The 57,671-nt window shown below is 67.6% G+C and carries 47 protein-coding genes (1 of these 47 running past the window's edge); 26 read left to right on the top strand and 21 right to left on the bottom strand.

The window, feature by feature from the left end; all coding sequences use genetic code 11:
• Positions 1-753: 753 nt before the first annotated feature.
• Positions 754-1,569, bottom strand: a complete 816-nt coding sequence (locus AC069I_RS39385; protein WP_478226042.1) for a helix-turn-helix transcriptional regulator — start codon at positions 1,567-1,569, stop codon at positions 754-756.
• A gap of 108 nt (positions 1,570-1,677) precedes the next feature.
• On the opposite strand from AC069I_RS39385, the gene AC069I_RS39390 reads away from it, so the two are divergent.
• Positions 1,678-3,303 carry an AMP-binding protein gene (locus AC069I_RS39390; protein WP_478226043.1) on the top strand — a complete coding sequence of 542 codons (1,626 nt, stop codon included), beginning with the start codon at positions 1,678-1,680 and terminating at the stop codon, positions 3,301-3,303.
• A 113-nt stretch (positions 3,304-3,416) separates the two neighbouring features.
• Here AC069I_RS39390 and AC069I_RS39395 read toward each other — a convergent pair whose 3' ends face one another.
• A complete protein-coding gene (locus AC069I_RS39395; protein WP_478226044.1) occupies positions 3,417-5,486 on the bottom strand; it encodes an AMP-binding protein in 2,070 nt (689 codons plus the stop codon).
• Positions 5,487-5,818: 332 nt separating this feature from the next.
• Between AC069I_RS39395 and AC069I_RS39400 the strand changes: the two genes are divergently transcribed.
• The gene (locus AC069I_RS39400; RefSeq protein ID WP_478226162.1) at positions 5,819-6,469 is read left to right on the top strand and encodes a flavin reductase family protein; all 651 of its coding nucleotides are present in this window, start codon (positions 5,819-5,821) and stop codon (positions 6,467-6,469) included.
• On the opposite strand, the gene AC069I_RS39405 is transcribed toward AC069I_RS39400, so the two are convergent.
• The gene (locus tag AC069I_RS39405; RefSeq protein ID WP_478226045.1) at positions 6,400-8,952 is read right to left on the bottom strand and encodes a P-loop NTPase fold protein; all 2,553 of its coding nucleotides are present in this window, start codon (positions 8,950-8,952) and stop codon (positions 6,400-6,402) included. The genes AC069I_RS39400 and AC069I_RS39405 overlap by 70 nt on opposite strands.
• Positions 8,953-9,059: 107 nt before the next feature.
• Between AC069I_RS39405 and AC069I_RS39410 the strand changes: the two genes are divergently transcribed.
• Positions 9,060-10,310: an MFS transporter gene (locus tag AC069I_RS39410; RefSeq protein ID WP_478267647.1), complete on the top strand. Its 1,251-nt coding sequence runs from the start codon at positions 9,060-9,062 to the stop codon at positions 10,308-10,310.
• Here the strand turns inward: AC069I_RS39410 and folE are convergent.
• The gene (gene folE / locus AC069I_RS39415; protein ID WP_340681596.1) at positions 10,300-10,896 is read right to left on the bottom strand and encodes a GTP cyclohydrolase I FolE; all 597 of its coding nucleotides are present in this window, start codon (positions 10,894-10,896) and stop codon (positions 10,300-10,302) included. The two genes, AC069I_RS39410 and folE, sit on opposite strands and share 11 nt — an antisense overlap.
• Before the next feature lie 134 nt (positions 10,897-11,030).
• On the opposite strand from folE, the gene AC069I_RS39420 reads away from it, so the two are divergent.
• Positions 11,031-11,747 carry a helix-turn-helix transcriptional regulator gene (locus AC069I_RS39420; protein ID WP_478226163.1) on the top strand — a complete coding sequence of 239 codons (717 nt, stop codon included), beginning with the start codon at positions 11,031-11,033 and terminating at the stop codon, positions 11,745-11,747.
• 5 nt (positions 11,748-11,752) lie between these two features.
• Here the strand turns inward: AC069I_RS39420 and AC069I_RS39425 are convergent, their stop codons facing one another.
• The gene (locus tag AC069I_RS39425; RefSeq protein ID WP_478226047.1) at positions 11,753-12,205 is read right to left on the bottom strand and encodes a carboxymuconolactone decarboxylase family protein; all 453 of its coding nucleotides are present in this window, start codon (positions 12,203-12,205) and stop codon (positions 11,753-11,755) included.
• Positions 12,206-12,300: 95 nt separating this feature from the next.
• Positions 12,301-13,683 carry a cytochrome P450 gene (locus tag AC069I_RS39430; RefSeq protein ID WP_478267648.1) on the bottom strand — a complete coding sequence of 461 codons (1,383 nt, stop codon included), beginning with the start codon at positions 13,681-13,683 and terminating at the stop codon, positions 12,301-12,303.
• Positions 13,684-13,773: 90 nt separating this feature from the next.
• Here AC069I_RS39430 and AC069I_RS39435 point away from each other — a divergent pair, with 90 nt between their 5' ends.
• A complete protein-coding gene (locus AC069I_RS39435) occupies positions 13,774-14,370 on the top strand; it encodes a TetR/AcrR family transcriptional regulator (protein ID WP_478233539.1) in 597 nt (198 codons plus the stop codon).
• On the opposite strand, the gene AC069I_RS39440 is transcribed toward AC069I_RS39435, so the two are convergent.
• The gene (locus AC069I_RS39440) at positions 14,288-15,082 is read right to left on the bottom strand and encodes a glycosyltransferase (protein ID WP_478267649.1); all 795 of its coding nucleotides are present in this window, start codon (positions 15,080-15,082) and stop codon (positions 14,288-14,290) included. The genes AC069I_RS39435 and AC069I_RS39440 overlap by 83 nt on opposite strands.
• 2 nt (positions 15,083-15,084) lie before the next feature.
• Positions 15,085-15,714, bottom strand: coding sequence for a class I SAM-dependent DNA methyltransferase (locus tag AC069I_RS39445; RefSeq protein WP_478267650.1), 630 nt, complete (start codon positions 15,712-15,714; stop codon positions 15,085-15,087).
• Between the two features lie 124 nt (positions 15,715-15,838).
• Here AC069I_RS39445 and AC069I_RS39450 point away from each other — a divergent pair, with 124 nt between their 5' ends.
• A complete protein-coding gene (locus tag AC069I_RS39450; protein WP_478267651.1) occupies positions 15,839-16,183 on the top strand; it encodes an MmcQ/YjbR family DNA-binding protein in 345 nt (114 codons plus the stop codon).
• Positions 16,184-16,933: 750 nt separating this feature from the next.
• On the opposite strand, the gene abc-f is transcribed toward AC069I_RS39450, so the two are convergent.
• Complete coding sequence (gene abc-f / locus AC069I_RS39455) at positions 16,934-18,553, bottom strand: ribosomal protection-like ABC-F family protein (protein ID WP_478267652.1); 1,620 nt, start codon at positions 18,551-18,553, stop codon at positions 16,934-16,936.
• Positions 18,554-18,898: 345 nt separating this feature from the next.
• On the opposite strand from abc-f, the gene AC069I_RS39460 reads away from it, so the two are divergent.
• Positions 18,899-19,237, top strand: a complete 339-nt coding sequence (locus AC069I_RS39460) for a hypothetical protein (protein ID WP_478267653.1) — start codon at positions 18,899-18,901, stop codon at positions 19,235-19,237.
• Between the two features lie 258 nt (positions 19,238-19,495).
• On the top strand, positions 19,496-20,125 hold the full coding sequence (locus tag AC069I_RS39465; protein ID WP_478267654.1) for a hypothetical protein: 630 nt from the start codon (positions 19,496-19,498) through the stop codon (positions 20,123-20,125).
• Positions 20,126-20,172: 47 nt separating this feature from the next.
• Here the strand turns inward: AC069I_RS39465 and AC069I_RS39470 are convergent, their stop codons facing one another.
• The 4 genes from AC069I_RS39470 to AC069I_RS39485 are packed head-to-tail and all read right to left on the bottom strand — an operon-like array spanning position 20,173 to position 24,718.
• Positions 20,173-21,576: a GH1 family beta-glucosidase gene (locus tag AC069I_RS39470; RefSeq protein ID WP_478267706.1), complete on the bottom strand. Its 1,404-nt coding sequence runs from the start codon at positions 21,574-21,576 to the stop codon at positions 20,173-20,175.
• 2 nt (positions 21,577-21,578) lie between these two features.
• Positions 21,579-22,436 (bottom strand): carbohydrate ABC transporter permease, encoded by an 858-nt coding sequence (locus AC069I_RS39475; protein ID WP_034323760.1) that lies wholly within the window; start codon positions 22,434-22,436, stop codon positions 21,579-21,581.
• On the bottom strand, positions 22,433-23,413 hold the full coding sequence (locus AC069I_RS39480) for a carbohydrate ABC transporter permease (RefSeq protein ID WP_125685060.1): 981 nt from the start codon (positions 23,411-23,413) through the stop codon (positions 22,433-22,435). Before AC069I_RS39480 ends, AC069I_RS39475 begins: the two co-directional genes overlap by 4 nt.
• Before the next feature lie 3 nt (positions 23,414-23,416).
• Entirely contained in the window at positions 23,417-24,718 is a 1,302-nt protein-coding gene (locus tag AC069I_RS39485) for an ABC transporter substrate-binding protein (protein WP_478267655.1), read from the bottom strand.
• A 224-nt stretch (positions 24,719-24,942) separates the two neighbouring features.
• Here AC069I_RS39485 and AC069I_RS39490 point away from each other — a divergent pair, with 224 nt between their 5' ends.
• The 15 genes from AC069I_RS39490 (at position 24,943) to AC069I_RS39560 (ending at position 47,743) form a co-directional block, all read left to right on the top strand.
• Positions 24,943-25,989, top strand: coding sequence for a LacI family DNA-binding transcriptional regulator (locus AC069I_RS39490; RefSeq protein WP_478226056.1), 1,047 nt, complete (start codon positions 24,943-24,945; stop codon positions 25,987-25,989).
• A gap of 108 nt (positions 25,990-26,097) precedes the next feature.
• Positions 26,098-27,111, top strand: a complete 1,014-nt coding sequence (locus AC069I_RS39495) for a LacI family DNA-binding transcriptional regulator (protein ID WP_478226057.1) — start codon at positions 26,098-26,100, stop codon at positions 27,109-27,111.
• A 78-nt stretch (positions 27,112-27,189) separates the two neighbouring features.
• On the top strand, positions 27,190-28,161 hold the full coding sequence (locus tag AC069I_RS39500; protein ID WP_478267656.1) for an ABC transporter substrate-binding protein: 972 nt from the start codon (positions 27,190-27,192) through the stop codon (positions 28,159-28,161).
• Positions 28,162-28,183: 22 nt separating this feature from the next.
• Positions 28,184-29,686, top strand: coding sequence for a sugar ABC transporter ATP-binding protein (locus tag AC069I_RS39505; RefSeq protein ID WP_478267707.1), 1,503 nt, complete (start codon positions 28,184-28,186; stop codon positions 29,684-29,686).
• Positions 29,683-30,720, top strand: a complete 1,038-nt coding sequence (locus tag AC069I_RS39510) for an ABC transporter permease (RefSeq protein WP_478226059.1) — start codon at positions 29,683-29,685, stop codon at positions 30,718-30,720. The genes AC069I_RS39505 and AC069I_RS39510 overlap by 4 nt, the downstream gene beginning before the upstream one ends.
• On the top strand, positions 30,717-31,700 hold the full coding sequence (yjfF, locus tag AC069I_RS39515; protein ID WP_478226060.1) for a galactofuranose ABC transporter, permease protein YjfF: 984 nt from the start codon (positions 30,717-30,719) through the stop codon (positions 31,698-31,700). Before AC069I_RS39510 ends, yjfF begins: the two co-directional genes overlap by 4 nt.
• Positions 31,701-31,848: 148 nt before the next feature.
• The gene (gene araB, locus AC069I_RS39520; protein ID WP_478233550.1) at positions 31,849-33,522 is read left to right on the top strand and encodes a ribulokinase; all 1,674 of its coding nucleotides are present in this window, start codon (positions 31,849-31,851) and stop codon (positions 33,520-33,522) included.
• Positions 33,519-34,205, top strand: a complete 687-nt coding sequence (locus tag AC069I_RS39525) for an L-ribulose-5-phosphate 4-epimerase (RefSeq protein ID WP_465364253.1) — start codon at positions 33,519-33,521, stop codon at positions 34,203-34,205. Before araB ends, AC069I_RS39525 begins: the two co-directional genes overlap by 4 nt.
• Positions 34,202-35,707: an L-arabinose isomerase gene (araA, locus tag AC069I_RS39530; protein WP_478226062.1), complete on the top strand. Its 1,506-nt coding sequence runs from the start codon at positions 34,202-34,204 to the stop codon at positions 35,705-35,707. The genes AC069I_RS39525 and araA overlap by 4 nt, the downstream gene beginning before the upstream one ends.
• 26 nt (positions 35,708-35,733) lie before the next feature.
• Positions 35,734-36,861: a multiple monosaccharide ABC transporter substrate-binding protein gene (gene chvE / locus AC069I_RS39535; RefSeq protein ID WP_478226063.1), complete on the top strand. Its 1,128-nt coding sequence runs from the start codon at positions 35,734-35,736 to the stop codon at positions 36,859-36,861.
• A 4-nt stretch (positions 36,862-36,865) separates the two neighbouring features.
• Positions 36,866-38,389 carry a multiple monosaccharide ABC transporter ATP-binding protein gene (gene mmsA, locus AC069I_RS39540; RefSeq protein WP_478226064.1) on the top strand — a complete coding sequence of 508 codons (1,524 nt, stop codon included), beginning with the start codon at positions 36,866-36,868 and terminating at the stop codon, positions 38,387-38,389.
• A gap of 3 nt (positions 38,390-38,392) precedes the next feature.
• Complete coding sequence (mmsB, locus tag AC069I_RS39545; protein WP_478226065.1) at positions 38,393-39,640, top strand: multiple monosaccharide ABC transporter permease; 1,248 nt, start codon at positions 38,393-38,395, stop codon at positions 39,638-39,640.
• A 351-nt stretch (positions 39,641-39,991) separates the two neighbouring features.
• On the top strand, positions 39,992-42,526 hold the full coding sequence (locus AC069I_RS39550; protein WP_478267657.1) for an alpha-L-arabinofuranosidase C-terminal domain-containing protein: 2,535 nt from the start codon (positions 39,992-39,994) through the stop codon (positions 42,524-42,526).
• A gap of 2 nt (positions 42,527-42,528) precedes the next feature.
• Positions 42,529-43,986 carry a family 43 glycosylhydrolase gene (locus tag AC069I_RS39555; RefSeq protein WP_478267658.1) on the top strand — a complete coding sequence of 486 codons (1,458 nt, stop codon included), beginning with the start codon at positions 42,529-42,531 and terminating at the stop codon, positions 43,984-43,986.
• A gap of 22 nt (positions 43,987-44,008) precedes the next feature.
• On the top strand, positions 44,009-47,743 hold the full coding sequence (locus AC069I_RS39560; protein ID WP_478267659.1) for a glycoside hydrolase family 2 TIM barrel-domain containing protein: 3,735 nt from the start codon (positions 44,009-44,011) through the stop codon (positions 47,741-47,743).
• A gap of 70 nt (positions 47,744-47,813) precedes the next feature.
• Here the strand turns inward: AC069I_RS39560 and AC069I_RS39565 are convergent, their stop codons facing one another.
• Complete coding sequence (locus AC069I_RS39565; RefSeq protein WP_478267660.1) at positions 47,814-48,449, bottom strand: hypothetical protein; 636 nt, start codon at positions 48,447-48,449, stop codon at positions 47,814-47,816.
• Positions 48,450-48,756: 307 nt separating this feature from the next.
• On the opposite strand from AC069I_RS39565, the gene AC069I_RS39570 reads away from it, so the two are divergent.
• Positions 48,757-49,161, top strand: coding sequence for an LYR motif-containing protein (locus AC069I_RS39570; protein ID WP_478267661.1), 405 nt, complete (start codon positions 48,757-48,759; stop codon positions 49,159-49,161).
• A gap of 26 nt (positions 49,162-49,187) precedes the next feature.
• On the opposite strand, the gene AC069I_RS39575 is transcribed toward AC069I_RS39570, so the two are convergent.
• Together AC069I_RS39575 and AC069I_RS39580 are read right to left on the bottom strand one after the other, a co-directional pair.
• On the bottom strand, positions 49,188-49,736 hold the full coding sequence (locus AC069I_RS39575; RefSeq protein WP_478267662.1) for a hypothetical protein: 549 nt from the start codon (positions 49,734-49,736) through the stop codon (positions 49,188-49,190).
• Positions 49,737-50,339: 603 nt separating this feature from the next.
• Complete coding sequence (locus AC069I_RS39580; protein ID WP_478267663.1) at positions 50,340-50,975, bottom strand: DsbA family oxidoreductase; 636 nt, start codon at positions 50,973-50,975, stop codon at positions 50,340-50,342.
• Between the two features lie 285 nt (positions 50,976-51,260).
• Here AC069I_RS39580 and AC069I_RS39585 point away from each other — a divergent pair, with 285 nt between their 5' ends.
• Both AC069I_RS39585 and AC069I_RS39590 read left to right on the top strand, forming a co-directional pair.
• Positions 51,261-51,398: a winged helix-turn-helix transcriptional regulator gene (locus AC069I_RS39585; protein WP_478226073.1), complete on the top strand. Its 138-nt coding sequence runs from the start codon at positions 51,261-51,263 to the stop codon at positions 51,396-51,398.
• Positions 51,399-51,499: 101 nt separating this feature from the next.
• Positions 51,500-52,873 (top strand): MFS transporter, encoded by a 1,374-nt coding sequence (locus AC069I_RS39590; protein ID WP_478267664.1) that lies wholly within the window; start codon positions 51,500-51,502, stop codon positions 52,871-52,873.
• Positions 52,874-53,103: 230 nt separating this feature from the next.
• Here the strand turns inward: AC069I_RS39590 and AC069I_RS39595 are convergent, their stop codons facing one another.
• The 5 genes in view from AC069I_RS39595 to AC069I_RS39615 are tightly spaced (at most 31 nt apart) and all read right to left on the bottom strand, a layout consistent with a single transcriptional unit that may run on beyond the window.
• Positions 53,104-53,877 (bottom strand): HpcH/HpaI aldolase family protein, encoded by a 774-nt coding sequence (locus tag AC069I_RS39595; protein WP_478226075.1) that lies wholly within the window; start codon positions 53,875-53,877, stop codon positions 53,104-53,106.
• Positions 53,862-54,647, bottom strand: coding sequence for a 2-oxo-hept-4-ene-1,7-dioate hydratase (hpaH, locus tag AC069I_RS39600; RefSeq protein ID WP_478267665.1), 786 nt, complete (start codon positions 54,645-54,647; stop codon positions 53,862-53,864). The genes AC069I_RS39595 and hpaH overlap by 16 nt, the downstream gene beginning before the upstream one ends.
• Positions 54,648-54,656: 9 nt before the next feature.
• Positions 54,657-55,751 (bottom strand): 3,4-dihydroxyphenylacetate 2,3-dioxygenase, encoded by a 1,095-nt coding sequence (gene hpaD / locus AC069I_RS39605; protein ID WP_478226077.1) that lies wholly within the window; start codon positions 55,749-55,751, stop codon positions 54,657-54,659.
• A gap of 31 nt (positions 55,752-55,782) precedes the next feature.
• Positions 55,783-57,288 carry a 5-carboxymethyl-2-hydroxymuconate semialdehyde dehydrogenase gene (hpaE, locus tag AC069I_RS39610; RefSeq protein WP_478226078.1) on the bottom strand — a complete coding sequence of 502 codons (1,506 nt, stop codon included), beginning with the start codon at positions 57,286-57,288 and terminating at the stop codon, positions 55,783-55,785.
• A 16-nt stretch (positions 57,289-57,304) separates the two neighbouring features.
• Positions 57,305-57,671, bottom strand: partial view of a GntR family transcriptional regulator gene (locus AC069I_RS39615; protein WP_125676801.1) — the 3' portion only. 305 nt of this gene lie beyond the right edge of the window; 367 of the gene's 672 nt are visible here — the last part of the coding sequence; its start codon lies beyond the right edge, outside the window — the gene reads right to left on this strand; the stop codon is at positions 57,305-57,307.

Here is a 57,671-nt window from a genome sequence, read left to right on the forward strand (position 1 = left end):
GGATGAGACGACCGGCACCCCGCCCTGCCAGCAACCAGCCAAAAGATCAACAAACCCCACCAAGATCACCTAACAAACACATCGGTGGATCCAGGGTGAATGTCCCAAATCCTTCATGGACATCCCTGCGCCGCCGTCCTCACCACTCACGAGTCCCGAGCCGCATCACGACTGTCCGAAGGGGACGGTAGATTCCTCTCGCACAGGTTGTTCGGGGGAAGGAAGCATCGATGTCGTACCCATAGGAACCGCAAGGGCCGCAGTGGCAACAGGGCTATCCCCAGCAACAACATCCCCAGCAGCAGTACCCACAACAGGGCTACCCGCCGCCGGGCTTCGGCGGGCCGCAGTACCCGGGACCAGCCGCCGAAGAAGGGCAATGGCCTGCTGATCGGGCTGATCGCCGGTGGCGGCGCGCTCGTGGTGGTCGTCTTCGCGATCCTCGCGTTCGTCGCGCCCGGATTCCTGCTGAGCGACAGCAAGTCCTCGAAATCGGCCAGTGCGACGCAGACTCCGCCGAGTCGGCCTGCGCGGACGCAAAGGACAAGGTCCGCCAGACGGCGAAGGAATATGGCGACCGCAACGCGTCGCTCACCGCGCAAGAACCGCGTGCCGCGGGCCCGGACCTGATCGTGGTGACGATGACCGGCACCCTGAACTACAGCGAGAGCTTCACCGGGACTATGGAGGTGCGGCGAGAGGCAGGCGACAAGTACTGCATCTCGTCGGTCTCGCCCGTTCCCGCGGGCTGAATCAGGGGAGCAGGCCGATCCGCCGCGCGTGCGTGACGGCCTGCAACCGGGAGGTCGCGTCGAGCTTGCGCATCGCATCCCGCAGGTAGCTCTTGACCGTCTCCGCGGTCAGCCCCAGCCGGTGCGCGATCTCGGCGTTGGTCAGGCCGAGCGCGACGAGCGCGACGGTGTCCAGTTCCCTCGGCGCCAAGCGCGCCACGGGGGAAGCGGCGCCGGTCAGGCTGGCGCACATCGCGTCGAGGCGGTCACGGAGAACGTCGTCGGCGATCTGGCCGGAGAGCGCCCGGAGCTCGCCGTAGACCTCGCGCAGCCGTTCGCGCGGAGCGGCCTCCTCGCGATGCTCCGCCAGCGGCCGTGCCTCCACCAGCCGCTTCTCGATTTCGTCCTCGACGGCCAACGTCTGTTCGAGATCGCGCGCGGCGTGCAGGGCGGCGGTGATCGTCCGGTCGGAGAGGGTGGTCTCGTCGCGCAGACCGCCGTAGAGGACGGCGCGGACCCGGCGGCGCACGACGACGGGGATCGCGACCACCGAGTGGATGCCCTCGTCGCGGACCGGCTCGTCGTAGTCGTGACTGATCGTGGTGGCGCTGTGGTAGTCGTTGGCGACCACCGGCCGGGTCAGCGCGAGCGCCTTGCCGCCGAGGCCGCGGCCCGCGCGGACGGACAGGCCGTTCAGCGCGGTGCCGCGGTTGCCGAGGAACGCGGTCAGCCGCATTCGCGGTGAGGCGACGGCGACCCCGGCGAAGCCGACCGGCAGGCCGGTGTCCCGGCGCAGGTCCGAGACAGCGCCGAGAAGCTGGGCGTCGTCGACCGGCATCGGCTCACCCTCCTCGGTGATCCCCCTCGATCGGGGGTGGTGGACGGATCGGGCCCGCCCGCACGATTTCCGGAACTGTACGCCTTCGCCAACGTCCCGGGAGAAACGATGACCGAAGCTCACGTCCGGCGGTTGCTCGAGGTCTACGACGACGAGCGGGCCTGTGCGGCGACGCTGTTGTGCGACCGGCATCCGGCGGAGGCGGTCGCGTTCACCGTGGTCGAAGCGGATCTGACCAGCCACGATCTCACCTACGGCGAGCTGCGCGAGCAGTCGGAACGCTTCGCCGGGGCACTGCTCGGCCTCGGGGTCGGGCCGGGGGACCGGGTCGCGACGCTGATGGGCAAGTCGGCGGAGCTGGTCGTGGCGCTGCTGGCGATCTGGCGGCTCGGCGCGGTGCACGTCCCGCTGTTCACGGCGTTCGCGCCGCCCGCCATCGCGCTGCGCGTCACCGGCAACGGCACGAAGGTCGTCATCGCCGACGCCGGTCAGCGTTCGAAGCTGACGCCGTCCGCCGATCTGCCGGACGACCCTGCGCGGCGGATCGTGGTCGTCGGGGACGGCGAGGCGGGCGATCTGTCGTTCCGGGAGATGCTGGCAGACGCCGCGCCGCTGCCGGGAGCCGCGGTGACCGGTGGGTCCGGGGTCCTCGTCGAGCTGTTCACCTCCGGGACCACGGGAACGCCCAAAGCCGTCCCGATTCCTCTCCGTGCGCTCGCGGGTTTCCAGGCGTACCAGGACTTCGCGCTCGACGTCCGAGCCGACGACGTCTTCTGGAACGCCGCGGACCCCGGCTGGGCCTACGGTCTGTACTACGCGATCATGACGCCGATGGCGACCGGCAGGCGGAGTCTGTTGCTGCACGCGGGTTTCTCCGCCGAACTGACGTGGGCGGTACTGGAGCGGTTCGGTGTCACCAACTTCGCCGCCGCCCCGACGGTGTATCGCGCGCTCCGGAACTCGGCCGCCCCGGTGCCGGGCGGTCTCCGCCTGCGGCACTGCTCATCGGCGGGGGAACCGTTGACGCCGGATGTCCTGGAGTGGGCGTCGTCGAAGCTCGGTGTCGGCGTTTACGACCATTATGGACAGACGGAACTCGGCATGGTGGTGGGCAACGCGTGGCATCCCGACCTCCGCTCGGAGGTCAAGCCAGGGTCGATGGGACGTGTCCTGCCGGGCTTCGCGGTCGAGGTCCTCCGTGAGGACGCCGACGTGGTGGCCGAGCTGGGAGAACGCGGCCGTGTCGCCGTGGATCTCGCGGCGAGCCCGCTGGTGTGGTTCCGGGGCTACCGCGACGCGCCCGAGCGCACCGCCGCGCGCTTCAGCCCCGACGGCCGCTGGTACTACACCGGTGACGTGGCCGCCAAGGACACCGATGGGTACTTGACCTTCGCCTCGCGGGACGACGACGTCATCCTGATGGCGGGCTACCGTATCGGCCCGTTCGACGTGGAAAGCGTTCTGCAGCAGCATTCCGCCGTGGCCGAATGCGCCGTCGTCGGTGTCCCGGACGCGCTGCGCGGCGAGGTGGTCGTCGCGTACGTGGTCGCACGGGACGGCGCCTCCGCCGACACCGCGTTGGTGGCCGAGTTACAGCAGCTGGTGAAGACGCGATTCGCCGCGCACGCCTACCCGCGTGAGGTGCACTTCGTGCCGGAGCTGCCCAAGACACCCAGCGGGAAGATCCAGCGGTTTCTCCTGCGGGAGCGGCATCCGAGCGCGGAACACGCGTGATCAGAGGCGGAACACGCGTGATTGGGGACCGAACACGCCGAAGCCGGGTCATCCGGCTGGAATCACGCGTGTTCCGCCTCCAAGCACGCGTGTTCCGTCCCGGCACACGGGGCTCATTGGTCGATCGGCCACGTTTCGTCTCGCAGCAGCCGCTTGAGCACCTTTCCGGTCGCGTTCCGGGGCAGCTCCTCGACGAAGTACACGTCCCGCGGCACCGCGAAGCGGGCCAGCCGGTGGTGGATGTAGGCGCGGACGTCGTCCGCACTCATGCGGGCACCGCGTTTCGGCACGATGTACGCCGCGAACCGTTGCCCGAACTCGCGATCCGGCACGCCGATCACCGCGGCTTCGTGGACGCCGGGCAGGGCGGCGATGGCCTCCTCGACCGGGCGAGGGGACACGTTCTCCCCACCGGACACGATCATCTCGTCCGCCCGGCCGGTGACGAAGAGCCGTCCGGCGGCGTCCTGGTAGCCGACGTCGCCGGTCGCCATCAGGTTCTCCGCGCGGGGCACGCTGGCGCCGTCGGTGTAGCCCTCGAAGAGCATGTCGTTGCCGACGAAGATCTGTCCCTCCCAGCCCGGTGGGACACGATTGTGGTCGTCGTCGAGGATGGCGACGCGGGTGCCGGGAGGGCAGCGGCCGGCGGTGGTCGGCGCGGCGCGCAAGTCCTCGGGCGTGGCGATGCTGGCCCACGAAACCTCCGTGGAGCCGTAGAAGTTGTAGAGCACGTCGCCGAAGGTGTCCATGAACTCGGTGACGATCGGGCCCGGCAGCGCGGATCCGCTGCTGGCGACGATCCGCAGCGACGACAGGTCGTAGCGGGCGCGGATCCGTTCCGGCAGATCGAGGATGCGCTGCAACATGATGGGCACGGCGAACAGCACACCGCAGCGGTGTTCGGCGATGGTCCGCAGGATCTCCTCGGCGTCGAACCGCCGGATCAGCGACAAGGACGCGCGCACGGCCATCCCGATCTGCATGCCGGCGAGCCCCCAGCTGTGGAACAGCGGCGCGGCCACCACGAACCGGTCTCCGGAGTGGAGCGGGATGCGGTCGAGCATGGCGGCCGACGTCGACAATCCCTTCGGCGTGGGGCGGCGCGCGCCTTTGGGGGTCCCCGTGGTGCCCGACGTGAGAACGACGAGCCTGCCGATCCGGTCCACCGGTTTGAGTTTGGTGGCGGGCACCCCGGCGATCAGCTGATCGATCGTCGGGTAGCCGTTCTCGGTCTCCGGCCAGGTGGACAGCCGCAGGAAATCGCCGGAGATGCCGGCGATGATCCGCGAGAACTCGTCGTCGGCGAGCACCGCGACCGGTTTGTGCTGCTCGATCACGTCCGCGACCGCGCCGGCGGAAAGCCCGGTGTTGAGCAGGATCGCGTCCACCCCGAGTTTGCTGCACGCGATCAGTGACTCGACCATCGCGGCGTGGTTGCGGCACAGCAAGGCGATCCGGTCGCGGGCGCGCACTCCGCGGGCCGCGAGGGCGTTCGCGAGCTGGTTGCTGCGATCGGCCGTCTGCTTGAACGTCCGGACGTTGCGTTCGTCGTGCAACGCGACGTCGTCGGGCACACGGGCGGCGTTGGCCGAGTAGCCGCCGGCGACGGTGGCGCCCCATTGCGACAAGGAGGTGAGCTGCCGGGCGATCTTGTCCGGGCGCGCGGCCGCGAGCACCCCGGCCTTGATCAGCGTGCTCGCCGTGTGCAGCGTGGTGGCCTTGGTATGCGCCGGTTCCTCCTGGGGCGACGCCGCCCGGCCCGAAAGGTGCAGATCGATCCGGCGGGCCGCCGCGCGGACGGATCGTTTGAAGGACGCGGCGGACACGAGAGGGGAGTGTGGCGCCGGAAGCATCAGCTGCGCGACGAGTTCCGTGCCGCCACCGGGAGCCTGCCGCAGCTCGACCGAGACCCAGATGCCGTCGTTCTCGACGCCGCACCACACGACGTGCTCGCCCGGCCGCCAGACCCGCGCCTCGATGTCACCGACGACGAGCGTCCCCGGCCGCGGTTCCAGCCGGACAAGACATTTCGGGCCGCGCCCGCGCTCGGCAGGACGTTGGATCTCGCACCAGCTGATCTCCGCGACGAACCTCGAGTAGGACTCGGGATCGCCGATCACTTCCCAAACCTGGCCGGGGGAATGCCCGAGAATCGAGCTCGCCTGGACCACATCGTCTCGCATGCGATTCGCCTCACCACGCGCGTTCGGGGTGTTGACCGGGCCGCTGCCGGCGCCTCCTTCGTCGTTCAAGTTCGGCGAACCTACCAGCAATCGGCCGAACGCAATACTCCGAACGACCGCGGGTTCGCGTCCGCCCAAGGGAACCGTCTCGGAAGAGGGTAAGTGTTCGGGCGGCGCGACGCCGTCCGCCGACGGTGTTGATCGCGACGTCCGATTCTCGCCAGCCTCCGGCGCGCGAGGCGGCGAAGCTGGCGTACGTGACAGTTACTACGACGGCGGCCGAGACCGCGCACACCCGTATCGAGCCAGGAATCCTCTACTTCGGCACCCCTGTGGTGCTCCTTTCGACGGTCGACCAGGCGGGCGCTCCGAACCTGGCACCGATGTCGTCGGCGTTCTGGCTCGGCTGGCGGGGCATGCTCGGACTGGGCGCGAAAGCCAAGACCGCGCAAAATCTCATGCGCAACCGTGAATGTGTTCTGAATCTCCCTTCCGACGCGCTGGCTGCCGCCGTCGACAGGCTGGCGCTGACCACCGGTTCGGATCCCGTCCCGGCCCGCAAGTACGAACGCGGCTACCGGCACGAACCGGACAAGTTCGCCCGCGCCGGCCTCACCCCGGTGCCCTCGGAGACGGTCCGGCCGCCGCGCGTCGCGGAATGCCCGGTGACGATGGAGGCCGTCGTCGAGGCCGTGCACCCGCTCGCGGAGGACGATCCGAAACAACGCGGCGGCGTCCTCGTGTTCGAGGTCCGCGTGCAGCGCGTCCACGTCCACGACGACGTGCGGATGCCGGGCACCGAAGACCGGATCGACCCCGACCGGTGGCGGCCGCTGATCATGAGTTTCCAGAAGCTCTACGGCCTCGGCCCGCAGGTCCATCCGTCGACACTGGCGCGGATCCCGGAGCGGCTCTATCGCGGGCCGGACATCGAGCGATCGCGGGCGAACGAGAACCGGTTCACCAGCGGCAGCCAGCGCTGATAGGACACGGCCAGCAGTGGCCACGCTTCGCCGGACAGGCCGCGTTCGAGTTTCGGGCGCAGTTCGTGGTCGTTCATCTTCGACACGATCTCGATGGCCTTGTCGTCGGGGGCGCTCCCATCGAGGTCGGCGAACCACCGGACTGCGTCCGGATGCCCGACGTGGACCGCGAGCAGCACCAGCACCGCACGGAACGGTGCCTCGCGGTCGCCGTCGGAGAGGAACTCCGCCAGGTCTTCTCCGGCGAACCGTGCTCGCAGCAGGCGATACAGGTTCAGGAGCCTTTTCGCGGCACGTGGGGACCGGACGAGCGGGGCCAGTGTCGGCAGGAAGTCCAGTTCCGGCGCCGAGATCACCAGCCGAGGAGGTCGTAGGTCTATTGTGGACTGTTCGGACGACGGTCGCGGTGCTTCCGCGCGAGGGCGAGAATCGGCCGGGACCGGAGAGCGGTCACCGGTGGCCTGATCCGGTTCGGTGGGCGTCGGCGACGGCGAGGCGTCCTGGACCTCGGTGTCGGCGAGCCCGCGCACGAGCCCCGCGAACCCTGGATCGTCCATGGGGGACAACGTGAACGGCACTTGGAAGATCTTCTCGAGGTAGTTCTCGGCGAAGGTCTCCGGATCGTCGCCGAGCATCTCCTCGTAGTGCTGCTCCACGGCCTTCTTGAGCCAGCGGGAGTCGACACCCACCACGACGACGAACACCGGCAGCGCCAGTAGAAGATGAATGGCTTCGAGGACCTGCACGACGACCTTCGGCGGGCAGCGGTCGAGATCGTCGATGTAGAGCACGGTCCGTTCGATCTTCCCCGAACCGTGGGGTACCTCGGCGAGCATGGTCGCGAACGTCTCGAGATCCTTGCGCAGCAGCGAAACCACGCCCAGATGTTCGACGTAGTCCGAGACCCGGGACTCGGCGAACGACACGAGGTCCAGCCCCGGTGCGAGTTCGGCGACCGCCTTTTCGAGCCGGTCGGATTCGGCGTCCAGTTCGGCCAGGCGCCGCTCGGTCTCTTCGTCCTCTTCGGACGGTCCGCCGAGCTTGTCGAGCGCCTGGTGGATCCGGTCCGCGCTGGCGCGCATCCGCAGGACGACGGTCAGCGCGGAGCTCACCACGGTGAGTCCGCCGAGCACGCCGGACACCTGCGACCGGCCGACGAGCAGCGTGACCACCAGGACCGTCACCAGCCCACCGATCAGGACCAGCAGCGGAACCGGATCCTGCCGCAGCCGCCGCCAGAATTCGGCGACGTCCGACCGCAGCCCGCCCGTTTCCTGCGCCAGCCGTTCGAGATCCTCGGCGGTCGGCTGGTCGACGCCGATCCGGGACGCGATCCACGCCTTGTCCGCGTCGGTGAGGCTGTCGAAGACCGCGCGGACGTACTCGCGCGGTTTCCGTCGCCTTCGCTTCGCTTGTTTCTGCTGGGCCGTCAGGGTTCTGCGTTCGAGCCGGACCGCGCTGAGCCTGCCGAGAAGCGTCTTCTCGGTCATGCGGCGTTCGGCGAGCAGGTCGGCCTGGCGCTGAAGGTCGTTCTCGGCGCCGTTCGCGGCGAGGTTGTCGAAGATATGCGTGGCGAGGCTGGCGAGGAGGTTCGCTTCGCTGTAGTGCCAGGCGTTGAAGCTGATCTGGCGAACGCTCGAACAATAGGAGGACACGGACTTCCCGTTCGTTCCGGCCTCGGTTTCGGCCGCCCGCGCGGAATCGGCGAGTTCGCGGACGCGCAGTTGCATCTGGCGCATGAAGAAGCTCTTGCCCGAACCCCAGCTGCCGAACAGGCCGATCGACAGGGGAGGGGTGATCATCCGGGAGACGACCAGGTCGGCGAGCATACGGACGTCGGTGCCGATGCCGAGTCGATCGACGCCGTCGTCGGTGTCTGGCCGGTAGTCGGCGACGTGAGCGGCGAAGGGGTCCGGGCCTTTGTTCCCGGAATCAGGAGGGCTCCGCACGACAGCGATTTCGTCAATCGTGCGGATGGGCCCTGACGCGGGGAACATCGCCTTGGCTTCAGCGCGTTCGGCGGCGGAGAGAGCCGGGCCGATGTGGAGGACGGTCGGCCCGAGGCGATCGATCGCCGCACGCAGTTCCGGGTGGTCGTATTGGCTTTCGCCGACGAGCCCCAGAAGTCGGCGCCGAGGATCCTTGTCCAGCCATTTGGCCACCGCGGCGGGGTCGCGGCCGAGAGTTTGGGGCAGTTTCCGGTCGAGCCAGAGCACTGCCGGGCCGTCGCGCCGGTCCATCACGAGCTCGTCGAGCTCCGGCTCGATGACCAGGTCCGTTCCGGCGTACGTCATCCACAAGGCTTCCAAGGCCGATCGCCTGGCGCCCGAGTAGACCTCGTGGACGACGAGCGTGAACGGCGTGGTCTTGAGCGCTGACCTGAGCGGGCCGTCGATGTCCCTGGGCAGGTAAGCCCCCGGTTTCTCGCCCGATGCCTTGTTCATCAGCAGAATCGACGGATCGACGTCGCGCACCAGCACCATCCGTGCTCCCCTCCCAAGGCCGAACGGAAGGGCAGTCTAGAGGGCGGCTACTCAGCTGGGGGTGAAACTACGCCTCCGCTCGGTCACTGGTCGCTACATTTGATCTCATGACGGGGGAGCGGCTGGACGGCAGGTACGCGAAGCTCTGGGCGGCGAGTACGACGTCCGCGCTGGGCAGCGGTCTCGCGACGGTGGCGGCGCCGTTGCTGATCGCTTCCCGCACCGACGAACCGCTCGTGGTCTCGGGCGGCTTCGCGGTGGCGTGGCTGCCTTGGCTGCTCTTCTCGCTGCCGGGTGGAGTGCTCGTCGACCGGGTGGACCGGCGCAAGCTGATGATCACCCTCGACTGGATCCGGGTGCCCGCCGTCGCCCTGCTGGCCGTCGCGATCTCGATGGGCGACGTCAGCATCGCCTTGCTGTACGCCGTCCTCTTCGTGATCAACGCGAGCGAGGTCGTGTTCCGGACGGCCGGCGGGGCGATGCTGCCCTCGATAGTCCCGAAAGCGTTGCTGGAGCGGGCGAACGGCCGGCTGTACGCCGGGACGACACTGACCCACGGCATGCTCTCGGGGCCGCTGAGCGGATTCCTGTTCGGCGTGGCGGCGAGCATCCCGTTCTACGTCAACGCCGGGACGTACGCGGTCAGCGCCCTGTTGCTCGGGCTGATCGTGGGTGCGTACCGGCCGCCGCCCGGCGACGGCACCGGTGAGCCGGTCGCGCGCCGGTCGATGCGCTCGGAGGTGGCCGAGGGGTTCCGCTGGCTCGCCGGTCAGCGTCTGCTGCGGACCATGATCGGGTTGATCGGGATGTTGAACCTGACGCTCGTCGCGGCCACCTCGGTCCTGGTGCTGCTCGCGAAGGAACGGCTCCAGCTGGGTGCGGTCGGATACGGCCTGCTCTTCACCTGCATGGCGGTGGGCGGACTACTCGGCTCGGTCATGGGCGACCGGCTGATCGCCTGGTGCACCCCGACCTGGACGTTGCGGATCGGGCTGCTGATCGAGGCCGGGACACATCTGGTGCTCGCGACGAGCACGAGCGCGCCGGTGGTCGGGGTGATCCTGTTCCTCTTCGGGGTACACGGCGCACTGTGGGGAATCGTCGGCAGTTCCCTGCGTCAACGGCTCACCCCGCCCGACATGCTGGGCCGGGTCGGCAGCACCAGTCTGTTCATCATCGCGGGCGGCAACTGCGTCGGTGCGCTGCTCGGCGGGGCGGTGGCGTCGAAGTTCGGGCTGACGACGCCGTACTGGGCCGGTTTCGTGGTGGCGGTGATCGTTTCCGCGCTCACCTGGCGGGTGTTCGACCGCGAGGTCGTCTCCGCGGCCTACACGCAAGAGCCCACTGTCAGCCGTTGATCCCGGTGAGCGCGAAGAACTCCTGGCGCGAACGAGCGTCTTCACGCAGTGTGCCGAGCAGGGTCGAGGTGACGGTGCTCGACCCGACGGCCTGGACGCCGCGCAACGTCATGCACGAATGCTCCGCTTCGATCACCACGCCGACGCCACGCGGTTCGAGCTGCTCTTCGAGCCAGTCGGCGACCTGTTTCGTGAGCCGTTCCTGAACCTGCGGACGGCAGGCGAAGTGCTCGACGATCCTGGCCAGCTTGGACAGGCCGAGGATCCGCTCTCCCGGCAGATATCCCACGTGCGCGACCCCGACGAACGGCAGCAGGTGGTGTTCGCAGACGGATCGGACCGGGATCCCCCTGGCGAGGACGAGTTCGTCGTAGCCCTCGTCGTTGGGGAAGGTTGTGAGATCAAACGGCCGAGGAGTGAACAACTCGGCGTACGCGCGCGCCATCCGGCCCGGCGTGCCACGGAGGCTCTCGGAGTCCAGCGAAATGCCCAGTGCGGTGAGGAGATCGGCGGCCGCGGCCTCGGCCGCCGCGAGGTCCGGCCCCGGCCCGGTTTCGTGCACGACGCGCAAGGCGGGAGTGGACATTGGGCCTCCTAGGCTGAACGCGATCCCCAGTGGATTAAACCAAGACTTTTGGGTGTTTTGCCACCCGGTGACTCATCTTACATGGTAGATCGGCAGTCCAGAATGTTCCGCCGGTTGAGATAGGCGATATCGTGGTGAACGTGACAGTGCCCGACCCGGACGGCCTCGACGCCCCCGCCATCGCCGCTGTGGCGGCGCTCGACGACGACCTCCGTCGAGGCATGTACGTCTACGCGCGGCGTGCGAGGCGCCCTGTCACGCGGGACGAGGCAGCGGCGGCGGTCGGGATCTCCCGCAAGCTCGCCGCCTTCCATCTCGACAAGCTCGTGGCGGCCGGGCTGCTCAGATTCGGCTTCGAGGCCGGTCCGGTGGTGAAGGTGGGACGCAGACCGAAGGTCTACGAGCCCGTCGACGAGGCCATCCAAGTGCAGCTTCCCGCCCGGCGGCACGAGATCCTGGCGGGCATCCTCGCCGAGGCCGTGCTCGCCGAAGGGAGCGGCGAGTCCGCGCGGGAAGCCGTGCTGCGGGTCGCGGGGGAGCGCGGTTTCGCGGTGGGCGAAGAGGAACGAGCGCGAACGCGCCCCGGCAGGCTCGGCACGGAACGCGCGCTCACCGTGGCCGAAGGGATGCTTCGCCGCTACGGCTTCGAGCCGAGCCGGGACAGCAGGACCTGCGTCCGACTGCGGAACTGCCCGTTCCATCCGCTGGCCGCGGAGGCGCCGGGGCTGGTCTGCGGGATCAATCAGGCCTTCCTTGCCGGTTTCCTGAACGGCGTGCGCGCCGGGAACGTGGAGGCGGCCCTCGTTCCCGGCGCGGCCGAGTGCTGTGTGGAGCTACGGCAGGCCGAGTAGGTCGCTCAGGCGGCGCCGGCGATCTGCCGGGTGGCGACGTTGAGCCGGTTCCAGGTGTTGATGGCGGCGATGGAGAGGACCAGGCTCGACAGCTGCGCTTCGTCGTAGTGACGAGCCGCCTCGTCCCAGATCTCGTCGTCGACCGGGTCGGCCCGGTCCGCGATGCGGGTGAGGGCCTCCGCCAGCGCGAGCGCCGCCCGTTCGGCGTCGGTGAAGTAGGCCGTGTCGCGCCACGCCGCCACGGTGAAGATCCGCTCGTCGGACTGGCCCGCCTCGCGCAGCTCCTTGGTGTGCATCTCCAGGCAACCGCTGCACCCGTTGATCTGGCTCGCGCGGACGTGCATGAGGTAGTGCGTGGTCTTCGGGACACCGGTGTCGCCGGTCGACTCCGCCAGTGCGATCAGGGCCTTCAACGTCGCGGGGTTCGCGAGGGCGGGGTTCGGGATGCGGGTTTCCATGGTGGTTCTCCTTCAGGGTTTCCGTCTTGCTTTCACCGCACTGACGGATCCCGGAGCGGAGATGTGACCGAGTTCAACCGAGGCGCCACCTTGCTCTAGGCGGGCGCGGACACCGTCGCGCGGTCGCGGAGCGAGACTTCCAGCCTGAAGCCCTCCGGCTTGAGGGTCAGCAGCTCCTGCACCTTCAGCCGATAAGACGGGTCGCCGCGCAGCTCGTACCGGCTCAGCAGCATGCCGAGTACCAGCGTCGCCTCGTGCAGGGCGAACTGCCGCCCGATGCAGGCCCGCTCGCCGGTGCCGAAGGGTTTGTAGACGTGCGCCGGGCGGGCACGGTTGCGTTCCGGGGAGAAGCGGTCCGGGTCGAACGATTCGGGATCGTCTCCCCAGGCGGGATCACGGTGCAGCGCCGGGATGAGGACCAGCGCCCACTGTCCCTTGCGCATCGGGTACTCGCCGCCGACGACGGTGTCCACCTGGGCCTGGCGCGCGAACGCGGGCGCCGTCGGCCAGAGCCGGAGCGCTTCGTCGAGCACTCGCCGGACGTAGCGGAGCTTCGCGACTTCTTCGTACGACGGGTCCGGGTTCTCGCCCCAGACCTTGTCCACTTCGGACTGAGCGCGGGCCAGGACGTCCGGGTTCCTGGCGAGGTAGTACAGCGCGAACGACAGCGCGCCCGACGTGGTTTCGTGCCCGGCCACGAGGAAGGTGATGATCTGGTGCCGGATGTTGTCCTCGTCCAGCGCCTCGCCGGTGCTCGGCTGAGTGGTGTTCAGCATGAGCCCGAGCAGGTCTTCGGTGCTCGTGTCGTTCCGGCGCGCTTCGATGACGTCGGCGACGACCGAGTGGAGGAACGCCAGGTCGGCTTCGTTGCGCCGGTTCGCCTTGCGGCTGAGAAGCGGGCCGATGACCGGCGGCTGGATCGCCCTTCGCTGCGCATGCCGCAGCGTGCGGACCATCGCGGCGACGAACGGATGCGGCTCGGCGCGTTCGAACGAAGAGAAGCTGTAACCGAATCCCGTCCGGCCGATGGTCTCCAGCGTCAGCTTGGTCATGTCGTCCGCGACGTCGACCTCGCCGCCCCTGTCCCACGTGTCCAGCAGCTCGCGGGTGATCGCCAGCATCGTCGGGTGATAGCGCTGCATGGCGTTGCGGCTGAACGCGGGCGCGAGGATCTCGTGCGCGCGCCGCCAGTTCGGCTCTTCGTTGTGGGCGGTGAACAGGCCGTCGCCGCCGAGCGGGCGCAGGTTCGAGATCGCGGGAGTGACGTGCTTCGCGAAGCGCTTCTCGTCGGAGAGGTCGGCGACCATCTCGGCACCGTTGACGAACACGATGCTCCGGCCGAACACCTTCCGCTCGAAGACCGGGCCCAGTTCGGCCGCGTGCCGCATCGAGTCCTGGACCGGCGTCTTCGGCGACACGCCGAGCACGTCGCCGATCAGCGGGATCCGTCGCGGGGGATGGGGGAGAGCGGTGGCCATCGAGCCCCTCCAGGTGTGCGCTGTTGAACCGGCATCCAATAGGGAGCGTGGCCTGTTACTGAACTCGTGTCAAGTAAGTACGATGCCCGGATGGCGCCGAGTACTTCCGGGAAGCCCCGCAGCAGGCTGAGCACCGCCGAGCGGCGGGAACAGCTGCTGCGGATCGGCGCCCGCCTGTTCGCGGAGCGGCCGTACGACGATGTGTGGATCGAGCAGGTCGCGGATATCGCCGAGGTCTCCCGGGGGCTGCTGTACCACTACTTCCCGACGAAACGGGACTTCGTCACCGAGGTCATCAGGTCAGAGGGCGAGCGCCTGCTCGAGATGACCAAGTCCGATCCCACGCTCCCGGTCGCGGAGCAACTGACGGCCGGCCTCGACGCGTACCTGCGCTACGTCGAAGCCAACGAGGACGGCTACCGGGCACTGCACTCGGGCACGTCGATCGCCGTCGACGGCGTGCGTGAAGTCGTGGACAACAACTTCGCCGAGCAGGGACGCCGGATCCTGGAGGTGCTGTGCCCGGAGGGCGAGCCGCCGGAGGCCCTGCGGGTGCTCGTGCGGGGCTGGCTGGCCTTCGTCGTCGCGGTGTGCCTCGACTGGCTCAAGTACCGGAAGCTGACCCGGGACCAGATCCGGGATCTCTGCGCGAAGGCGTTGCTCGACATCGTCGACGTGCCAACATGACCTCGGCGCGTTCCTCGATCAGCTTCATCCGCGCGAGCCGCTCGCCGTCGTCGTTGTGCGCCGCGGACCGGGTGACCTGACCGGCCCACTTCCGGTAGAACATGCCGCACGTGGAGACGAAGTAGCCGTCGGAGCAGGCGTTGGCGGCGAGGATCAGCCCGGTGTCCTCCGACGCGGGCAGCGCCATCCAGCCGCCCAGATCCAGCAGAAGGTCGCGGCGGATGCACAGCGTCCCGGCCACCACCGCCGACACGTAGCCGTTGCGCCGCCAGTGGCGCAGGATCGCGCCGCGTTCGATCCGTCCCTCGCCGGGATCGCTGTCGACGCCGGCCGTGGTCCCATCCGGAAAGAGGTCGAGAACCCGGCAGGTCGTCCAGCCGACCTCGGGGTCCTCCAGCGCCGCGATGTCTCGTGCGAGCGCGCCTGGCGCCAAGAGGTCGTCCGCGTCGAGTGCCTTGATCAGCTCCCCGGAGGCGCGTGACAGAGCCATCATCCGCGCGACTCCGGGACCGCCTGGGCGCCCCGAGCCGGGCAGGACGCGCTCGTCCGCGGGGAGGACGCCGTCGAGCAGGCCGGTCTCGCCGTCCTCCTGTACCAGCCATTCCCAGCTCCAGTCCGGCGGTAGTTCCTGCGCGGCGAGGGATTCGTACGCCTCGGTCAAGTACGGCAGGCTCGGCGGGTGGACCGGGGTGATCACGCTGACGACCGGCATGCTCACTCCGGGCGGCGGGCGAGGACCAGGAGGTGCTCCTCCGGCGGTGTCCCTGGCTCGTCCGCGGTGAAGAGCTCCGAATGGGTGCCGGTGACCTCCAGCCCGGCCGCCTCGACCCGCCGGACGAGGTCGTCCGGGGCGAAACTGGTCTCGAGGAAGGTGCGGCCGAAGAACTCCGCCGGCACGTCCTCGGCGTCGCGCGGAACGGTGACCAGAGCGAAGAGCCCGCCCGGCACCAGCCAGCGCCCGATGTCGGTGAGCACGGCTTCGGTGTCCGCGCGCGGCATCTGGAGGAAGGGGAAGAAGGCGCAGACGGCCTCCCAAGATTCGGACGGCGAGGTCCATTCCCGCACGTCGGCGTGGACGAAGGTGGCTGCGGGAACCTGCTCACGCGCGAGATCGATCATCACCGGCGACACGTCGAGCCCGGTCACCCGATGACCGGCGGAAGACAGGTCCTCGGCCACCGGCCTTCCCGTTCCGCTTCCGATGTCGAGCACCCTCGACGACGGCGGCAAGCTGTCCAGCAGATGCCGCACCGCCCTGTCAACCGCCGGCGCCCGTCCGAAGACGTCCTCGTAAGCGGAACCGATGGCGTCGAACAGCTCTGCCGCCGTGACCGGTCGGTCCATTGCGCAGCTCCCCGGATCGAGTGGCTCTCCCTCCGGCGAATCTACCGATCGACGTCCTCAAAGGACGGGCCCACCCGGGCCCTTAGACTGGAGCCGACGGAGTTACTGGGGTTTGGGGTTCAAGATGAGCGTGTCGAGTGACGAGTTCCACCGGATGCTGAAGTCGCTCGCCGACGTCGAGCGATCCGACGCGAAGGAGTGGGAGTCGTTCAGCGTGCGCGGGAAGCGGTTCGGCTACTACTGGCCGCGGACCCAGACCGTCGGCCTGAAGCAGACGCTCTCGGAACAGGAAGCCCTCGTGGCCGAACGGCCCGACGTCTTCGAGGTGCAGTTCACGGCCGGGGGATTCGGCTGGGTGGTGGTGTACCTCGACGGCATCGAATCCGACGAGCTGAACGAATTGGTCTACGAGGCATGGCGGCTCTCCGCTCCCGAAGAACTGGTGGATCTGGTTCCGCCACCCTGCTGAGCGTTACCGCATTCGTGTGTTGACGCGCGTCACTTTTTTCGCGGGGAACATTTTCCGAGCCGTGGCGTTGTAGAGAGTGTCGGTACGGATGGTGCCCCCGGGCCTCACCCTTCGCCTTCACGGAATACCGGTTCGGCCGGAGCCGTGTTGAGCCACTCGCCGAGAGGCGGCCCCCGTACCGGCCACAAACTCCCGCTTCCTGCTCGCAGGAACCCCCAGCCTTCGCTGAGCGGAAGCGGGACCTTTTCTTTCCTCGCCCGTCGCCGGTTCGGTGGCGGTTTTTTGTTTTGCGGTCGGGTGTGGACGGGAGGAAGCGGTCGGTGGTCCGTGAAGGCCTCCTTGCCTACCTTGAGGGTAGGGAAGGGGGCCTTCGCTACCTGCTCGCGTGACTGTGCCGGGGTGGTTGTCGGGTTTGGAGTCCGTGAAGCCCTCCTTGACGGATTCGTATTTGTCCACCCACCTGTGCGGCCGGCGGTTTCGTCGATGAGGGATTGGGGACATTGAACGTCCCGAATCCCTCATCAACGGCGTCCTGCGTTGTCTCGAAGCCTGGCGGCGCCGTGACTCTGGGTCCCTCAAGGAAGCCTTCACGGATATCAGGGGCCCGGCGAGGGCGCCTTTTCTCTATTCCGAGTCGACGTGGGCATGGCGAGGGGGCTGGCGGGCTCCTCGGGGTCAGTGGTGGTGGAGGTGTTGCTGGGCGTTTCGAATCAGGGCCCGAGGCCACTCACATACCCGGCCGCAGAGACCTCACGACTCCACGAGAGTCCCGCCGGTCAACCGCACCCGCCGATCCACCTTGATCTCCCGAAGGAACCGCTCGTCATGGCTGACGACCACGAAAGCCCCTTGATACGCCCCCAACGCGCTCTCCAATTGCCCGACGCTGACCAGGTCGAGATTGTTGGTCGGCTCGTCCAGCAGCAGGAGTTGCGGCGCGGGTTCGGCGAACAGGACGCAGGCCAGGGTGGCCCGCAGGCGTTCGCCTCCGGAGAGCACGCCGACGGGAAGCTGGCTTCGCGCGCCTCGGAACAGGAAGCGGGCGAGCAGGGTCATTCGCTGTGACTCGGGGAGGTTCGGGGCGAACGCGGCGAAGTTCTCGGCGATGGTCCGGCCTAAGTCCAGCAGGTCGAGCCGCTGGGAGAGGTACGCGATCCGCCCTTCGGCTCGCTTCACCACGCCACTGTCGGGCGTGAGGTCTCCCTTGAGCACCCGGAGGAGGGTTGACTTGCCGGTCCCGTTTCCGCCGGTCAGGGCGATCCTTTCGGGGCCGCGGATCGTCAGGTCGACTCCGTCGCCCGCGAAGACGTTCCGGTCGCCGTAGCGGACTTGGATGTGCTCGCCGTGGAACATCGTGCGCCCGGTGGGGACGTTGGTGCCCGGCAGGATGAGCGCGATCTTCTGGTCGTCGCGGAGGGAACGTTCGGCCTCGTCGAGGCGGTTCTTCGCTTCGCTGACCCGCGCGGCGTGTGTCTCGTTCGCCTTGCCCGCGGACTCCTGGGCGTTGCGTTTCATGGTGCCGGCGAAGAGCTTCGGCAGTCCGGCGTTGCCCAGGTTCCTGGCGGCGTTGCCCGCCCGGCGCGCCGCCCGCTCGCGGGCTTGCTGCATCTCCCGTTTCTCGCGTTTGACCTCTTGTTCGGCGCTGCGGACGTTGCGCTCGGCGACCTCTTGCTCGGCCTTGACCGCCGCTTCGTACTGGGTGAAGTTCCCGCCGTGGTACCTGAGATCGCCGCGGTCGAGTTCGGCGATCCGGTCCATCCGGTCGAGCAGTTCCCGGTCGTGACTCACCAGCAGCAGGCAGCCGGACCAGTCTTCGAGCACCCCGTAGAGCTTGCGGCGGGCGTCGAGGTCGAGGTTGTTGGTCGGTTCGTCCAGCAGCAGGATGTCGGGCCGCTTCAGCAATTGCGCGGCCAGGCCGAGGGAGATTATCTGCCCGCCGCTCAACGTACGCAGGCTCCGGTCCAGCGAGATGCCGTCGAGGCCGAGCCGATCGAGCTGGGCGCGGGTGCGCTCCTCGATGTCCCAGTCGTTCCCGATGGTGGTGAAGTGCTCTTCACTCGCGTCGCCGGACTCGATCGCGCTCAGCGCCGCGAGCTGCGGTGCGATCCCCAGTACTTCGGCCACGTTCAGGTCGGCGGTGAGGGGCAGAGACTGCGGCAGATAGCCGAGGACTCCGTGGGTGGAGACCGACCCCGACACCGGTCGCAGCTCTCCGGCGATCAGTTTGAGGAGCGTGCTCTTGCCCGCCCCGTTCGGCGCGACCAGACCGGTGCGGCCACCGGGCACGGTGAAGGACAGGTCGTCGAAGACCGGGGTGTCATCCGGCCAGGAGAAGGAGAGGGCGGACACGACGACGAAGGCGTCTGACATGGAAATGACCTCGTGAAAGACAGCGGGCGCCTTGAGGCTGCACCGCGGTGGACGTGGTTTGAGGGGACGACAAAGAGGCCACGTCGGCGTCAACGCCGGTGGCCCGCCGACTCCGGCTCACCCGGAGATGTCGTCTTCACCTGCCACGTCTGGTCTCCACTGCTCGTCGATCAGGTCCGCACCTACGATAACAAGACCTGCCGGAGTGTGGCCACCGCAATCCCTCGGCGCGGCGTCGGCAAGGCGCGAAATCCGGTGTTCATTCATTCATTCACCATGATTCCCGATGATCGGTAATCGTGTGGTTGGAATCATATTCATTGAGGGGTGAAGGCGGGATTCCTAATGTTCTCGATGGCCATCACCCGATTCCTTGATCTGGGAGGTTTTCCGATGATGTCGAATGCCGGAACCCGAAGACGAATCGCGACCACGGTAACCGCACTGGGGGCGTTCGCCCTGGTCGCTCCACCGGCGCATGCCGCCGAAATCGCCGTTCCCTGCGACTCCGCCGCGTTGGTCCAGGCCATCGCCGAGGCCAACGCCACCCCCGGGCCGGACACGCTGTCCCTGGCGGCGAAGTGCGTCTACACGCTCACCGCGGTCGCCGATGTCTACTGGAGTGCCGGGCTGCCCTCCAACGAGGGAAAGCTCACCGTCAACGGTAATCACGCCACCATCTAACGCGCCAAGGACGCGCCCCGATTCCGCATCATCAACAATTGGGGCGACCTGACCCTCAACGAGGTCACGATCGCGGGCGGTCATGCTCCTGACGGTGTCGGGACCAACTCCTATGGAGACGCGAACCCGGGCGGCTCCGGCGGCGGTATCAAGAACTGGGGTTCGCTGACCATCACCGACAGCGTCATCAGTGGCAACGCCGCCGGCTCCGGAGGCTCCGGCGGTGGGATTTCCTCCTACGCCTCCGCTCGGACAGAGTTGACGATCACCTGCAGTTCGATCACCGGCAACGCCTCCGGCTCCGGTGGCCCGGGCGGGAACGGGGTGGCAGCCAAGGCGGGTGGACGAGGCGGTTCAGCCGGCTTCGGCGCCGGTGTCGACGTGCTCAGCGGCACCGTCCTGCGGCTCACCGACAGCGTCGTCACCGGCAACAGTGCCGGGAGCGGGGGCAAGGGCGGCGCGGGAGGCTCGGAGGGCGGCGGAGCCGGACACGGCGGCAGCGGCGGCACGGGCGGCGGCCTGATCATGTCGACCAGCCCCGGTGTGCTGCTGAATCCGGTCATCACCCGCACCACCATCACCGGAAACCATGCGGGACGCGGCGGTGATGCCGGCGTCGCGGGGCCGGGCGGGTACTCCGGGATCTGCGGTTACGGAGGTCGAGGCGGCGGACTCAGCGTGTTCGATGACAGTCTCACGCTCGACGGCGGGACCGTCAGCGACAACGTCGCGGGCGAACCTGGGGCCGGGTTGAGTGGCAACCGGCCGGACAACTGCACTTCCACCGCGGACGTGCCCGGCTGCGTCAACGGGTTCCGGGCCGACGGGCAGGACCGGCGAGCCGCCGACCGTGTCTTCGCGGAACGCGCCGAGCGCTCCCGCGCGTAAAGGTCAGGAAAGGGTCGTCCTGAACGACCCTTTCCTGACACTTGCCCTCAGCCCAGCCCGTTGAGACTGATCGCCCGGGCGTACCAGAGCGCGCTCTGCTTCGGCGTCCGCCGCTGCGTCGCGTAATCGACGTGGACGAGACCGAACCGTTTGCCGTACCCCTCGGCCCACTCGAAGTTGTCGAGCAGTGACCAATAGAAGTAGCCGCGCAGGTCGACGCCCGCCTCGATCGCCTCGTACGCGGCACGCAGATGCGAGTCGAGGAAGGCGATCCGGTCGGTGTCCGCGATATCCCCGCCGATCAACGCGTCCGGATAGGACGCGCCGTTCTCGGTGATGTACAACGGGATCGGCCGATACTCGCGATGGACCCGGAGGAGGCACTCGGTGAGCCGCGATGGCTGGACCTCCCAGCCGGAGTCGGTGCGGGGCGCCGCTTCGTCGGGCACGAAATGGACGTCGGGGGAGCCTAGCCAGTCGGCGCCCGCCGGTTCACTGCCGGGCAGCGGGGTGCCCGCGACCTGGTAGCCGCGGTAGTAGTTGATGCCCAGCCAGTCGATCGGAGTGGCGATGGTCGCGAGGTCACCGTCCCGCACCAGCTCTCCGATACCGAGCGGCGCCAGGTCGGTCAGCAGGTCCTCGGGGTAGGAGCCACGAAGCACCGGATCCAGGAACAGCCGGTTCTGCAGGCCGTCGATCCGGCGCGCGGCTTCGGAGTCCACAGTGGACGAAGGATCGACCGCCGACACCGGGTACAGGTTCAGCGTTATCCCCGACGACGCGGCAGGCGCGTGTCGCCGCAGGACGTCCATCGCCAGTCCGTGTCCCAGCAGCAGGTGGTGCGCGGCCGCGACGGCGGCGCGGGGTTCCTGCCTGCCGGGCGCGTGGATTCCGCGCGCGTAGCCCAGCATCGCGGCGCACCACGGCTCGTTCAGGGTGGACCAGCGCGGTACCCGGTCGCCCAGGCGCGCCACGACCGTTTCGGCGTATTCGGCGAACCGGAAGGCGGTCTCGCGTGCCGCCCAGCCGCCCTCGTCTTCAAGCGACTGGGGGAGATCCCAGTGATACAGCGTCGCCCAGGGTTCGACTCCGGCCTCGAGCAGCTTGTCGACGAGCCGGTCGTAGAACGCGAGACCCCGCGGATTCGGCGCGCCGCCGCCGGGCCGGATCCGCGGCCACGACAGCGAAAACCGGTACGCGCCGAGCCCGAGCCGTCGCATCAGATCGACGTCTTCGGCATAGCGCCGGTAATGATCGGCGCCCGGCTCCCCGGTGTCGCCGCCGACGACGGCACCGGGACGGCGGGCGAAGACGTCCCAGATCGAGTCGGTCCGGCCGTCGGCGGCCGTCGCCCCTTCGACCTGGAAGGCCGCGGTGGCGGCGCCCCACACGAATCCGGGCGGGAACAGGAGCGCGGTCTTCGCCCGGACACTGTCGGGATGAGCGGACATGGTCACCCTTTCACGGCACCTTGCATGATCCCGGCCACGATCTGGCGGCCGAGGAGGAGGAAGACGATCAGGATCGGGATGGTGGCCAGGGTGGTCCCGGCCAGCACCAGCGAATAGTCGACGTAGTAACCGCTCTGCAGCTTCTCCAGCGCCAGCTGGACGGTGGGGTTGCCGGCGTCCAGCACCACGAGCGGCCAGAGGAAGTCGTTCCACGACGTCATGAACGTGAACATCGCCAGGATCGCCGCCGCCGGCCGGACCGCGGGCAGGCAGACGTTCCAGAAGATCCGGATCATGCTGCAGCCGTCGACGCGCGCCGCCTCGATCAGTTCGTACGGTACGGCGTCCACTGTGTACTGACGCATCCAGAAGACGCCGAACGCGGTCACCAGGTTCGGCACGATCACCGACTGCAATCCGCCTGCCCAGCCGAACTCCGACATCGCCATGAACAGCGGGATGATGCCGAGCTGGGTCGGTACGGCGAGGGTGATGACGATGAACACGAACAGCCCGTTCCGGCCGCGGAACCGCAGTTTGGCGAAGGCGAACCCGGCCAGTGACGAGAACAGCACCGTGGTGAGGGTGACCGTGCCGGACACGATCAGGCTGTTCGCGAGCGCCTTCCAGAACGGCACGGTGTCGAACACCCTCGCCGCGTTGGCGAAGAAGTTCCCGCCGGGCAGGAAGGGCGGGACCCGTTCGGTGAGCATCCCGCTGTCCCGGCTGGCGACCAGGAACGACCAGTAGAACGGGAAGAGCGAGCCCAGCACGAAGATGGTGAGCACGACGTAGGTCGCCCTGCGCGGCTTGCCCAGTGCCGAAACGCCTCGCTTGAGTCCACTGTGGATCACTGTCATTTCTTCTTCACCGCCGTGAGCCTGCCGGTGAGGAAGAAGTTCACCAGCGCGATGAGCACGATGATCACGAACAGCACCCACGCGATCGCCGAGGCATAACCGAGTTCGTAGTTCTCGAAGGCCGTTTGGTACAGGTACAGCGTCACGGTCTGGAACTGGTTGGACGAACCGCCGTTGTTCGAGCCCGGCATGGCGTCGAACAGCTTGGGCTCGGTGAAGATCTGCAGTCCGCCGATCGTCGAGGTGATCGTGACGAAGATCAGCGTCGGCTTCAGCAGGGGGAGCGTGATGCTGAAGAACCGGCGTGCGGCGCCCGCTCCGTCGATCAGTGCGGCCTCGTGCAGTTCCTTCGGGATGGCCTGCATCGCCGCGAGCACGATCAGCGCGTTGTACCCGGTCCAGCGCCAGTTCACCATGATCGCGATCGCGGCGTGGCTGCTGAACCGGCCTGCCTGCCAGTCGACCGGATCGAGCCCGATCGTCTGCAGCAGACCGTTGACCAGCCCGTACTTCGGCCCGAACAGATTCGCGAAGATGATCCCGAGCGCGACCAGGCTGGCGGCGTAGGGGAGTAGGACGCCGACGCGCCAGCCGGTCGCCCCGCGGAGCCTGGCGCTCAGCAGCGCCGCCAGGAGCACCGCGATGATCAGCTGCGGAACGCTGGAGAGCAGGAAGATGCTGACGGTGTTCTCGAGCGCGTTCCAGAACTGCGTGTCGGCGAACAACTCCTTGAAGTTGTCCAGTCCGATGAAAACCGGGTTGTCGTCACCCGCCTCCCAGCTGAACAGGGACACGTACGCCGTGTAGAGCAGCGGGAACAGCCCGACGATCCCGAACACGACGAAGAACGGGGCGATGTAGAGGTACGGCGAGACCTTGACGTCCCACCGGCTCAGCCGATGGCGGAGGGTGGGCCGGGGCGACGTGCGCACCCCGGCCTTCTCCTCGTCCGGCGCGATCTTGTCGACGACGGTCATCGGTCAGCGCGTGATCTTCTTCGCGGCGTCGAGCAGTTGCGTCCAGCCCTCGTCCGCCGACTTGCCCTGTTCGACGGCCTGCAGCGCCGGGCTCGACGCGTTCTCCTGGATCTGACCGTCGCCGGGGCCCTTGTACTGGGGCTTCGCGACCTTCTTCGCCTGCTCAGCGAACAACTGGCCGATCTTGGCGCCGCCGAAGTAGGCGTCGGTCTCGCTCAGCAGCGCCGGGTCTTCCAGTGCCTTGACCTGGCTGGGGAACGTGCCCTTCGCCTTGAACGCCTTGATCTGCTGCTCGGGCGCGGTCAGCCAGGCGGCGAGTTCGGCCGCCTCCTTCGGGTGCTTCGACTGCGTGGGCACGGTCAGGTACGAGCCACCCCAGTTCCCGCCGCCACCGGGGAAGGCGGCGGTGACCGCCCATTTGCCGGCGTTCTCGGGACCGGAGTGCTCCTCGATCACGCCGAGCATCCACGCGGGGCACACCTTCGTGGCGAAGGCGCCCTGCTTGAATCCGGAGTTCCACTCGTTGCTGAACGCGGTCAGCTTGGCCGACTGTCCCTTCGCGACGGCGCCGGTCACCTTGGTCCAGGCGTCCTTGATGCCCTGGTTCGATTCCAGCGTCGGCTTGTCGTCGTTGCCGATGTAGCCGGTGGGGAGCTGGTTGACCATGGCGTTGAAGTTCTGCGCGGCCGAGTCGAACCACGCCTTACCGCCGGTCTTGGTGACGTACTGTTCGCCGGCGGCGAAGTAGCTGTCCCAGGTCGCGAACAACGGCTTGACCGCTTCGGGATCGGACGGCATTCCCGCCGCTTCGAGCATGTCCTTGCGGTAGCACATGGCCAGCGGGCCGATGTCCGTTCCGTAGCCGATGACCTTGCCGTCCTTGGTCTTCGCCGCGTCGTACTTCCAGCTGAGCCAGCGGTCGGGGGACGCCTCCGCCGGGCCGATCTTGGGCAGGTCGTTGAACTTCGAGCCCTTGTCGAGGACGTTCGACAGATGCCCTTCCTCGACGGCGGTGACGTCGGCGAGGCCGGAACCCGCGGCCAGTTTCGTGATCAGATCCTGGTGGTACGGCCCGCCCTGGCCGGTCTTGCGGTGGGTGATCTTGATGTTCGGGTGCAGTCGTTCGTACTCGGGGATGAGCTCCTCGTAGCCGAACTCGGTGAACGTCGCCAGCGACAGCTCGACCTTGGCGTTCGGGTCCGACGCGGCGGGGGCCCCGCCGTCGTCACCGCCGCACGCCGCCAGTCCGAACGCCGTCATCGTGATACCCAGTGCCAGCACCAGGCCGTTCCGGATGCTTCTCACGGTTCTTAACCCCTTGCGCCGATGGGTTGGTGGACTCTTCTCACGTCTTTGTCCCTTGCTGATGGGGTGAGGAGAAAATGGGAGCGCTCCCAGGATGCGCAGAGTCTGTCGCCAAGGTATGGCCGTGTCAAGGGCTTGTAATGAGAGTGTTTCCATCAGGGGAGCGCTCTCAGTGTCGTCGCGCGCCGAGCACTAAGCTGTCGGTGTCCGGATGGAGTTGAAGAGTGAAGGTGGCGCGAGTGGGGCCTCGACCAGGGGAAGACGGCAGGCCGACACTGGAAGACGTCGCCGCGTCGGCCGGGGTCAGCCGGTCGACGGCGTCCCGTGCGCTGAACGACGACGGCTACGTCAGCGCGCGCTCCCGCGAGAAGGTCCAGGCCGCGGCGCGCGAACTCGGCTATTCCCCGAACCAGGCGGCCAGATCGCTGGTGACCAAGCGGACCGGCGCGGTCGCGGTCGTGCTTTCGGAGCCGGAGGCGCGGCTGCTCGACGACCCGTACCGCACCGCGGTCATGCGCGCGGGCTATCGCGAACTCGCCGACGTCGGCTGCCAGATGGTCTTGATCTTCAGTGACACCCGCGAGGATCTCGACCGCACGGTCAGGTTTCTCGACGGCGGGCACGTCGACGGCGTACTGGTCTTCGCGCCGCATCGGACCGATCCGCTGCCCAAGGCGTTGCGGCAGTTGAGGATCCCGGTGGTGTACGGCGGGCAGGCGGCCGGGTTGAAGCGTGGTGTCCACGTCGTCGACTTCGACAACGAGGGCGGCGCGAAGCTCGCGGTCGCGCATCTGGTCGAGGCCGGCCACCGCCGGATCGCCACGATCGCGGGCCCGCAGGACCAGAGCGCGGCGATCGACCGGCTCTCCGGCTGGCGCAAGACCCTCCTCGACGCCGGGCTCGACCCGGCGGACCTGATGGAGGAAGGCGACTTCACCCTGACCGGCGGCGCGAGGGCGATGGCGAACCTGCTCGCGCGGCGCCCCGACCTCGACGCCGTCTTCGTGGCCAGCGACATGATGGCCCTCGGCGCGCTCCGCACCCTGCATTCCGCCGGACGGCGGATCCCGTCGGATGTCGCCGTCGTCAGCTTCGACGACAACGCGACCCTCGCACCGGAGATGGACCCGCCGCTGACCTCGGTCCACCAGGACCCGCGGGAGCAGGTGCGCGTGATGGTCGAGACCCTGCTCGCGGTGATGGACGACCGGGATCTCAAGCCCCGCCAGCGGATCTTGCCGGTCTCGCTCACGCATCGCGCCTCCAGCTGATCCAGGGCTCCGTGACCCGACTGTGACTCGGGGAGCGCTTGACCCGGCTCGTGTTATCGCTAACACTTGCGGCACTCGTCACACGGTACCGGGATTGGGAGACAGGCGATGGCGCGCGAAACCACCGAGAGCAAGCAGGCCAGTCTCACCGACGTGGCCGCGCTCGCGGGTGTTTCGCATATGACGGTCTCGCGGGTCATCAATGGCACCGGGCCGGTCCGCGCCGAGACGCGCGTCCGCGTCAACGCCGCCATCGAGCAGCTGGACTACCGGCCGAACTCGGTCGCCCGCGCGCTGGTCACCGGCCGCTCGGGCACGCTCGGCGTGGTCGCGCTGGAGGCCAATCTCTACGGTCCGGCCAGTACCTTGAGCGGTATCGAGCACGCCGCCCGCGAAGCCGGGTACGCGACGACCATAACCAGCATCAGCCGTCCGGGCCGGTCGTCGATCACGGACGCGGTGGAGCGCCTGCGCCGCCAGGCCGTCGAGGGCATCGTCGTGATCGCGCCGCATGTCACCGCCGCACGCGCGCTGGAAGCGGCGCCCAGCGACGTGCCGCTCGTCGCGGTCGGCGGTGGGGAGAAAGCGCCGGTCCCGGTGATCTCGGTCGACCAGTACGACGGCGCGCGGCGCGCCACGGAGCACCTTCTCGGCCTCGGTCACGAGACGGTCTGGCATGTGGCCGGACCCGAAGACTGGCTGGAGGCGCTCGACCGCGAACGCGGCTGGCGCGAGACCCTGCAGCGGCACGGCGCACGGATCCCGCCCGTCATCCGCGGCGACTGGAGCGCGCGTTCCGGGTACGCGGCGGGGCGATCCCTCGTCGGCGAAAAGGGCCTGGACGCGGTGTTCGTGGCGAACGACCAGATGGCCCTCGGTTTTCTCCGTGCCTGCACCGAAGCCGGGGTGAACGTGCCGGGGGAGATGCGGATCGTCGGCTTCGACGACGTTCCCGAGGCGGCCTACTACACACCGCCGCTGACGACGGTGCGCCAGGACTTCGTCGAAGTCGGCAGGCGCACGTTCGACCTGCTCCGCCGCCGGATGAACGGTGGTGAGAACCGAGACCGCGACCTGGTGGTCCCCGAACTGATCGTGCGGGAGAGCACCGGTCTTTCGTAGCACACTGAGCCGTCTTCAAGGCTCGAGGCACAAGTGTTAACGCTAACTCAACTGATCAGTGCGGATCTAGGAGTCGATGTGGGAAGAAAACCGTGGACGGCGATCGTGGCCGGAGTGGCCGGGCTGCTCCTGCTCTCCGCGTGCGGCGGTGGCGGTGGAACGGGTGGCGGCGGCGCCCTCACCCTCGGCTTCGCCCAGGTGGGCGCGGAAAGCGGCTGGCGCACGGCGAACACGAAGTCCATCCAGGAGTCCGCGAAGGCGGCCGGGATCGAGCTGAAGTTCTCCGACGCGCAGCAGAAGCAGGAGAACCAGATCGCCGCGATCCGCTCCTACATCCAGCAGAAGGTCAAGGTGATCGCCTTCTCGCCGGTCGTGGAATCCGGCTGGGACACCGTGCTCAAGGAGGCGAAGACGGCGAACATCCCGGTGATCCTGACCGACCGGGCCGTCGATTCGCCGGACAAGTCGCTGTACAAGACCTTCCTCGGTTCGGACTTCGTCGCCGAGGGCAGGAAGGCGGGCGAGTGGCTGGCCAAGGAGTTCGGCTCGGCGGCAGGCGACGTCAGCATCGTGGAACTGCAGGGCACCACCGGCTCCGCGCCGGCGAACGACCGCAAGAAGGGTTTCGCCGACGTCATCGCGTCGAACCCGAAGTTCAAGGTCGTCGCGTCGCAGACCGGTGAGTTCACGCGGGCCAAGGGCAAGGAGGTCATGGAGGCCTTCCTGAAGTCCCAGCCCAAGATCGACGTGTTGTACGCGCACAACGACGACATGGCCCTCGGCGCCATCGAAGCGATCGAAGCCGCTGGGAAGGTGCCCGGCAAGGACATCAAGATCGTCTCGGTCGACGGCGTCCGCGACGCCCTGCAGGCACTGGCCGACGGCAAGATCAACCACGTCGTCGAATGCAACCCGCTCCTCGGCCCGCAGCTGATGGACCTGGTGAAGAAGGTCGCCGCCGGTGAGCAGGTGCCCCCGCGCATCGAGACCACCGAGACCGAATTCGACCAGGCGTCCGCGAAGGCCGCCCTGCCGCAACGCCAGTACTGACCCGATGACAGAACCCCTCGCGATGCTGCGGATGAGCCACATCCGGAAGGAATTCCCCGGCGTGGTCGCCCTCGACGACGTCTCCTTCCGGATGTTCCCCGGCGAAGTGCATGCCCTGATGGGTGAGAACGGCGCCGGCAAGTCCACCCTGATCAAAGTGCTCACCGGCGTGTACGGGGTGGACGCGGGCACGATCGAACTCGACGGCTCCCGGATCGCGTTCAGCGGCCCGGGAGAAGCGCAGCGCTCCGGCGTGAGCACCGTCTACCAGGAAGTGAACCTCTGCCCGAACCTGTCGGTGGCGGAGAACATCTGCCTCGGCAAGGAACCGCGACGGCGCGGCCGCATCGACTGGCGTGAGACGCGCCGCCGGGCGGCCGCGCTGCTGGCCAGGCTGGACGTCGAGGTGGACGTTTCGGCCGAGCTGAGCAGCTGCTCGATCGCGGTGCAGCAACTGGTCGCGATCGCCAGGGCGCTCGACGTCGACGCGCGAGTCCTCGTGCTCGACGAACCGACGTCCAGTTTGGACGCCGGCGAGGTCGAGCAGCTGCTGAACGTGGTGCGTTCGCTGCGGGATCAGGGGATGGCGATCCTGTTCGTCTCCCATTTCATCGAGCAGGTCTTCGCCGTCGCGGACCGGATGACGGTGCTGCGCAACGGGAAGCTGATCGGCGAATACCGCACAGAGGAGATCACCCCGGTCGACCTGGTCACCAGGATGATCGGCAAGGAACTCGAGGCACTCGAAGACATCGAGGACTCGGGCCACAGCCGGTCCGACCTCGCCGGTGCGCCGGTGTTCCTCGAAGCGGGCGATGTCGGCCGCAAGGGCGGTGTCGCGCCGTTCTCGCTCGACATCCGGGCGGGCGAGGTCGTCGGCCTCGCCGGGCTGCTCGGTTCGGGCCGCACCGAACTGGCGCGGCTGTTGTTCGGCGCCGATCACGCGGACAGCGGTTCCGTGCGGATCGACGGCGAGCCGGTGTCGCTGAAGACGCCGCGGACCGGGCTCGACCATCGGATCGCGTTCTGTTCGGAGAACCGCAAGACCGAAGGACTCGTCGAGGAGCTCACCGTGCGCGAGAACATCGTGCTCGCGTTGCAGGCCTCACGGGGCTGGGCGCGGCCGATCCCGCGGCGGCGGCAGGACGAGATCGCCGAGCGCTACATCGAGATGCTCGACATCCGGCCCGCGAACGCGGAAGCGAAGGTCGGCGACCTCAGTGGCGGCAACCAGCAGAAGGTGCTGCTCGCGAGATGGCTCATCACCGAACCCCGGCTGCTGATCCTCGACGAGCCGACGCGCGGCATCGACATCGGCGCCAAGACGGAGATCCAGCGGCTGGTCGCCCGGCTTTCGAGCGAGGGGATGGCCGTCGTGTTCATCTCCGCCGAACTCGAGGAGGTGCTGCGGTTGAGCCATCGGGTCGTCGTGCTGCGCGACCGCGCGGTGGTCGCCGTACTGGACAACGAATCGCTGACCGCGGACCGCGTCATGGCGACGATGGCCGAAGGAGTCGCACGATGACCAAGCATCGGTTGTTCTGGCCCGTCGTGGCGCTGCTGGCGCTGCTGCTCGGCGACCTCATCGTGCACCCGGCGTTCTTCGCGATCGAATTCCGCGACGGGCATCTCTACGGGAATCTGATCGACATCCTCAAGAACGGCGCCCCGCTGATCCTCATCGCGATCGGTATGACCCTGGTGGTGGCGACGCGGGGGATCGACCTCTCCGTCGGCGCGGTCGTGGCGATCAGCGGCGCGCTGGCGTGTCTCCACATCAGCGGACTCGGTGACCAGAACAGCCTCGGCGGGACGCTCGCCGCGGTCGGGATGGCACTGGGTCTGGCCCTCGCGCTCGGGGTGTGGAACGGCTGGCTCGTGGCGGTACTGGGCATCCAGCCGATCATCGCGACCCTGATCCTGATGGTCGCGGGCCGCGGTATCGCCCAGCTGATCACCGGCGGCCAGATCATCACCGTCAATTCGCATCCCTACGAGTGGATCGGCAGCGGGTTCACCTTCGGCCTGCCCAGCGCCATCCTCATCGCGCTGGCGGTGTTCGCCATCGCCGCGGTGCTGGTCCGCCGGTCGGCGCTGGGGCTGCTGGTCGAATCGGTGGGCGGCAACCCGGAGGCGGGCAGGCTCGCCGGGCTCCGGTCGGCCAGGCTGATCTGGCTCACCTACGTCTTCTGCGCGCTCTGCGCCGGCATCGCCGGGCTGATGATCAGCGCGAACGTGCACAGCGCCGACGGCAACAACGCCGGGCAGTTCATCGAACTCGACGCGATCCTCGCCGTCGTCATCGGCGGGACGCTGCTGACCGGTGGCCGGTTCTCGCTCACCGGCTCGGTGATCGGCGCACTGCTCATCCAGACGTTGACGACCACCGTGTACGCGCTGGGGATCGCCCCGCAGGCGATCATGCTGTTCAAGGCCGTGGTCGTGCTGGCGGTCTGCCTGTTGCAGTCGCCGGTGTTCCGCAAGAAGCTCGCCCGGCGGCGAAAAGCGGCCCCGCCGCCTGCCGCCGTCGTGCCGGAGAAGGTGGAGGCCGGGGTATGACGACACTCGACCGCATCAAGGGCTACCGGCCGCGGCAGCGGCATCTGCCGATCCTGGCGACGATGGCGATGCTCATCGGCGCGTACGTTTACGGCGCGTCGAGCTACACGGCGTTCGGCTCCGGACAGGTCGTGCTCGACCTGTTCATCAACAACGCGTTCCTGCTGGTCGTCGCCGTCGGGATGACGTTCGTGATCCTCACCGGCGGGATCGACCTGTCGGTGGGTTCGGTCGTGGCGTTGTCCACAGTGGTCTCCGCCGACCTGCTGCAGAACCAGGGCTGGTCGGTCATCGCGGTGATCCCCGCGGTCCTGGCGATCGGCGCGGCGCTGGGCTTCGGGATGGGCGTGCTGATCCAGGTCTTCGAGATCCAGCCGTTCATCGCCACCCTGATCGGGATGTTCTTTGCCAGGGGGCTGTGTTACACGATCAGCACCCAGGCGTACTCGATCGACGACCCGACGGTCGCGAGCCTCGCGCAGACGCAGATCCCGCTCGGCGGGGAGTTGCACATCTCGATCGGCGTGGTCGTCGCGCTGGTCGTGGTCGCCGCCGCCGCATACATCCTTTACGGAACACGATTCGGCCGGACGGTGTACGCGATCGGCGGGAACCCGAAGTCGGCGCTGCTGATGGGCCTCAACGTCGGCCGCACGCGGATCTCGGTCTACACGCTCAGTGGGTTCTGCTCGGCGCTCGGTGGCCTGCTTCTGGTGCTGTACAAGTCTTCCGGCGATCCGCTCAACGGCGTCGGGCTGGAACTCACCGCGATCGCGGCCGTCGTCATCGGTGGCACGTTGCTCACCGGCGGTTCCGGCTACGTCCTCGGGACGGTGCTGGGGATCATGGTGCTGGGCGTCATCCAGACCCTGATCACCTTCGACGGCACGCTGAACTCCTGGTGGACCTCGATCATCACCGGCGCGCTGCTGTTCGCCTTCATCGTCCTGCAACGCCTCGTCGGCAGGCGAGCAACGTAGGACGTAACTCGCGTGCTTGGAGCCGTAACTCGCGTGCTTGGAGGCGGAACACGCGTGATCCGCCTCCAAGCACGCGAGTTACGGCTCCAAGCACGCATGAACGTGGTTTTCGACCAGAAATGTGAACGCTAACAGTTCGGGAGAAGAAGTGAGTACAGGGGAGCCGCTGGTCGTCGGCGTCGACTTCGGGACGCTGTCCGGCCGGGCCGTCGTGGTCCGCGTCCGCGACGGCGCGGAACTGGGCAGCGCGGTTTCGGAATACCGCCACGGCGTGATCGACCGGATCCTGCCGCAGACCGGGCACGGTCTGCCGCCGGACTGGGCACTGCAGGTGCCGTCGGACTACGTCGACGTGCTCCGCACCGCCGTGCCGGAAGCCATCCGGGCCGCCGGTGCGGACCCCGCCGACGTGATCGGCATCGGCACCGACTTCACCGCGTGCACGATGGTGCCGACCACGGCCGAGGGCACGCCGCTGTGCGAACTGCCCGAGTTCGGCGGGAACCCGCACGCCTACGTGAAGCTGTGGCGGCACCATTCCGCGCAGCCGCAGGCGGACCGGATCAACGCGCTGGCACGAAAGCGCGGCGAGTCGTGGCTCCCGCGCTACGGCGGGCTGATCTCTTCGGAGTGGGAGTTCGCCAAGGCGCTGGAGGTCTTCGAAGAGGCTCCCGAGGTCTATGACCGGATGCGGCACTGGGTCGAACTAGCCGACTGGATCGTCTGGCAGCTCACCGGGACCTACGTGCGCAACGCGTGCACCGCCGGGTACAAGGGCATTCTCCAGGACGGCCGCTACCCGAGCGCGGAGTTCCTGGAGGAGCTCGCACCCGGCTTCGGGTCCTTCGTGGACGACAAGCTCGTCCATCCGCTGGGCGCTCTCGGCGCCAAGGCAGGCAGCCTGAGCGCACAGGCGGCGGAATGGACCGGACTGCCGGAAGGGATCGCGGTCGCCGTCGGCAACGTCGACGCGCATGTCACCGCGCCCGCCGTCCAGGCGGTGGAGCCGGGCCAGATGGTCGCGATCATGGGCACCTCCACCTGTCACGTGATGAACGGCGCCGAACTGCGCGAGGTGCCGGGGATGTGCGGCGTCGTCGACGGCGGGATCGTTTCCGGGCAGTGGGGTTACGAGGCGGGCCAGAGCGGCGTCGGTGACATCTTCGCGTGGTTCGTCGAACACGGCGTCCCGGCGTCCTATGTGGACGATGCCAGGGAAGCCGGGATCTCCGTCCACGAACTGCTCACCCGGCTCGCCGCGGTACAGGAGATCGGCGAGCACGGTCTCGTCGCGCTCGACTGGCACAGCGGGAACCGGTCGGTGCTGGTCGACCACGAACTGTCCGGCGTCGTCGTCGGGCAGACGCTCGCGACGCGCGCTGAGGACACCTACCGCGCGTTGCTCGAAGCGACCGCGTTCGGCACCAGGACGATCATCGAGACCTTTGACCGCGCCGGGGTGCCGGTCACCGAACTGATCGTCGCCGGCGGCCTGGTCAAGAACCCCCTGCTGATGCAGATCTACGCCGACGTGACGAACCTGCCGCTTTCGGTGGCCGGTTCGGCGCAGAGTCCCGCTCTGGGCTCCGCGATCCACGCCGCCGTCGCGGCCGGAGCGCATCCGGACGTCCCGGCCGCGGCCCTCGCGATGGGCTCGGTCCGCCGCGCGGTCCACCGCCCGATCGCCGAGAACGTGAAGGCCTACGACGACCTCTACGCCGAGTACGCCGCGCTGCACGACTACTTCGGCCGCGGGACCAACGACGTCATGCACCGGCTCGCCGCCCGCCGCCGTGCCGCCAGGAAAGGACAGCACCGATGAGCCTCGCCGTGGAGATCACGGACACCTTCGAAGAACTGCGGGACACCGTCGCGCGGCTGCACAGCGAGCTGACCCGCTACGAACTGGTCATCTGGACCGCGGGCAACGTGTCGGCACGCGTCCCCGGGCACGACCTGATGGTGATCAAACCGTCCGGCGTGTCCTACGGCGAACTGACCGCCGACACGATGGTCGTCACCGACCTGTACGGCGAAGTCGTCCACGGTGATCTGGCGCCCTCTTCGGACACGGCCGCGCACGCCTACGTCTACCGGCACATGCCGGAGGTCGGCGGTGTCGTCCACACGCATTCGACCTATGCCACCGCCTGGGCGGCGCGCGGGGAGCCGATCCCGTGCGTGCTCACGATGATCGCGGACGAGTTCGGCGGGGAGATCCCGGTCGGGCCGTTCGCCTTGATCGGCGACGACTCGATCGGCCGGGGCATCGTCGAGACCCTGCGGTCCAGCCGCTCGCCCGCCGTGCTGATGCGCAACCACGGGCCGTTCACCGTCGGCCGCACCGCACGCGACGCGGTCAAGGCCGCGGTGATGGTCGAGGACGTCGCGAAGACCGTCCACATCGCTTCCGCGCTGGGAACCCCGGAACCACTGTCCGAACAGGACGTGGACCGGCTCTACGCGCGCTACCAGAACGTCTACGGCCAGCAGGGAGAGAAGTGAGCACACAGCGGAAGACCGAGGTCTGGTTCCTCACCGGGAGCCAGGCGCTGTACGGCGAAGAAACCCTCGAACAGGTCGCGGGTCAGTCGTTGCAGATCCAGCGGATGCTGGCCGACACCGGCCGGATCTCTGCCGGGATCGTCGCGAAGCCGGTGCTGACGGAGCCGTCGGCGATCCGGCGCGTGATGCTCGAGGCGAACGCGGACGACGCCTGTGTCGGCGTGATCGCGTGGATGCACACGTTCTCGCCGGCGAAGATGTGGATCACCGGCCTGGACGCGCTGCGGAAACCCTTGCTGCATCTGCACACCCAGCTCAACGAGGCGCTGCCGTGGCAGTCCATCGACATGGACTTCATGAACCTGAACCAGGCCGCGCACGGCGACCGCGAGTTCGGCTACATCCAGACCCGGCTCGGGGTGCCGCGCAAGACCATCGCCGGGCACGCGGCGGATCCGTCGGTCGCCGACCGGATCGACGCGTGGGTCCGCGCGGCGGTCGGCCGCCAGACGATCGGCTCGCTCAAGCTCGCGCGGTTCGGTGACAACATGCGCGACGTCGCGGTCACCGACGGGGACAAGGTCGAGGCGGAACTGAAGTTCGGCGTCTCGGTGAACACCTACGGCGTCAACGAACTCGTCGCGCTGGTCGACGCGGTGCCCGACGCCGAGGTCGACACGCTCGTCGAGGAGTACGCCGGCTCGTACGCGCTCGCGCCGGATCTGGCCGAGTCGGGGGAGCGGCACGAGTCGCTGCGCTACGCCGCCCGGATCGAGAAGGGACTTCGCACGTTCCTGGCGGACGGCGGTTTCGGCGCGTTCACCACGAACTTCGAGGATCTCGGCGGCCTGCGGCAGCTGCCGGGGCTCGCGGTACAGCGCCTGATGGCCGATGGCTACGGCTTCGGCGGCGAAGGGGACTGGAAGACGTCCGCGCTGCTGACCGCGGTCAAGGCGATGGGCCGCGACTCCGAGCGCGGAACGTCGTTCATGGAGGACTACACCTACCACTTCGGGCCCGGTGAACCGAAGATCCTCGGCGCGCACATGCTCGAAGTCTGCCCGAGCATTGCCGCCGCCCGGCCTTCGTGCGAGATCCACCCGCTCGGTATCGGCGGCCGCGAGGATCCCGTCCGCCTGGTGTTCGACGCCGCCGCCGGTGACGCCGTCGTGATCGGCCTCGCCGACCTCGGCGACCGATTCCGCCTGGTGGCCAACGAAGTCGAGGTCGTCGCACCGGACGAGCCGCTGCCGAATCTTCCGGTCGCGCGTGCGGTGTGGAAGCCGGCGCCGTCGTTGGCGACCTCCGCCGAAGCGTGGATCACCGCGGGCGGGCCGCACCACACGGTGCTCACGCAGGCCGTCGGCACCGAATCGATCCGGGATTTCGCCACCATGCTCGACGTCGAGCTGCTGGTGATCGACCAGGCCACGACGCCCGCCTCGATCGCCGACCGGATGCGCTGGAACCAGGCCTACTACCGGCTCGCACAAGGATTCTGATCGGTCCCCACCGGAGAGAAGGAACAATGAAGTTCACGAAACTGGCCACACTGGCCGTGGCGGTCGGCCTCGGTGCCGCGCTGACGGCCTGCGGTTCGAGTCAGAAGACCGTCGATCAGCAGGCGGTCGCGGGAGGTGCCGCCGGCGGCCTCGTCGGCGTCACCATGCCGACCAAATCGTCGGAGCGCTGGATCCACGACGGCGACAACATCAAGGCGGCGCTGGAGAAGCTGGGCTACCAGGTCGACCTCCAGTACGCCGAGGACGACATCCCCACCCAGGTGAACCAGATCGAGAACCAGATCACCAAGGGCGCGAAACTGCTCGTGATCGCCTCGATCGACGGCACCGCGATCACCACCCAGCTGCAGGAGGCCGCGGACAAGAAGATCCCGGTCATCGCCTACGACCGGCTGATCCGCAACACCCCGAACGTCGACTACTACGCGACCTTCGACAACTTCAAGGTCGGTGTGCAGCAGGCGACGTCGCTGCTCACCGGGCTCAAGGTCCTCAAAGAGGACGGTTCGCCCGGTGAGGGCAAGGGACCGTTCAACATCGAACTCTTCGCCGGTTCGCCGGACGACAACAACGCGACGTTCTTCTTCAACGGCGCCATGTCGGTGCTGAAGCCGTACCTCGACAACGGGACGCTGGTCGTCAAGAGCGGCCAGACCGCGTTCAACGTCGCGGCGATCCTGCGCTGGCAGGCCGCGACCGCGCAGCGGCGGATGGAAGACCTGCTGACCAAGACCTACAGCTCCGGCGACAAGGTGCAGGGCGTGCTCTCGCCGTACGACGGGCTCTCCATCGGCATCCTCTCGGCGCTGAAGAGCAACGGCTACGGCACCCCGGGCCAGCCGTACCCCGTGGTCACCGGCCAGGACGCCGAGGTCGCGTCGGTGAAGTCGATCATCGCCGGCGAGCAGTACTCGACCATCTTCAAGGACACCCGCAAACTCGCCGAGACCACGGTCAAGATGGCCGACGCGGTGCTCAAGGGCGGCAAGGCCGAGACCAACAACACGACCGACTACGACAACGGCCAGAAGGTCGTCCCGGCGTTCCTGCTGGAATCGGTGATCCTCAACAAGGGGAACTACCAGAAGGAACTCATCGATTCGGGCTACTACAAAGCGGAACAGCTGAGGTAGCGACGTGACCGACGAAATCCTTCGGATGCGGGGGATCACCAAGACCTTCCCCGGCGTCAAGGCGCTGCAGGACGTCAACCTGTCGGTGCGCCGGGGAGAGATCCACGCCATCTGCGGCGAGAACGGCGCGGGCAAGTCCACGCTGATGAAGGTGCTCTCGGGCGTCTACGCGCACGGCTCGTACGACGGCGAGATCGTCTTCGACGGCGAGCCGTGCGCGTTCTCCGCGATCCGCGACAGCGAACGCCGCGGCATCGTGATCATCCACCAGGAACTCGCGCTGTGCCAGCAGCTGTCCATCGCGGAGAACATCTTCCTCGGCAACGAGAAGGCCCGCGGCGGGCTGATCGACTGGAACCGGACCAACCAGCAGGCGGGCGAGCTGCTGCGGCGCGTCGGCCTGCGGGAGAACCCGGTGACGCCGGTGCTCGACATCGGTGTCGGCAAACAGCAGCTGGTGGAGATCGCCAAGGCACTGTCCAAAGAGGTCAAATTGCTGATCCTTGACGAGCCGACGGCGGCGCTGAACGACGACGATTCGGCGCATCTGCTCGAACTGTTGCGCGGCCTGCGCGACGACGGCGTCACCTGCGTCCTGATCTCGCACAAGCTCAACGAGATCGCCGCGATCGCCGATTCGATCACCATCCTGCGCGACGGCAGGACGATCGAGACGCTGGACGCGAGCACGGTGACCGAAGACCGGATCATCGCCGGGATGGTCGGCCGGAAACTGGAGAACCGTTTCCCGCCAAGGGAACCGCGGATCGGCGACGAGGTCCTCCGGATCGAGGACTGGACCGTGCACAGCCCGACTCAGCACGGCCGGATCGTCGTCGACGGCGCGAGCCTGACGTTGCGGCGCGGCGAGATCGTCGGGCTGGCGGGACTGATGGGCGCCGGGCGGACCGAGCTCGCGATGAGTGTGTTCGGCCGGTCGTACGGCAAGGACATCTCCGGGCGCCTGATCAAGGACGGCAAGGAGATCGAGGTGCGCACGGTCGGCGACGCCGTCGCCAACGGGATCGCGTACGCCACCGAAGACCGCAAACGCTACGGGCTCAACCTCATCGAGGACATCCAGCGCAACATCTCCGGCGCGGCGCTGGGCAAACTCGCCCGGCGCGGATGGGTGGACGAGAACGAAGAACACCGTGTCGCCGAAGAATTCCGCAAGAGCATGAACATCAAGGCACCGGACGTGCGCAGCGTGACCGGCACGCTTTCCGGCGGCAACCAGCAGAAGGTCGTGCTGTCCAAATGGATCCTCACCGATCCGGACGTGCTGATCCTCGACGAGCCCACCCGCGGCATCGACGTCGGCGCGAAGTACGAGATCTACACGATCGTCAACCGGCTCGCCGACGAGGGGAAGGCCGTCCTGGTCATCTCGTCCGAGCTGCCGGAGCTGCTCGGTCTGTGCGACCGGATCTACACGCTGTCGGCGGGCCGGATCACCGGTGAGGTCGGCCGGGCCGAGGCCACCCAAGAGGTCCTCATGCGGGCGATGACCAGGGAACAGGAGTAAGACATGAGCACCGCCTCCGCCGACACCGTCACCGGTGTCCCGGACCAGCAGGGAGCCGCGCCGGCCAGGGCGCCGCGCCGGATCTCGTTCAACCCGCGCGAGAGCGGCATCTACGTCGCGTTCGCGCTGATCGTCGTGTTGTTCTCGATCCTCACCGGCGGCGCGCTGCTGGAACCGCAGAACATCTCGAACCTGATCGTGCAGAACTCGTACGTGCTGATCCTCGCGATCGGCATGATCCTGATCATCATCGCCGGGCACATCGACCTGTCGGTGGGTTCCGTGGTGGCGCTGACCGGCGCGATCTCGGCCGTGCTGATGGTGAACATGGGCATGGCGTGGCCGGTCGCGCTGCTGATCACGCTGGCCGTCGGCGCGGTGATCGGGGCGTGGCAAGGGTACTGGGTCGCCTACTTCGGCATCCCCGCGTTCATCGTGACGCTGGCGGGAATGCTGATCTTCCGCGCCCTCACCCTCACCGTGCTCGGGAACCAGGGGATCGGCCCGTTCCCGGACGAGGTGCGGACGCTGGCGAACGGGTTCACCGGCGGCTACCTCGGCAACATCGGGCTCGGCCCGCTCGGCGGCGCCGACGTGGTCAGCCTGTTGGTGGGCGCACTGGCCATCGCGGGCGCGGTCGCGTCGCGCTGGCGCAAGCGGACGGCCCGGCTGAACTACCTGCAGGAGGTGGACCCGTTGCCGATGTTCCTGCTGAAGATCGTCGCGGCGGCCGCCGTGGTGCTGTTCGTGGTGGTGCAGCTGGCGCGGTACAAGAACCTGCCCTGGGTGCTGATCCTGCTGTCGGTGCTGGTGATCGGCTATTCGCTGGTGACGACGCGCGCGGTCTTCGGCCGTCACATCTACGCGATCGGCGGGAACCTCCAGGCGGCGACGCTGTCCGGGGTGAAGGTCAAGTCCGTGACGTTCTGGATCTTCGTCAACATGGGCGTGCTCTCCGCGCTCGCCGGGATCATCGTGGCCGGACGGCTCAACCAGGCCGGGCCGACCGCGGGCAACATGTTCGAACTCGACGCGATCGCCGCGGCGTTCATCGGCGGCGCCGCGGTGCAGGGCGGGGTCGGCAAGGTGGTCGGCGCGATCACCGGCGGTCTCATCATGGGCGTGATCAACAACGGCATGTCCCTGATCGGCGCGCCGACCGAGAGCGTGAACCTCGTCAAGGGGTTCGTGCTGCTCGCCGCCGTCGCCTACGACATTTGGACCAAGCGGCGGGCCCGCACCGCCGCCTGATGGTCGGGGACTTTCCCCTCATGTCAAGCGGTGAGGGGGACCTTCCCCAGCATCGCATGCGGGAAAGCGCCCTACAGCCCCCGCCACCGCAGTCCGGTGTCCCCAATGTCGCATTGGAGACACTCAGCGTCTCCAATGCGACATTGGGGACCTGGCCGGCTGCCGGCTCGCGTCCCGTATTCGGGGTGGAGCCCTGGGGCCGTGTCGCGAAAGCCACTTTAGACACCAGACGTCCCCAAAGTGGCTTTCGCGACACAGAACACTCCGCGGAACGCCGATCGTCATACCCCCGCAGAACACGAAGAACCTTCCTAACCCCGGTTTCCTCGCAACGTCGCGAAAGGAAGTGCTGTGCGCAGCAGATCCACCCGGATAAGTGTGCTGTCCCTGACCATCGCCGTCGGTGTCCTCGTGCCCGTTCAGACCGCTTCGGGCCAGACACCGACGACCGAGTACAGCCTCGCCGTGGACGCGGCGGGACGTGGTGCCACGATCGACCGTTCGATGTACGGCGTCTTCTTCGAGGACATCAACCGTGCCGCGGACGGCGGGCTGTACGCGGAGCTCGTGCAGAACCGGTCCTTCGAGTACGACAAGGCCGACAACGCGTCGTACACGCCGTTGACGTCGTGGGCGCCCACGTCGCTCAACCGGGGCACCGGCACGGCGACGGTGGCCGACGACGACCGGCGGCTCAACGAACGGAACCGCCGCTATCTCAAGCTCGACCTGGGCAGTGGCGAATACGGCGTCGCGAACTCCGGCTACAACTCGGGGATCCGGGTCGAGAAGGGCAAGCAGTACGACTTCTCGGTGTTCGCCCGGACCGATCGGGCGGCGGGCACTCCGCTCACGGTGGCCGTCACCGATCCCGCGGGCAAGGCGCTCGCCGATCCGCTGCGGGTGCAGGTCCGCGGCGACGGCTGGGTGAAGTACACCGGCGCCGTCCGGGCGCGGGAGTCGAGCGCGCTGGGCAGGCTCGCGCTGACCGCGTCCGGCGGTGGCACGCTGCGGCTGGACATGGTGTCGCTGTTCCCGCGCGACACCTACAAGAACCGTCCGAACGGCATGCGGGCGGATCTGGCGGAGAAGATCGCCGCGCTCAAACCCGGTTTCGTGCGCTTCCCCGGCGGATGCCTCGTCAACACCGGAAGCCACCAGGGTTACGAGGCGCCGAACTGGGAACGGAAGCGTTCGTACCAGTGGAAGGACACGATCGGCCCGGTCGAGCAGCGGGCCACGAACGCGAACTTCTGGGGCTACAACCAGTCCTACGGTATCGGCTACTACGAGTACTTCCAGTTCTCCGAGGACATCGGCGCGATGCCGCTGCCGGTGGTCCCGGCGCTGGTCACCGGCTGCGGGCAGAACAGGGCGACCGACGACCCGGCGCTGCTGCGGCGGCACATCCAGGACACCCTCGATCTGATCGAGTTCGCCAACGGCCCGGTCACCTCGACCTGGGGTAGGAAGCGGGCCGAGATGGGGCATCCGGCGCCGTTCAACCTGACCCATGTCGGCGTCGGCAACGAGGAGAACCTGCCCGACGAGTTCTTCGCCCGCTTCAGCGAGTTCCGCGAGGCGATCGCGGCGAACTACCCGGGGATCACGGTGATCAGCAACTCGGGACCGGACGACACCGGCACGACGTTCGACCGGCTGTGGGACCTGAACCGGAACGCGAAGGTCTCGATGGTCGACGAGCATTACTACAACAGTCCGCAGTGGTTCCTGCAGAACAATCAGCGCTACGACACCTACGACCGCAACGGCCCGAAGGTGTTCCTCGGTGAGTACGCGTCGCTGGACAACAAGTTCGGCAACGCGCTGGCCGAAGCCGCGTACATGACCGGGCTGGAGCGGAACGCCGACGTCGTCAAGCTCGCGTCGTACGCGCCGCTGCTGGCGAACACCGATTACGTGCAGTGGAAACCGGACATGATCTGGTTCGACAACCAGCGTTCGTGGGGTTCGGCCAGCTACGAGACGCAGAAGCTGTTCATGACCAACGTCGGTGACCACGTCGTGCCGAGCAAGGCGTCGGCCACGCCTGCCACGGTCGCGCCGATCTCTGGCGCGATCGGACTGTCCACCTGGGCGACGAGCGCCGGCTACGACGACGTCAAGGTCACCTCTGCCGACGGCGCACAGCTGTTCTCGGACGACTTCTCCGGCGACGACTCGCGTTGGTCGAGGGTGGCCGGACGAGGTTCCTGGGCGGTGTCGAACGGGGCCTATGTCCAGTCGGACCAGGCCGCCGAGAACACCCTGGTGACCGCGGGCGATCCCTCGTGGAGCAACTACGACTTCTCGGTGAAGGCGACCAAGACCGGCGGCAGGGAAGGCTTCCTGGTCGCCTTCGGCGTCAAGGACAGCGGCAACAACTACTGGTGGAACCTCGGCGGCTGGAACAACACCGTCTCCGCCGTCGAGAAGACCGAAGGCGGGGGCAAGCAGACCCTGCTCCAGAACGACACCAAGATCGAGACGGGCAGGCAGTACGACCTGCGGGTCGAGGTCCGCGGCCGTCAGGTGACGCTGTTCCTCGACGGACAGAAGTGGGGCTCGTTCACCGACGACAAGGTCGCCGAGCCGTTCCGCCAGGTCGTCACCCGTGACGTCAAGACCGGCGAACTCGTGGTCAAGGTGGTCAACGCCCAGGCCACGGCCGCCCGGACCCGGGTCGATCTCGGTACCCGCGTCCAGCCGGGTTCCACCGCTCGCGTGACGACGTTGCAGGGGTCGCCGGACGACGTCAACACCGCTTTCAGCACGCCGATCGCGCCACGCGAGTCGCGGTTCTCCGGAGTGTCGAACGCCTTCACCTACACCTTCCCACCGAACTCCGTGACCTTCCTGCGGTTCCCGGCCCGAGTGAGGGGATGACCATGACCATCGACCGTCGTGACCTGTTCAGAGCCGGAGGCGGTCTCTTGGCCGTCACTGCCGTCGGCGGCCTGGCGCCGGGTACGGCCCAAGCCGCCGAGGCCGCTCCCGCGTCGTTGACCACCCGGAATCCGCTGGTCGAACAGCGGGCCGATCCGTTCATCACCCGGCCGGTGAACGGGATGTACTACCTGACCGGTTCGGTGCCGGAGTACGACCGCATCGTCGTGCGTGGCGCCGCCACGATCGACGGCCTGGCCACCGCGAGGGAGACGACGATCTGGCGACGTCCGTCGTCCAGGAAGATGGGCGGTCACATCTGGGCGCCGGAACTGCATCGGATCGACGGGCGCTGGTACGTCTACTTCGCCGCGGGTGACTCGGACGACGTCTTCCGCATCCGGACCTACGTGCTCGAGTCCACTTCGGATGATCCACGCGCGGGCACGTGGGTGCTGCGCGGGCAGATGGTGACCAAATGGGACACCTTCACCCTCGATTCGACGACGTTCGAGCATCGGGGCAAACGCTATTTCGCCTGGGCGCAGAGCGAACCCGGCATCGCGACCAACAGCAACCTGTACCTCGCCGAGATGGCCTCGCCACTGGCGCTCAAGGGTGAACCCGTCCGGCTCGCGGTGCCCACGCTGCCGTGGGAGATCCAGGGGTTCAAGGTCAACGAGGGGCCGGCGGTGATCGTCCGCAACGGGCGGGTGTTCATGACCTACTCGGCGAGCGCCACCGACGCGCGCTACTGCATGGGGTTGCTCACCGCGGACGAACGTTCGGACCTGCTCGACCCGCGGTCGTGGACCAAGTCACCTCAGCCGGTGTTCACCACGAACGAGGCCACCCGGCAGTACGGGCCGGGGCACAACTCGTTCACCGTCGCCGAGGACGGGTCCGACGTGCTCGTGTACCACGCCCGCGACTACCGCGACATCACCGGCGACCCGCTGTACGACCCGAACCGGCATACGAGAGTCCAGCGGCTGTACTGGAACGCCGACGGGACACCGAGTTTCGGTGTCCCGGTGGGCAAAGGCGGTCCTTGCGTGCGACTGTCCCCATTGGACGATCCGGCGTTGTACGTGCGGCACTACGAGTACCGGCTGACCGCCGGCGGCAACGTCCGCGAGCTCGCCGACTCGCAGTTCCGGATCGTCGCGGGGTTCCGCGGAGCGGGAACCGTCGCACTGCAATCGGTGAACTTCCCGGACCGCTACGTCCGGGTGGTCGATGCCTCGACCGTGCGGATCGATCCGTACGAGGAGAGCGACGCGTACGGCCGGGCGGCGAGTTTCACCCAGGTGCCGGGCCTTTCCGACCGGCTGGCGGTGTCGTTCCGCCTTGCGGGTGAGCCTGCCACCTATTTGGCCCACGACAAGGGAAGGATCTTGGTCTTTCGTCCCGGTACCGCGGTGCGGGATCGTCAACAGGTCAGCTTCCGGCTCAGCTGAACTCTCTGGGAGGTTGAACGCAGTGCTGCGAACACGCCCCATCGTCGTGGTCCTGGCGATGCTCGCCGGGACCCTCGTCGCGGCCGCCGCTCCGGCGGCCGCCGACGTCCAGTCCTATCTCGACGATCCACGAAAAGTCGCCGAAGGCCAGGAGCCACCGCACGCATTCCTACGTCCCTACGCCGACGTCTCCGCCGCGGCCCGCCGAGATGAACGCAGTCCGTACACGATGTCGCTCGACGGCAAGTGGCGGATCGCGATGGCGGACAACCCGTCGCAGGTCCCGGCGGGATTCCACGAGGACGGCTACGACGCGTCGCGCTGGCGCGAAGTGTCCGTGCCGCACACTTGGCAGACGGACGGTCTGGACCATCCGATCTTCCGCAACATCGCCACCGAGATCCAGCCCGACGACCCGCCGCGCGTCCCGCGTGACGTCAACCCGACCGGCGCCTACGTCCGTGACTTCACCCTGCCCGCGGACTGGACGGAACGCGAGACCTTCCTGCGCTTCGAGGGTGTCACGTCGGCGTACTTCGTCTGGGTCAACGGGAAGTACATCGGCTACGACCAAGGCGGCTACACGCCGGCGGAGTTCGACCTCTCCTCCGCGCTGCGACCGGGCTCGAACCGGATCGCCGTCCAGGTGCACCGCTGGAGCGCGGGCGCCTATCTGGAGGACGTCGACCAGTGGCGGTACTCGGGCATCTTCCGCTCGGTGACCCTGCATTCGGCGCCGCGTACGTTCATCCAGGACGTCGGGCTGACGACGGACCTCGACGCGACCTATACCGACGCCACCCTCAAGGCCGCGGTCGAGGTCGCCACCAAACCCGGCGGGACCACCGGCAAGCACCGTGTCGGGCTGAGCCTGCGCGACGCCGCGGGCAAGGAGGCCGGGGCCGCGAGCGGTGAGGTCGAGGCCGGTGGCAAGACCACGCTGAACCTGCCCGTCCGCAACCCGGCGAAGTGGACCGACGAGACACCGAACCTGTACACGGCGGTACTCACGTTGAGCGCGCCCGACGGCCGCGTCACGCACATCACCAGCGAGACGGTGGGCTTCCGCGAGATCGAGATCCGCGACGAACAGTTGCTGGTCAACGGGAAACGGGTGCTCTTCAAGGGCGTCAACCGGGCGGAGACCGACCCCGACCACGGCAGGCACGTGCCCCGGCGTGCGCAGGAACGCGACGTCGCGCTGATGAAGCAGCTCAACGTCAACGCGGTCCGCACCTCGCACTACCCGTCGGATCCCTATTTCTACGAGCTGGCCGACCGGCACGGGCTCTGGATCGACGACGAGATCGACATCGAGACCCACAACCACGAGAACTGCGCCCGGTACTGCCAGGCGAACGACCCGGCTTGGCGGGACGCGTTCTTCGATCGCATGATCGGCATGGTCGAACGGGACAAGAACCACCCGAGCGTCTTCCTGTGGGACACCGGCAACGAGGCGGGCCTCGGCGCGCATCACTTCGCGCTGGCGGAATGGCTGGACGCGAACGAACCGACCCGGCCGATCTACCACCAGTCGAACAGTCCGGACGGGGACGCGCCGTTCGCGGATGTGTGGGGGCCGCGATATCCGTCTCCGGAGAAGTTCGCCGAGCAGGCGAAGAACACCACCAAACCGCTGATCTTCGGCGAGTACGCCCACGCCATGGGCAACAGTCTCGGCAACTTCCGGGAGTTCTGGGATACGATCCGGGCGAATCCGCAGACTCAGGGCGGGTTCATCTGGGACTGGGCGGAGCAGAACATCCGGCAGCCGATCCGGATCACGCCCGATGCGTCGGGCAACGACATCTCGGCGCATATCAGTGGAAAGCCGGATCTGATCGAAGGTCATCGCGGCAAGGCGCTGGGACTGTCCGGGCTGGACGATTTCGTCGAGGTCTACCGCGACCGCAAACTCGACATCACCGGGAAGGCGCTGACCTTGGACGCCTGGGTGAAACCGGGGAAGTGGACCGGCGATTTCCGCATCCTCGGCAAGGGAGACCACCAGTACGCGCTCAAGATGAAGACGCAGGACACGCTGGAGTTCTTCATCCACAGTGGAACGTGGCAGGCGGTGCAGGCGAAGGTGCCCGCCGACCTCTACGGCAACTGGCACCGGGTGAGCGGTACCTATGACGGAACCGCCCTGCGGCTCTATCTCGACGGCAAGGAGGTAGCGAGCAAGCCGTTCACCGGCGCGATCGACTCGTCTTCGGCGGAGGTCAACATCGGCCGCGACTTCGAGACGTCGTGGAACGACCCGTCGAGCATCGGCTGGATGGGCCGCGGCGCCGTCGACGATGTCCGCATCTACGACAAGCCGCTGTCCGCCGCGGAGCTGTCCGGCTCCACACCGGCGGGCGGGGCTGTCTTGGCGCTGGACTTCGACAGTGTCACGGACCGGGGGAGCCACCTGTCGTACGGCTCCAGTCTGTCCGGTGTGGACGGTCTGATCGACTCGGATCGTTCGGCGCAGCCGGAGACCGCGCAGATGGCGTGGGCGCATCAGCCGCTCCGGTTCGCCTACTCCGGTGGCACGGTGTCGGTGACCAACGAACGGCAGTTCAAGGGCACCGACGAGCTGAACCTGCGGTGGCGGATCCAGGAAGGCTCCCGGATCGTCGCCCGTGGCGAACAGCCGTTGCGGGTCGGCGCAGGGACGACCGGACGGGTCGCCGTTCCCGTGCCGCCGAATCCGGCTGACCGAGAGCGGTTCCTCTCCGTCGAGGCGGTGACGACGCAGAGCGAGCCGATGCTCGCGCGGGGACACGTCCTGGCACACGACCAGTTCTCCCTGGGCGGGAAGCGGATCCCCGGCCTGGACCGGACTCCGCTCGACGGGAAGTCCGTCGGGGTCGTCGAGGACGAGGGTTCGGTGACGGCGTCGGCGGCCGGGGTCACGTACCGGGTGGACAAGACCACCGGTGCGCTGGCGTCCATCCGGTACCAGGGCAAGGAACTGCTGACCGCAGGGCCGAAGCTCGACGCATGGCGGGCGCCCATCAGCAACGAAACCTTCGCCTGGGGCAGGGCAGAGGGTGAGGACTGGCGCAAGGCCGGCCTGGACCGGTTGAAGACCACGGTCACCGGAGTGCGGGTCGAGAAGGACGGCTCGCGAAGCGTGCGGGTGATCGTCGACAGCCGGGTCGCGGCGCCCGACGTCGCCGGCGCGTGGTTCGACCAGACGATGACCTACACCGTCGACCGGACCGGGACGCTGAGCATGGGCAACCGGGTGGTGCCGCAAGGGAGTGTGCGCACACTGCCGTATCTGCCGCGGATCGGTGTCTCGCTCGCGGTGCCGGACCGATACGACCGGTTCGCGTGGTATGGGCGAAAAGCCGAGAGCTACGTCGACCGGAAGGACGGGACGCCGATCGGCGTGCAGTCGAGCACGGTGGATCAGCAGTACGTCGAGTACCACCGGCCGCAGGACCACGGCAACCACACCGACAGCCGGTGGGCGCTGCTCACCGACAGCCGGTCCGGTGGCTTGCTGATCGGCGGCGCGAAGGACGTCAGCGTGACGCCGTTCGACGACCTCGATCGGGCGGCGTACCCCTTCCAGTTGCAGCGCAACAAGGGCTGGTTCACGCTGCACGCGAGCCACGCGGTGACCGGGGTCGGGGACACGCCCAACCCGGTGCGGGAACGCAGTCAGGTCCGAGCTGACGGCACGTATGAGTACACGCTGTCGCTTCGGCCGCTGACCCAGCAGGAAGCGCGGGCGGGGGTGCCGACCGGCGGGTGACCTTGGACGTCGCGAAAGCCACTTTCACGACACTTGATGTCTCGAAAGTGGCTTTCGCGGCACCCGTCGGCTAGTTGAACAACTTGTAGTTGAGCACGATGTATCCGGAATTCTCGGCGATCTTGACATCGTTCGCGCTGAGCCATCCGACCGTTCCCTTGGATGTCCTCAGGCAATGTTGCCCACCGGCGAATATCACCTCGGGGCCGGGAACCGTTCCCTTTCCCTCGGAAACGATCTTCGGGCACTGCGCCTTGGCTTCCTGCTCGGTTCCGTAGTAATAGAACAGGCCCGATCGATTGGCGGTCAAATAGCTTCCGCTGAAATAGAGGTCTATGTCGCCGTTGGGGCCCGATGCGGACACCGGGGTGGCGCGGGACGCGTCGAGGTCGACCCCCATGTCCGCATCGAGCTTCACCTGCTCGGGGACGGCTTCAGCGGGTTTGTCCCCCTGTTGCTGCACGCTGGTGGCATCTTGCGACGACGATCCGGATGGCGAACCTCGGTCGTCGGCGCCTTTCGCCGGCTGTGCACTGGTGTTGATGAGTGCCACGACCACCGCGCCCACCAGGCCCAACACCGCGGTTATAACAGCCGCCAAAATCGCTCCACGTCGGCTGACAAGCGCCGCGGCCACTGCCGGATCCGAGGTTTTGACGTTTCTCGCCCGGTCGGTTTTTGACCGGCCGCGATCGTTGTTCGTCACATGATCTCCCCTGTCAAAGATGCTGAAAGAGACTACAACAAGATCAAGAAGAGATAGGCTTCAGACTCAGCTCGCTTGGGAATTTTCGAGCGCGAAGTCATCAGGACCGGCTTTTGTTGCAGGCTCTCGCTGGACCTTGGGTGATCCGGTCGTAGGACCTAACGGCACCGTTTCACCCTGCAGGGCTAAAACTTCGGTGTCGGAACACGCGCGGGCCGCCGCTGTCCGGGTGATGTCGGGCCGAGGCCGGTCTCTTCGCCCGGGCAGTCGCTAGTCTTGATCTTCGACTGCGAGGGAGACTGAAATCATGGCGGAATGGGCCGATCTGGTCGCGTTCGTACGACACGAATATCGGGTCGTGAAGGACGAAACGGACGAAATTCGCATCCGCTTGTCCTACGGCGACGACGACTACGAAGAGCGGGCACAGACCGTGGTCATCGCACGGGAGATCTTCGACCGCCGCGAGGACTGGGTGCAGATCGCGACACCGTTCGCGCGGGTCAGCGAGGTCGACCTGGCGACCGTGCTGACCGAGGTCGGCAACACGATCGTCGTCGGGGGACTGGTGGTCATGGGGGAGCACCTGGTGCTGCGCCATTCCCTGCCGTTGGTGAATCTCGACATCAACGAGTTCACCGACCCGCTCGAACTCGTCGCCGGCTCGGCGGAACTACTCGAACAACAATTCACGGGTCGTGACGACTACTGATCATCCGGTCGTGAGCTGACGGAGTCCTACCGGCCGGCGGCGAGCGCGGTCACTTCGTCGAACGTGGTGACGCGTTCGCGTTCGTCGTCGGTGAGCTTGTTGATCGCCGCCTTGAGGGCTTGTGCCTGCGGGGTGCCGGGCAGCCTGCCGTCGAGAAGATCTGGCAACCCGAGCTCGTATCCGCAGCGGACCCTCGGTGGGTAGCGGTGCCGTGTGCGCGCGACGGCGGACGCGACGCGGAGGCCGTGTTCGGTGCCCGGCGGGGTCGCGGGACGATCGACCTCTATCGCGGCGAAGCGGAACGCGTTCGCTTGATCGCACGGTTCGCAGCCTGATGGTCCGGAGCCGAGTTCGCTGCCGCACTCGGCGCACCGCAACCGTACTAGGGCGGCATCGACCACCCGCCACTCGAAGGACGACGGATCGGCCAGCACCGTTTCGGCGAGATCGATCTCATCGACGGTTCCCGCCGTGACGCCGTACTCGGCGAGATACTTCAGCCAGACAGCGTCGATACTCGCTTGGATGGCGGCCAGTGCCTCCGCGGGACGGCCGCCACGCGGAAGTGCGGGCATGATCAGGACCCTACTCCGAACCGGCCGAGCGCCGAATCGGCTCGGCGAGATGCCGGCGGGTCGAACGCATCCTCGACGAACTCGGCCTCCCCAACCGCACCCGCATCGCCACCTGGGCCGCCGAGCACGGCACCGCCGCTCGTGCCGCGGGATCGGCTGACCAGCCAAACCGCCGCTGAGCTCCTCGTCCGAATCCGCATCCGGAAACGGGGCGGCGGTCGAATTCGCGACGCCGGTCGGAGATCAGGGCCAGATCGGCGGCCCGGCCGGGAGTGATCTTCGTCCGGGTGTCACGTGTTCGCATTCGACCCCGGTGAGCTTGGTGATCGCCACCCGGTCGGTCTGTGCCGGGCAGTTCGCCTTCGAGAAGGGCTCCGGAGCCCTGAACCGCGCTCGTCGCCGTCGGCGTCGATGCGGTGATGGCCGTCGAAGGGAACGACCGTCAGCTCGTGGGTTTCCGTGGGGAGGCCCGGCGTTGCGGGTTCGGCCTGATGGGCGGCCGGCCCACACAGTTAAGATCGTCTCCCCTTTCGCGCGCCGAAGCCATCGGCTTACCACTCGCGGAGCGGACGGGCGTTGCCGCGACGGACAGGTTCCGTGGCTCTATCGTGATTGGTGTGCTTTTTCCAGCACGGAAAGGAATGTGACCGCGGACTGCGCGCCGGAAACACCGTAAGCGCCGTTCAGCACGAAGAACGGCACTCCGTTGACGCCGATCCTGCGTGCCTCGGCGAAATCCACGTCGACCTCGCCCGCGTACTTCGTGCCCTCCAGTACTTCACGCGCCTCGTCCTCGGGGACGCCGACCTCGGTGCCGAGCCGGACCAGCGTGTCGAGATCGTCGACGATCTCGCCATCACAGAGATGCGCCTTGAGCAGCCGCTCGTGCATCCGATCGCCGAGCCCGTGCTGGTCGGCGAGATGGTTGAGGCGGTGGGCGTCGAGTGTGTTGACCGACACGGCGTTGTCGAGGTCGTACGTAAGACCCTCCGCGGCGGCGAGTTCGGTGACCTGCCGCGTCATCGCCCTGACCTGCTCGGGCGGTGCGCCGGTCTTCTTGGCGAGCATGTCGTGTACAGGTTCGCGGTGGCCCTTGGGGCGCGAGGAGTCGAGCTGGAAACTGTGCCAGCGCACTTCGACGTCGTCGGCGTGCCCGAACTCGCCGAGTGCGGTCTCCATCCGGCGTTTGCCGATGTAGCACCACGGACAGACGACGTCGGACCATACGTCGATGTACATCACCAGGAGCACATCCCGTCCGTGCGGGTCGGCGCGTATTCGGAGCCGAGGACGACCAGCTTCGTCTCCGCGGGCTCCGGTTGTTCGGGAGCTTCGTGTTCGGCAGGGGCAGTCATGACCGCTTCCGTTGGTTACTACTTGTTCGTAACCTCAACCTACGCCAGTATCGGCCGCGCCGGTGAGGAGGCACTTTCATGTCAGCTACGCACATCGATGTGCCCGTGCCCGCCGACCACGACTGCCCGACCCGCGAAATCCTCGACCTGATCGGGTGACAAGTGGAGCGTGCTCATCGTGGTCCTGCTCGGCAGGCGGACCTCTCGGTTCGGCGAGTCGCACCGCGGGATCGAAGGAATCAGCCAGCGGATGCTGACGCTGACCCTGCGCGCTCTGGTCCGGGACGGACTGGTGACGTTCCGTTGAGTGCGCTCGACGCTTGGGCGAACGCGCATCGGGACGACATCCTCGCGGCGCGGGAACGACACGATTCGGCCGGTTGACCGCCTACTGCGAACGGTGGACGCGTGACACACAAGTGGGGAGGACTCACGGCCCTGCTCGCGGGGTTCTTCGTGCTCCTGCTCGATACGACGATCGTCGCCGTGGCGAGCCCGAGCATCCAAGCCGATCTCGGCGGGGACGTCGCCGGGCTGTTCTGGGTGACGGCCGGCTATCTGCTGGCGTTTTCGGTCCCTTTGCTCATCGCCGGACGACTCGGAGACCTCTTCGATCCGAAGCGCGTCTACCTCTTCGGTATGGGAGGCTTCGCCGTCGCCTCCGCGTTGTGTGGGCTCGCGCCTTCAATCGGATGGCTTGTCGCTTTCAGAGTCCTGCAAGGCCTCGCAGCCGCAGCGATGTCCCCTCAGCCACTCACGCTGATTCGACGACTTTTCGCCGAAGACGAGCGCGGGCGCGCCTTCGGCATCTGGGGCTCGGTCGCCGCCGCTGCCACCTTGCTCGGGCCCATACTGGGCGGGCTGCTGACGGCGGGACTGGATTGGCGCTGGATCTTCTGGGTCAACGTGCCACTTTGCGGCATCGCCGTCGTCATGGGGATCCGCCTGATCCCAGGTAGCCATGGAGGCGTCACACGATTCGATCTCCTCGGTGCCGCGTTGAGCACAGCGGGTCTGAGCCTTCTCGTGTGGGCCCTGCTGTCCTGGCGTACCCTCTCGCTGCCCATGATCGTCACCGCTATCGCTTTGGCCGTGGCGCTGCTCGTCCTCTTTTGCCACCGCGAACGCAAAGAAGGGGCGGAAGCCCTCGCGCCACTGAGGCTCTATCGCTCGTCCGGATACCTGTCGGCAAGCCTCGCGATGGCGTCTCTCGGCGCGACGGTTCTCGCGATGGCCCTGCCGACCATGCTCTACATCCAAGAGGTGCGAGGTTTCGGGCCGGTCGAGGCCGCCATGGTCCTGTCGCCGGACGCTCTCGTGGCGGTCGTGTTGTCGCCACCGGCCGGCCGATGGGTCGACCGCGTGGGGGCGCGCAGGCCGGCGATACTCGGCATGAGCCTGCTCACGGTGAGCCTTTCGCTCATAGGCCTTGTGGTCGTGCTCGAACTGAGTCCCTGGTGGATTGTTCCCGGAGCCGCGATTCTGGGCGCCGCCAATGCCATGGCGTGGTCGCCTCTGTCCGCCATCGCGATGGCGTCGGTGGAACCGGGCGCCGCGGGTGGTGCCTCGGGTTTGTTCAATACCGTGCGACAGGTGGGCGCGGTGGCGGGGGTGGCGGTGACGGGCGCGGTTCTGGCGGGTCTCGAATCGAGCCCTACCTTGGCCTTCGGTGTTGTTTTCGGGTTCATCGGTGTTGTTGCCGCGGCCGGTGCCGTCGCAGCAGGTCGATTGCCGGTGGATCCGGTCGCTGATCGTGAGGCGCGGTCGATGAATCCGGCTTGAATCCACGGGCACGGATGTCTTCGGTCCAGGTGGTCGTGAGTGGCGATTCGGCCTCTAACCCGAAACGCCACTCACGACCACCCGTAGGCGCGTCCACCGGAAACCCCGCGAGTCAGGAAAGTCCGTGAAGGCCTCCTTGCCTACCCTGAAAGTAGGGAAGGAGGCCTTCACGGACACGCCACCAGGACACGCCACCTTCGACGTCGCGAAAGCCTCGACCCACCGCCCGGTCATGAGTCCGGCGGATGCCGCCGCGCGAGCGCCTCCGAACCTTGTGCGAGCAGGGTGACATCGGCACCGACCAGCACGAACGAAGCGCCGGCGTCAAGATAGCGCTGAGCCTGCGCAGGGTCGAACGCGTTGACTCCCACCGGTTTCCCCTGAGCAAGGACGGCCTCGAAGGTGCTCAAGACGGCCGCGGTGACGTCGGGGTGCGTCTGCTTTCCGAGCAGGTCCATCGAGGCGGCCAGATCGGACGGCCCGACGAACACCCCGTCGACGCCGTCGACAGCGGCGATCTCGGCGGCCGCCGCGACTCCCGTCGTCGACTCGATCTGGACGAACAGCGACGTGAACTCTTCGGCCTTCGCGAGATAGTCCTCGACTCGGTTCCAGCGCGCCGACCGCGACAGGGCACTGCCGACACCGCGCACGCCACGTGGCGGATAGCGGACGGCCCGCACCACGGCTTCCGCTTCCTCCGCGCTGTCGACCATGGGCACCAGCAGGTTCTGCGCGCCCAGGTCGAGCAGTTGCTTCAGCGCGACCGCGTCACCGGACGGGGCGCGCACCATCGGCGTGATCGGATACGCGGCGATCGTCTGCAGCAACGACTGCACCGTCTCCAGCCCGGCGGGGGAGTGCTCGGTGTCGACGAGCAGCCAGTCGAGCCCGGAACCCGCGCAGATCTCCGCGACCACCGGGCTGCCCGACGTGACCCACATGCCGATCCGCGGCCGCTCGCCCAGCTGATCCCGGAACGGCGGAGCTAGACGAAGCGGCATGTGATCGCCCCCAGGTCCCGGTAGTCGGCGGTCACGGTGTCGCCGGGGTGCACCCACATCGGCCGCGTGAACGACCCGGCCAGCACGATGTCACCCGGGTCGAGTTTGTCACCGTGCTGAGCGAGCTTGTTCGCCAGCCAGGCGACGCCGTTCGCGGGATGGTTCAGCACCGCGGCGGCGACGCCGGATTCCTCGATGGTTTCGTTGCGGTACAACAGCGCCGAAACCCACCGCAGGTCGACGGCGTCCACGGCGACCGGGTTGCCGCCGTAGACCATCCCGCCCATGGCCGCGTTGTCGCTGATCGTGTCGACGATGGTCCGGCCGGCCATCTCGATCCGGGAGGACAGGATCTCCAGAGCGGGCACGACGTATTCGGTCGCCCGCACTACGTCGAACACCGTGGCGTCCGGCCCCGAGAGGGAATCACGGAGTACGAAGGCCAGCTCGACCTCGATGCGCACGTTCGAGAACCGGCTGTGCTCGATCACGGAACCGTTCTCGAACACCATGTCGGCGAAGATGGCGCCGTAGTCGGGTTCGGTGATCCCGGTGGCGGCCTGCATGACCTTCGACGTGAGCCCGATCTTGCGCCCGACCGGACGGCGCCCCGCCGCGATACCCCGGCGCCGCCATTCGTTCTGCACGGCGTACGAGTCCTCGACGGTCATGTCCGGGTAGCGCCCCGTCAGCAGCGGGATCGTTTCCCGGGCCTCCTCCGCGGCCGCCAGTTCGTCGGCGATCGCGGTGATCGTTTCCTGTTCGAGCATGTCCCCGCCTCAGAGCTGGTTGCCGAGTTTGTACTCGCCCTGTTTCCAGGCCGGCAGTTCGCCTTCGTCGTCACCTTTGCGGGTGTAGGAGAAGCCGTCGGCGCCGATGGTGACCTCCAGTTCGCTTTCCTCGGTCCTCGCTACCACCGGCTGCGGTTTGCCGTCGAGGTCGAGCACGAGCGAGGCGTCGGTGTACCAGGACGGGACCACCGGCGTGCCCCACCAGTCGCGGCGCTGGTTGTCGTGCACGTCCCAGGTGACCACCGGGTTGTCGGGGTCGCCGGTGTAGTAGTCCTGCGTGTAGATCTCGACGCGGTGCCCGTCCGGGTCACGCAGGTACAGGTAGAACGCGTTCGAGACGCCGTGCCTGCCGGGGCCGCGTTCGATGTGGTCCGACATCCGCAGCGAGCCGAGTTTGTCGCAAATGGACAGGATGTTGTGCTTCTCGTGCGTGGCGAAGGCGACGTGGTGCATCCGCGGACCGTCGCCGCCGGTCATCGCGGTGTCGTGCACGGTGGGCTTGCGGCGCATCCAGGCCGCGTAGGTGACGCCCTGATCGTCCTGGATGTCTTCGGTGACACGGAAGTTGAGGTCTTCCATATGCTTCACCGCGAGCGGGACGTCCGGCGTGACCTGGTTGAAGTGGTCGAGCCGGACCAGCGCGCCAGGGACGTGCAGGTCATAGCGCCAGCTGAGTCTGTCGACGTGCTGGACGTCGTGGAAGAACTCGAGCGGGAAACCGAGAGGGTCCTGCACCCGGACCGAGTCGCCGATGCCCTTGGTGTAGCCGTCCGCGCGGCGTTCGACCCGGCAGCCCAGCTCCGTGTAGAACGCGACTGCCTTGTCCAGGTCCTCCGGTGACCGCACCCGGTACGAGAACGCCGCGACCGCGGCGACCGGTCCCTGGCGCAGCACGAGGTTGTGGTGGATGAACTCGTCGATCGTGCGGAGGCTGACCGTGGTCTCGTCCTCCTCGGTCACCGTCAGTCCGAGGACGTCGGCGTAGAACGCGCGCGAACGCGCCAGATCGGTGACGACGAGTTCCATGTACGCGCAGCGCAGGACGTCCGGCGGCGGCGATTTCGGGGTGGGGATCGGCTTCATTGCGTCATCCTTTGTGGACGGGGGAACGGGTTCAGCCCTTGCCGAAGGCGGGGTTGTGCACCTCGCCGAGATTGATGTGCACCGCCTGCTGGTCGGTGTAGAAGTCGATCGAGCGGTAGCCGCCCTCGTGTCCCAGCCCGGAAGCCTTCACTCCGCCGAAAGGCGTGCGCAGGTCGCGGACGTTGTTGGAGTTGAGCCACACCATGCCGGCTTCGACGGACTGCGCGAAGTTGTGCGCCCGCTTGAGATCGTTGGTCCAGACGTAGGCCGCCAGCCCGTACTTCGTGTTGTTCGCCAGCGCCAGTGCTTCGTCTTCGCCGTCGAACGGCGTGATCGCGACGACCGGGCCGAAGATCTCCTCCTGGAAGATCCGGGCGTCCGGTTTGACGTCGGCGAACACCGTCGGGGTCACGTAGTTCCCGGTCGGGAAGCCGTCCGGGCGGCCGCCACCGGCGACCAGCCTACCCTCGGTCTTGCCGATCTCGATGTACTTCATGACCTTGTCGTAGTGCTCGGGGTGCACCAGGGCGCCGACCTCGGTCGCGGGGTCGCTCGGGTCGCCCACCTTGACCCGCTCGGCCTGCGCGGCGTAACGCTCGACGAACTCGTCGTAGATCGCGCGCTCGACCAGGATCCGGCTGCCCGCGGTACAGCGTTCGCCGTTGAGCGAGAACACGCCGAAGACCGTCGCGTCGATCGCGGTCTCCAGATCGGCGTCGGCGAAGACGATGGCGGGTGACTTGCCGCCCAGCTCCATCGACAGTCCTTTGAGGAACGGCGCGGCGTTGCCGAAGATCAGGCTGCCGGTGCGGCTCTCTCCGGTGAACGAGATCAGCGGGACGTCCGGGTGCTTCACCAGCGCGTCGCCCGCGTCCTCACCGAAGCCGTTGACGAGGTTGAACACGCCCGGCGGCAGCCCGGCCTCCTCGAAGATCTCCGCCCACAGCGACGCGGAAAGCGGGGTGAACTCGGCGGGTTTGAGCACCACGGTGTTGCCGGTCGCGAGTGCGGGCGCGAGCTTCCACGACTCCAGCATGAACGGCGTGTTCCACGGCGTGATCAGCCCGGCGACGCCGATCGGCTTGCGGTTGACGTAGTTGATCTGGCGGCCGGGCACCTTGTACGTGTCGTCGGCCTGCGCGACGATCAGGTCGGCGAAGAACCGGAAGTTCTCCGCGGCCCGCCGTGCCTGGCCCAGCGCCTGCGAGATCGGCAGGCCCGAGTCGAAACTCTCCAGCGCGGCCAGCCGCTTGTCCCGCGACTCGACGAGATCGGCGATGCGGTTCAGCACGCGCGAGCGCTCGCGCGGCAGCAGCTTCGGCCAAGGTCCCTCGGTGAACGCCTTCCGCGCGGCGGCGACGGCGCGGTCGATGTCGGCCTTCTTCCCCGCGGCGGCCTGGACGTAGACCTCGTTGGTGACCGGGTCGATCACGTCGAAGACGGCGCCGTCGGCCGAATCGGCGAGTTCGCCGCCGATGTAGTGCCGGATCCGCTCCGGGACACCGTCGGGGATCGGCCGGGGAGTCGTGGTGGTCAAGATGAGCCCTCCTCAGTCAGCGGTTCGCGCGCTCTCGAGCGTCCAAAAAGGCCTGCATGGTGGCCCAGCGGTGATTGCGCGCGGCGAATTCGATGTCGAGCGGGTCGGCCTTCTCGGTGATCAGCCGGAGGATCTCTTCATGTTCCTCGACCGAGCGGTGCGCGCGGTCGGGGACGAACGCGAACGTGGAGTCGCGCAGCCCGGACAGCCGGGTCCAGCCCTGGTGCACGAGGTCGAGGATCTGCGGGTTGGGGCAGCATTCGAAGAGCAGCGAATGGAACTGCTGGTTCAGCGCGGTGAACTCGTGCGCGTCGAAATGGTCCAGCAGCGCGATCATGCGCTCGTTCACCCGCCGCGCCCGCGCGATGTTCTCTTCGGACAGC

It is taken from the genome of Amycolatopsis sp. NPDC043885 (assembly GCF_056435685.1).

What these genes read in the sequence shown, in the direction of transcription:
- AC069I_RS39395 (WP_478226044.1), bottom strand. Translation starts at nt 5,486, where the DNA reads ATGCGAGACGATGTGGTCCAGGCGAGCTCGATTCTCGGGCATTCCCCC.
- yjfF (WP_478226060.1), top strand. Translation starts at nt 30,717, where the DNA reads ATGACGACACTCGACCGCATCAAGGGCTACCGGCCGCGGCAGCGGCAT.
- AC069I_RS39405 (WP_478226045.1), bottom strand. Translation starts at nt 8,952, where the DNA reads ATGGTGCTGGTGCGCGACGTCGATCCGTCGATTCTGCTGATGAACAAG.
- AC069I_RS39470 (WP_478267706.1), bottom strand. Translation starts at nt 21,576, where the DNA reads ATGTCCGCTCATCCCGACAGTGTCCGGGCGAAGACCGCGCTCCTGTTC.
- AC069I_RS39440 (WP_478267649.1), bottom strand. Translation starts at nt 15,082, where the DNA reads ATGCCGGTCGTCAGCGTGATCACCCCGGTCCACCCGCCGAGCCTGCCG.
- AC069I_RS39450 (WP_478267651.1), top strand. Translation starts at nt 15,839, where the DNA reads ATGAGCGTGTCGAGTGACGAGTTCCACCGGATGCTGAAGTCGCTCGCC.
- AC069I_RS39555 (WP_478267658.1), top strand. Translation starts at nt 42,529, where the DNA reads ATGACCATCGACCGTCGTGACCTGTTCAGAGCCGGAGGCGGTCTCTTG.
- AC069I_RS39475 (WP_034323760.1), bottom strand. Translation starts at nt 22,436, where the DNA reads ATGACAGTGATCCACAGTGGACTCAAGCGAGGCGTTTCGGCACTGGGC.
- AC069I_RS39385 (WP_478226042.1), bottom strand. Translation starts at nt 1,569, where the DNA reads ATGCCGGTCGACGACGCCCAGCTTCTCGGCGCTGTCTCGGACCTGCGC.
- AC069I_RS39425 (WP_478226047.1), bottom strand. Translation starts at nt 12,205, where the DNA reads ATGGAAACCCGCATCCCGAACCCCGCCCTCGCGAACCCCGCGACGTTG.
- AC069I_RS39495 (WP_478226057.1), top strand. Translation starts at nt 26,098, where the DNA reads ATGGCGCGCGAAACCACCGAGAGCAAGCAGGCCAGTCTCACCGACGTG.
- AC069I_RS39460 (WP_478267653.1), top strand. Translation starts at nt 18,899, where the DNA reads ATGTTCTCGATGGCCATCACCCGATTCCTTGATCTGGGAGGTTTTCCG.
- AC069I_RS39570 (WP_478267661.1), top strand. Translation starts at nt 48,757, where the DNA reads ATGGCGGAATGGGCCGATCTGGTCGCGTTCGTACGACACGAATATCGG.
- AC069I_RS39410 (WP_478267647.1), top strand. Translation starts at nt 9,060, where the DNA reads ATGACGGGGGAGCGGCTGGACGGCAGGTACGCGAAGCTCTGGGCGGCG.
- AC069I_RS39510 (WP_478226059.1), top strand. Translation starts at nt 29,683, where the DNA reads ATGACCAAGCATCGGTTGTTCTGGCCCGTCGTGGCGCTGCTGGCGCTG.
- AC069I_RS39390 (WP_478226043.1), top strand. Translation starts at nt 1,678, where the DNA reads ATGACCGAAGCTCACGTCCGGCGGTTGCTCGAGGTCTACGACGACGAG.
- AC069I_RS39430 (WP_478267648.1), bottom strand. Translation starts at nt 13,683, where the DNA reads ATGGCCACCGCTCTCCCCCATCCCCCGCGACGGATCCCGCTGATCGGC.
- AC069I_RS39435 (WP_478233539.1), top strand. Translation starts at nt 13,774, where the DNA reads ATGGCGCCGAGTACTTCCGGGAAGCCCCGCAGCAGGCTGAGCACCGCC.
- chvE (WP_478226063.1), top strand. Translation starts at nt 35,734, where the DNA reads ATGAAGTTCACGAAACTGGCCACACTGGCCGTGGCGGTCGGCCTCGGT.
- folE (WP_340681596.1), bottom strand. Translation starts at nt 10,896, where the DNA reads ATGTCCACTCCCGCCTTGCGCGTCGTGCACGAAACCGGGCCGGGGCCG.
- hpaH (WP_478267665.1), bottom strand. Translation starts at nt 54,647, where the DNA reads ATGCTCGAACAGGAAACGATCACCGCGATCGCCGACGAACTGGCGGCC.
- AC069I_RS39445 (WP_478267650.1), bottom strand. Translation starts at nt 15,714, where the DNA reads ATGGACCGACCGGTCACGGCGGCAGAGCTGTTCGACGCCATCGGTTCC.
- AC069I_RS39595 (WP_478226075.1), bottom strand. Translation starts at nt 53,877, where the DNA reads ATGCCGCTTCGTCTAGCTCCGCCGTTCCGGGATCAGCTGGGCGAGCGG.
- hpaD (WP_478226077.1), bottom strand. Translation starts at nt 55,751, where the DNA reads ATGAAGCCGATCCCCACCCCGAAATCGCCGCCGCCGGACGTCCTGCGC.
- abc-f (WP_478267652.1), bottom strand. Translation starts at nt 18,553, where the DNA reads ATGTCAGACGCCTTCGTCGTCGTGTCCGCCCTCTCCTTCTCCTGGCCG.
- AC069I_RS39580 (WP_478267663.1), bottom strand. Translation starts at nt 50,975, where the DNA reads ATGTACATCGACGTATGGTCCGACGTCGTCTGTCCGTGGTGCTACATC.
- AC069I_RS39480 (WP_125685060.1), bottom strand. Translation starts at nt 23,413, where the DNA reads ATGACCGTCGTCGACAAGATCGCGCCGGACGAGGAGAAGGCCGGGGTG.
- AC069I_RS39505 (WP_478267707.1), top strand. Translation starts at nt 28,184, where the DNA reads ATGCTGCGGATGAGCCACATCCGGAAGGAATTCCCCGGCGTGGTCGCC.
- AC069I_RS39575 (WP_478267662.1), bottom strand. Translation starts at nt 49,736, where the DNA reads ATGCCCGCACTTCCGCGTGGCGGCCGTCCCGCGGAGGCACTGGCCGCC.
- AC069I_RS39525 (WP_465364253.1), top strand. Translation starts at nt 33,519, where the DNA reads ATGAGCCTCGCCGTGGAGATCACGGACACCTTCGAAGAACTGCGGGAC.
- mmsB (WP_478226065.1), top strand. Translation starts at nt 38,393, where the DNA reads ATGAGCACCGCCTCCGCCGACACCGTCACCGGTGTCCCGGACCAGCAG.